The sequence below is a fragment of the Pseudomonas sp. MWU12-2029 genome (assembly GCF_023242425.1).
Lineage (GTDB): Bacteria > Pseudomonadota > Gammaproteobacteria > Pseudomonadales > Pseudomonadaceae > Aquipseudomonas > Aquipseudomonas kribbensis.
This window is the reverse complement of record NZ_JALJDY010000003.1, coordinates 115,344-170,770: the sequence shown is the minus strand read 5'-3', so window position 1 is coordinate 170,770 and position 55,427 is coordinate 115,344. Positions and strand designations below refer to the sequence as shown.

The 55,427-nt window shown below is 58.9% G+C and carries 57 protein-coding genes and 2 tRNA genes (1 of these 59 only partly in view); 19 read left to right on the top strand and 40 right to left on the bottom strand.

Translation table 11 applies throughout. From position 1 onward, the window contains the following. Positions 1 to 54 precede the first annotated feature (54 nt). Positions 55 to 621 carry a hypothetical protein gene (locus M5B44_RS08570; protein ID WP_248738828.1) on the top strand — a complete coding sequence of 189 codons (567 nt, stop codon included), beginning with the start codon at positions 55 to 57 and terminating at the stop codon, positions 619 to 621. A gap of 64 nt (positions 622 to 685) precedes the next feature. Here M5B44_RS08570 and M5B44_RS08565 read toward each other — a convergent pair whose 3' ends face one another. Further along, positions 686 to 1,585, bottom strand: coding sequence for a LysR family transcriptional regulator (locus M5B44_RS08565; RefSeq protein ID WP_248738827.1), 900 nt, complete (start codon positions 1,583 to 1,585; stop codon positions 686 to 688). A gap of 161 nt (positions 1,586 to 1,746) precedes the next feature. Between M5B44_RS08565 and M5B44_RS08560 the strand changes: the two genes are divergently transcribed. Further along, positions 1,747 to 2,763, top strand: a complete 1,017-nt coding sequence (locus tag M5B44_RS08560) for an alpha/beta hydrolase (RefSeq protein ID WP_248738826.1) — start codon at positions 1,747 to 1,749, stop codon at positions 2,761 to 2,763. A 63-nt stretch (positions 2,764 to 2,826) separates the two neighbouring features. Next, positions 2,827 to 4,254, top strand: a complete 1,428-nt coding sequence (locus M5B44_RS08555) for a mechanosensitive ion channel family protein (protein ID WP_248738825.1) — start codon at positions 2,827 to 2,829, stop codon at positions 4,252 to 4,254. Between the two features lie 58 nt (positions 4,255 to 4,312). Here M5B44_RS08555 and ycaC read toward each other — a convergent pair whose 3' ends face one another. The 6 genes from ycaC to M5B44_RS08525 all read right to left on the bottom strand — a co-directional run bounded on the left by ycaC (position 4,313) and on the right by M5B44_RS08525 (position 10,858). After that, complete coding sequence (gene ycaC / locus M5B44_RS08550; protein ID WP_095942850.1) at positions 4,313 to 4,939, bottom strand: isochorismate family cysteine hydrolase YcaC; 627 nt, start codon at positions 4,937 to 4,939, stop codon at positions 4,313 to 4,315. Positions 4,940 to 5,005: 66 nt separating this feature from the next. After that, complete coding sequence (locus M5B44_RS08545) at positions 5,006 to 6,844, bottom strand: amidohydrolase (protein ID WP_085747770.1); 1,839 nt, start codon at positions 6,842 to 6,844, stop codon at positions 5,006 to 5,008. A gap of 45 nt (positions 6,845 to 6,889) precedes the next feature. Further along, positions 6,890 to 7,516: an antibiotic biosynthesis monooxygenase gene (locus M5B44_RS08540; RefSeq protein WP_248738824.1), complete on the bottom strand. Its 627-nt coding sequence runs from the start codon at positions 7,514 to 7,516 to the stop codon at positions 6,890 to 6,892. Further along, positions 7,509 to 7,925: a DoxX family protein gene (locus M5B44_RS08535; protein WP_248738823.1), complete on the bottom strand. Its 417-nt coding sequence runs from the start codon at positions 7,923 to 7,925 to the stop codon at positions 7,509 to 7,511. The genes M5B44_RS08540 and M5B44_RS08535 overlap by 8 nt, the downstream gene beginning before the upstream one ends. A gap of 135 nt (positions 7,926 to 8,060) precedes the next feature. Then, on the bottom strand, positions 8,061 to 9,809 hold the full coding sequence (locus tag M5B44_RS08530) for a hypothetical protein (RefSeq protein ID WP_248738822.1): 1,749 nt from the start codon (positions 9,807 to 9,809) through the stop codon (positions 8,061 to 8,063). 125 nt (positions 9,810 to 9,934) lie between these two features. Further along, the gene (locus tag M5B44_RS08525; protein WP_248738821.1) at positions 9,935 to 10,858 is read right to left on the bottom strand and encodes a LysR family transcriptional regulator; all 924 of its coding nucleotides are present in this window, start codon (positions 10,856 to 10,858) and stop codon (positions 9,935 to 9,937) included. Positions 10,859 to 11,068: 210 nt separating this feature from the next. Between M5B44_RS08525 and M5B44_RS08520 the strand changes: the two genes are divergently transcribed. After that, on the top strand, positions 11,069 to 11,470 hold the full coding sequence (locus M5B44_RS08520) for a helix-turn-helix domain-containing protein (RefSeq protein ID WP_085712050.1): 402 nt from the start codon (positions 11,069 to 11,071) through the stop codon (positions 11,468 to 11,470). A gap of 7 nt (positions 11,471 to 11,477) precedes the next feature. Here the strand turns inward: M5B44_RS08520 and M5B44_RS08515 are convergent, their stop codons facing one another. Then, positions 11,478 to 12,047 carry a flavodoxin family protein gene (locus tag M5B44_RS08515; protein ID WP_248738820.1) on the bottom strand — a complete coding sequence of 190 codons (570 nt, stop codon included), beginning with the start codon at positions 12,045 to 12,047 and terminating at the stop codon, positions 11,478 to 11,480. A gap of 333 nt (positions 12,048 to 12,380) precedes the next feature. Between M5B44_RS08515 and M5B44_RS08510 the strand changes: the two genes are divergently transcribed. Further along, the gene (locus M5B44_RS08510; protein WP_248738819.1) at positions 12,381 to 15,167 is read left to right on the top strand and encodes an ATP-binding protein; all 2,787 of its coding nucleotides are present in this window, start codon (positions 12,381 to 12,383) and stop codon (positions 15,165 to 15,167) included. On the opposite strand, the gene M5B44_RS08505 is transcribed toward M5B44_RS08510, so the two are convergent. Next, positions 15,129 to 16,601 carry an ATP-binding protein gene (locus tag M5B44_RS08505; RefSeq protein ID WP_248738818.1) on the bottom strand — a complete coding sequence of 491 codons (1,473 nt, stop codon included), beginning with the start codon at positions 16,599 to 16,601 and terminating at the stop codon, positions 15,129 to 15,131. The two genes, M5B44_RS08510 and M5B44_RS08505, sit on opposite strands and share 39 nt — an antisense overlap. 90 nt (positions 16,602 to 16,691) lie before the next feature. Then, on the bottom strand, positions 16,692 to 17,642 hold the full coding sequence (locus M5B44_RS08500; RefSeq protein WP_248738817.1) for a GlxA family transcriptional regulator: 951 nt from the start codon (positions 17,640 to 17,642) through the stop codon (positions 16,692 to 16,694). 213 nt (positions 17,643 to 17,855) lie between these two features. Between M5B44_RS08500 and M5B44_RS08495 the strand changes: the two genes are divergently transcribed. Further along, positions 17,856 to 18,578: a pirin family protein gene (locus M5B44_RS08495; protein WP_085712045.1), complete on the top strand. Its 723-nt coding sequence runs from the start codon at positions 17,856 to 17,858 to the stop codon at positions 18,576 to 18,578. Between the two features lie 53 nt (positions 18,579 to 18,631). Here the strand turns inward: M5B44_RS08495 and M5B44_RS08490 are convergent, their stop codons facing one another. After that, on the bottom strand, positions 18,632 to 19,318 hold the full coding sequence (locus M5B44_RS08490) for a hypothetical protein (RefSeq protein WP_248738816.1): 687 nt from the start codon (positions 19,316 to 19,318) through the stop codon (positions 18,632 to 18,634). 249 nt (positions 19,319 to 19,567) lie between these two features. Beyond that, complete coding sequence (locus M5B44_RS08485; protein ID WP_248738815.1) at positions 19,568 to 20,443, bottom strand: LysR family transcriptional regulator; 876 nt, start codon at positions 20,441 to 20,443, stop codon at positions 19,568 to 19,570. 134 nt (positions 20,444 to 20,577) lie between these two features. Here M5B44_RS08485 and M5B44_RS08480 point away from each other — a divergent pair, with 134 nt between their 5' ends. From M5B44_RS08480 to M5B44_RS08470, 3 genes are all read left to right on the top strand, one after another. After that, positions 20,578 to 21,576 (top strand): NAD(P)H-quinone oxidoreductase, encoded by a 999-nt coding sequence (locus M5B44_RS08480; RefSeq protein WP_248738814.1) that lies wholly within the window; start codon positions 20,578 to 20,580, stop codon positions 21,574 to 21,576. Positions 21,577 to 21,688: 112 nt separating this feature from the next. Further along, a complete protein-coding gene (locus tag M5B44_RS08475; protein ID WP_248738813.1) occupies positions 21,689 to 22,633 on the top strand; it encodes an alpha/beta hydrolase in 945 nt (314 codons plus the stop codon). 149 nt (positions 22,634 to 22,782) lie between these two features. Further along, a complete protein-coding gene (locus tag M5B44_RS08470) occupies positions 22,783 to 23,196 on the top strand; it encodes a VOC family protein (protein WP_248738812.1) in 414 nt (137 codons plus the stop codon). Positions 23,197 to 23,252: 56 nt separating this feature from the next. On the opposite strand, the gene M5B44_RS08465 is transcribed toward M5B44_RS08470, so the two are convergent. Further along, entirely contained in the window at positions 23,253 to 23,582 is a 330-nt protein-coding gene (locus M5B44_RS08465; RefSeq protein WP_248738811.1) for a hypothetical protein, read from the bottom strand. A gap of 400 nt (positions 23,583 to 23,982) precedes the next feature. Here M5B44_RS08465 and M5B44_RS08460 point away from each other — a divergent pair, with 400 nt between their 5' ends. Next, positions 23,983 to 25,428 carry a hypothetical protein gene (locus M5B44_RS08460; RefSeq protein ID WP_248738810.1) on the top strand — a complete coding sequence of 482 codons (1,446 nt, stop codon included), beginning with the start codon at positions 23,983 to 23,985 and terminating at the stop codon, positions 25,426 to 25,428. 414 nt (positions 25,429 to 25,842) lie between these two features. On the opposite strand, the gene M5B44_RS08455 is transcribed toward M5B44_RS08460, so the two are convergent. The 9 genes from M5B44_RS08455 to thrS form a co-directional block, all read right to left on the bottom strand. Further along, a tRNA-Pro gene (locus tag M5B44_RS08455) sits at positions 25,843 to 25,919 on the bottom strand. A gap of 89 nt (positions 25,920 to 26,008) precedes the next feature. Further along, the gene (locus M5B44_RS08450; protein ID WP_003179985.1) at positions 26,009 to 26,365 is read right to left on the bottom strand and encodes a MerR family transcriptional regulator; all 357 of its coding nucleotides are present in this window, start codon (positions 26,363 to 26,365) and stop codon (positions 26,009 to 26,011) included. Then, entirely contained in the window at positions 26,346 to 26,648 is a 303-nt protein-coding gene (ihfA, locus tag M5B44_RS08445; RefSeq protein WP_002553164.1) for an integration host factor subunit alpha, read from the bottom strand. The genes M5B44_RS08450 and ihfA overlap by 20 nt, the downstream gene beginning before the upstream one ends. Before the next feature lie 3 nt (positions 26,649 to 26,651). Beyond that, on the bottom strand, positions 26,652 to 29,030 hold the full coding sequence (gene pheT, locus M5B44_RS08440; protein ID WP_248738809.1) for a phenylalanine--tRNA ligase subunit beta: 2,379 nt from the start codon (positions 29,028 to 29,030) through the stop codon (positions 26,652 to 26,654). A gap of 26 nt (positions 29,031 to 29,056) precedes the next feature. Continuing rightward, complete coding sequence (gene pheS / locus M5B44_RS08435) at positions 29,057 to 30,073, bottom strand: phenylalanine--tRNA ligase subunit alpha (RefSeq protein WP_085732504.1); 1,017 nt, start codon at positions 30,071 to 30,073, stop codon at positions 29,057 to 29,059. Positions 30,074 to 30,182: 109 nt separating this feature from the next. Then, on the bottom strand, positions 30,183 to 30,539 hold the full coding sequence (gene rplT, locus M5B44_RS08430) for a 50S ribosomal protein L20 (RefSeq protein WP_007913489.1): 357 nt from the start codon (positions 30,537 to 30,539) through the stop codon (positions 30,183 to 30,185). Positions 30,540 to 30,569: 30 nt separating this feature from the next. Beyond that, a complete protein-coding gene (gene rpmI, locus M5B44_RS08425; protein ID WP_002553160.1) occupies positions 30,570 to 30,764 on the bottom strand; it encodes a 50S ribosomal protein L35 in 195 nt (64 codons plus the stop codon). Between the two features lie 60 nt (positions 30,765 to 30,824). Beyond that, positions 30,825 to 31,376: a translation initiation factor IF-3 gene (gene infC, locus M5B44_RS08420; protein ID WP_170929631.1), complete on the bottom strand. Its 552-nt coding sequence runs from the start codon at positions 31,374 to 31,376 to the stop codon at positions 30,825 to 30,827. Then, complete coding sequence (thrS, locus tag M5B44_RS08415; RefSeq protein WP_085689202.1) at positions 31,376 to 33,298, bottom strand: threonine--tRNA ligase; 1,923 nt, start codon at positions 33,296 to 33,298, stop codon at positions 31,376 to 31,378. The genes infC and thrS overlap by 1 nt, the downstream gene beginning before the upstream one ends. A 371-nt stretch (positions 33,299 to 33,669) precedes the next feature. Here thrS and M5B44_RS08410 point away from each other — a divergent pair, with 371 nt between their 5' ends. Together M5B44_RS08410 and M5B44_RS08405 are read left to right on the top strand one after the other, a co-directional pair. Further along, the gene (locus M5B44_RS08410; protein ID WP_085712030.1) at positions 33,670 to 33,969 is read left to right on the top strand and encodes a hypothetical protein; all 300 of its coding nucleotides are present in this window, start codon (positions 33,670 to 33,672) and stop codon (positions 33,967 to 33,969) included. 292 nt (positions 33,970 to 34,261) lie between these two features. Further along, positions 34,262 to 34,474: a cold-shock protein gene (locus tag M5B44_RS08405; RefSeq protein WP_003179963.1), complete on the top strand. Its 213-nt coding sequence runs from the start codon at positions 34,262 to 34,264 to the stop codon at positions 34,472 to 34,474. Between the two features lie 72 nt (positions 34,475 to 34,546). Here the strand turns inward: M5B44_RS08405 and M5B44_RS08400 are convergent, their stop codons facing one another. Next, entirely contained in the window at positions 34,547 to 34,864 is a 318-nt protein-coding gene (locus M5B44_RS08400) for an I78 family peptidase inhibitor (protein WP_134826099.1), read from the bottom strand. A gap of 166 nt (positions 34,865 to 35,030) precedes the next feature. Further along, a complete protein-coding gene (locus tag M5B44_RS08395; protein ID WP_248738808.1) occupies positions 35,031 to 35,336 on the bottom strand; it encodes a hypothetical protein in 306 nt (101 codons plus the stop codon). Between the two features lie 132 nt (positions 35,337 to 35,468). On the opposite strand from M5B44_RS08395, the gene M5B44_RS08390 reads away from it, so the two are divergent. After that, positions 35,469 to 35,681, top strand: coding sequence for a hypothetical protein (locus M5B44_RS08390; RefSeq protein ID WP_085712027.1), 213 nt, complete (start codon positions 35,469 to 35,471; stop codon positions 35,679 to 35,681). Between the two features lie 36 nt (positions 35,682 to 35,717). Here the strand turns inward: M5B44_RS08390 and M5B44_RS08385 are convergent, their stop codons facing one another. The 8 genes from M5B44_RS08385 to M5B44_RS08350 all read right to left on the bottom strand — a co-directional run bounded on the left by M5B44_RS08385 (position 35,718) and on the right by M5B44_RS08350 (position 43,353). Next, positions 35,718 to 36,746, bottom strand: a complete 1,029-nt coding sequence (locus tag M5B44_RS08385) for a nucleoside hydrolase (RefSeq protein ID WP_248738807.1) — start codon at positions 36,744 to 36,746, stop codon at positions 35,718 to 35,720. Between the two features lie 46 nt (positions 36,747 to 36,792). Next, complete coding sequence (gene rbsD / locus M5B44_RS08380; protein WP_248738806.1) at positions 36,793 to 37,197, bottom strand: D-ribose pyranase; 405 nt, start codon at positions 37,195 to 37,197, stop codon at positions 36,793 to 36,795. Then, positions 37,194 to 38,111: a ribokinase gene (gene rbsK, locus M5B44_RS08375; RefSeq protein WP_248738805.1), complete on the bottom strand. Its 918-nt coding sequence runs from the start codon at positions 38,109 to 38,111 to the stop codon at positions 37,194 to 37,196. Before rbsK ends, rbsD begins: the two co-directional genes overlap by 4 nt. Before the next feature lie 24 nt (positions 38,112 to 38,135). Continuing rightward, positions 38,136 to 39,155 (bottom strand): LacI family DNA-binding transcriptional regulator, encoded by a 1,020-nt coding sequence (locus tag M5B44_RS08370; protein WP_114882125.1) that lies wholly within the window; start codon positions 39,153 to 39,155, stop codon positions 38,136 to 38,138. 3 nt (positions 39,156 to 39,158) lie between these two features. Further along, on the bottom strand, positions 39,159 to 40,136 hold the full coding sequence (locus M5B44_RS08365) for an ABC transporter permease (RefSeq protein ID WP_025111208.1): 978 nt from the start codon (positions 40,134 to 40,136) through the stop codon (positions 39,159 to 39,161). Next, complete coding sequence (locus tag M5B44_RS08360; RefSeq protein ID WP_085732496.1) at positions 40,133 to 41,686, bottom strand: sugar ABC transporter ATP-binding protein; 1,554 nt, start codon at positions 41,684 to 41,686, stop codon at positions 40,133 to 40,135. Before M5B44_RS08360 ends, M5B44_RS08365 begins: the two co-directional genes overlap by 4 nt. A gap of 56 nt (positions 41,687 to 41,742) precedes the next feature. Then, positions 41,743 to 42,702: a sugar ABC transporter substrate-binding protein gene (locus M5B44_RS08355; RefSeq protein ID WP_085712021.1), complete on the bottom strand. Its 960-nt coding sequence runs from the start codon at positions 42,700 to 42,702 to the stop codon at positions 41,743 to 41,745. A gap of 201 nt (positions 42,703 to 42,903) precedes the next feature. Continuing rightward, positions 42,904 to 43,353, bottom strand: coding sequence for a hypothetical protein (locus tag M5B44_RS08350; protein WP_248738804.1), 450 nt, complete (start codon positions 43,351 to 43,353; stop codon positions 42,904 to 42,906). A gap of 348 nt (positions 43,354 to 43,701) precedes the next feature. Here M5B44_RS08350 and M5B44_RS08345 point away from each other — a divergent pair, with 348 nt between their 5' ends. The 3 genes from M5B44_RS08345 to M5B44_RS08335 all read left to right on the top strand — a co-directional run bounded on the left by M5B44_RS08345 (position 43,702) and on the right by M5B44_RS08335 (position 45,954). Next, positions 43,702 to 44,790 carry an asparaginase gene (locus tag M5B44_RS08345; RefSeq protein WP_248738803.1) on the top strand — a complete coding sequence of 363 codons (1,089 nt, stop codon included), beginning with the start codon at positions 43,702 to 43,704 and terminating at the stop codon, positions 44,788 to 44,790. Between the two features lie 179 nt (positions 44,791 to 44,969). After that, positions 44,970 to 45,260: a DUF1654 domain-containing protein gene (locus M5B44_RS08340; RefSeq protein ID WP_119427440.1), complete on the top strand. Its 291-nt coding sequence runs from the start codon at positions 44,970 to 44,972 to the stop codon at positions 45,258 to 45,260. Positions 45,261 to 45,264: 4 nt separating this feature from the next. Beyond that, positions 45,265 to 45,954 (top strand): endonuclease, encoded by a 690-nt coding sequence (locus M5B44_RS08335; protein ID WP_248738802.1) that lies wholly within the window; start codon positions 45,265 to 45,267, stop codon positions 45,952 to 45,954. A gap of 54 nt (positions 45,955 to 46,008) precedes the next feature. Here M5B44_RS08335 and M5B44_RS08330 read toward each other — a convergent pair whose 3' ends face one another. Together M5B44_RS08330 and M5B44_RS08325 are read right to left on the bottom strand one after the other, a co-directional pair. After that, the gene (locus M5B44_RS08330; RefSeq protein ID WP_248738801.1) at positions 46,009 to 46,920 is read right to left on the bottom strand and encodes a siderophore-interacting protein; all 912 of its coding nucleotides are present in this window, start codon (positions 46,918 to 46,920) and stop codon (positions 46,009 to 46,011) included. Positions 46,921 to 47,007: 87 nt separating this feature from the next. Next, the gene (locus tag M5B44_RS08325; protein ID WP_248738800.1) at positions 47,008 to 47,376 is read right to left on the bottom strand and encodes an SPOR domain-containing protein; all 369 of its coding nucleotides are present in this window, start codon (positions 47,374 to 47,376) and stop codon (positions 47,008 to 47,010) included. A gap of 250 nt (positions 47,377 to 47,626) precedes the next feature. Here M5B44_RS08325 and csrA point away from each other — a divergent pair, with 250 nt between their 5' ends. Beyond that, on the top strand, positions 47,627 to 47,821 hold the full coding sequence (gene csrA / locus M5B44_RS08320) for a carbon storage regulator CsrA (RefSeq protein ID WP_003179932.1): 195 nt from the start codon (positions 47,627 to 47,629) through the stop codon (positions 47,819 to 47,821). Positions 47,822 to 48,037: 216 nt separating this feature from the next. On the opposite strand, the gene M5B44_RS08315 is transcribed toward csrA, so the two are convergent. Next, positions 48,038 to 48,493: a DUF2214 family protein gene (locus tag M5B44_RS08315; protein ID WP_248738799.1), complete on the bottom strand. Its 456-nt coding sequence runs from the start codon at positions 48,491 to 48,493 to the stop codon at positions 48,038 to 48,040. A gap of 443 nt (positions 48,494 to 48,936) precedes the next feature. Between M5B44_RS08315 and M5B44_RS08310 the strand changes: the two genes are divergently transcribed. Next, positions 48,937 to 49,188 (top strand): hypothetical protein, encoded by a 252-nt coding sequence (locus M5B44_RS08310; RefSeq protein ID WP_248738798.1) that lies wholly within the window; start codon positions 48,937 to 48,939, stop codon positions 49,186 to 49,188. 130 nt (positions 49,189 to 49,318) lie between these two features. Here M5B44_RS08310 and M5B44_RS08305 read toward each other — a convergent pair. After that, a tRNA-Val gene (locus tag M5B44_RS08305) sits at positions 49,319 to 49,395 on the bottom strand. A gap of 184 nt (positions 49,396 to 49,579) precedes the next feature. On the opposite strand from M5B44_RS08305, the gene M5B44_RS08300 reads away from it, so the two are divergent. After that, positions 49,580 to 50,863 carry an NAD(P)/FAD-dependent oxidoreductase gene (locus tag M5B44_RS08300; RefSeq protein WP_248738797.1) on the top strand — a complete coding sequence of 428 codons (1,284 nt, stop codon included), beginning with the start codon at positions 49,580 to 49,582 and terminating at the stop codon, positions 50,861 to 50,863. A gap of 52 nt (positions 50,864 to 50,915) precedes the next feature. Here M5B44_RS08300 and M5B44_RS08295 read toward each other — a convergent pair whose 3' ends face one another. The 4 genes in view from M5B44_RS08295 to M5B44_RS08280 are tightly spaced (at most 2 nt apart) and all read right to left on the bottom strand, a layout consistent with a single transcriptional unit that may run on beyond the window. Next, the gene (locus M5B44_RS08295; RefSeq protein ID WP_248738796.1) at positions 50,916 to 51,887 is read right to left on the bottom strand and encodes an XdhC family protein; all 972 of its coding nucleotides are present in this window, start codon (positions 51,885 to 51,887) and stop codon (positions 50,916 to 50,918) included. 2 nt (positions 51,888 to 51,889) lie between these two features. Continuing rightward, positions 51,890 to 53,125, bottom strand: a complete 1,236-nt coding sequence (locus M5B44_RS08290) for a c-type cytochrome (RefSeq protein WP_248738795.1) — start codon at positions 53,123 to 53,125, stop codon at positions 51,890 to 51,892. 2 nt (positions 53,126 to 53,127) lie between these two features. Then, the gene (locus M5B44_RS08285) at positions 53,128 to 53,667 is read right to left on the bottom strand and encodes a (2Fe-2S)-binding protein (protein WP_039771584.1); all 540 of its coding nucleotides are present in this window, start codon (positions 53,665 to 53,667) and stop codon (positions 53,128 to 53,130) included. Next, positions 53,660 to 55,427, bottom strand: partial view of a xanthine dehydrogenase family protein molybdopterin-binding subunit gene (locus M5B44_RS08280; protein ID WP_119427449.1) — the 3' portion only. The gene runs 1,064 nt beyond the window's last position; only the last 1,768 of its 2,832 coding nucleotides appear in the window; the start codon falls outside the window, past its right edge — the gene reads right to left on this strand; it ends in the stop codon at positions 53,660 to 53,662. The genes M5B44_RS08285 and M5B44_RS08280 overlap by 8 nt, the downstream gene beginning before the upstream one ends.

Sequence of the window (55,427 nt, the reverse complement as noted above, 5' to 3'; positions counted from 1 at the left end):
CGCAAACAAGGCGCACCCACGTTCCCAACCAAGACAACAAAGACGGAGAACGATATGCACATTCAAAAGCTCATGCTCGCAATGGCCATCGGCGCAGTCCTGTCGGCGTCCACCGTATTGATCCCGGACAACCTGTCCGGGGTGTCCAGCGTTCAGGCCAAGGAAGGTGGAAGTGGGGGTGGAGGAAGCGGTGGTGGGGGCGGCGGAGGCAGTGGCGGCGGTGGAGGCGGAAATGGGGGTGGCGGGGGTGGCAACGGAGGTGGCAACGGAGGGGGCGGTAGCCACGGTGGCAGCGGCAGTGGCGGCAACAGTGGTAGCGGCGGAGGTGGAAGCAGTGGCCATAGCGGCAGCGACCATGGGTCGGGCCATTCCGGCGACAGCGCCTCATCAGGACGCAACGGCGCCCACGCCGAAGCGGGCGACGATCATGGCGTCCATCGGGCCGGAGAAATCGGCGATGACCATGGAGTCCATCGTGCCGGCGAGGTCGGCGATGACCACGGCGTGCACCGCGCAGGTGAAGTCGGTGACGACCATGGCGTACATCGCGCTGGCGAGATCGGTGATAACCGTGGCGTACACGTTGGCGGCGAGCCGGGTGATGACAAGCGCGCCAACTGATTCAACCTGAAATACTTTCCCCTGTGGGAGCTAGCAGGCTAGCTCCCACACTGTTTTTCAGCGGCTACAAAACCACATGTGTCTGATCCAGCCGCTCACGCAAAAACTCGATCAACGCCTGCACCGGCCGCGATGCCTGGCGGTGCTGCGGGTACACCGCCGACAGAATCAACGGCTCCGGACGCAAATCGTCCAGCACCGGCACCAGCCGTCCGTCCTTCAATGCCGCGCCAACAATGAACGTCGGCAGGTAGGTAATCCCCATCCCCGCCACCGCTGCATCCCGCAGCAACTCGCCGTTGTTGACCCGCATCCGCCCGGTGACATTCACCAACTGCGGCTTGCCCTGCCCCGCGTTGAACCGCCACTGCACCGAACGCCCGTGGCCGTAGGGCAGGCAGTCATGGCTGAGCAGGTCCTCTGGCTTGACCGGTGTGCCGCGCTCGGCCAGATATGCAGGGCTGGCGCAGTACACCCGCTCGATGGCGGCAATGCGTCGGGCAATCAGGGTCGAGTCTTCCAGCACGCCGATGCGCAACGCCAGGTCGTAACCCTCGCCGAGCAAATCCACCGGGCGGTCACTCAGATCGACCTCCACCGTCACCTCGCGATAACGCTGCAGGAACAACGGCAGCAGACATCCCAGGTGCGCCACCGCGAACGACAGCGGCGCGCTCACACGAATCGTTCCGCGCGGTTCGGCGGTCTGCCCGGCGATGCCCTGCTCCACCTGTTCGACTTCGCTTAACAGCCGCAGCGCCGATTCGTAATAGCTCTGGCCCAGCGGGGTCACGTCCAGGCGCCGGGTCGAACGGTTGAGCAATCGCACGCCGAGGCGCTCCTCCAGTTGCATCAACCGACGGCTGACGAACTGCTTGGACAGGCCCAACTGATCGGCCGCCGCGGTGAAGCTGCCGGAGTCCATCACCTGGCAAAAAATACGCATGTCTTCGAACGGGTTCATTGTCACTCTCTGGTTGACAGTTAAACGCTTTATAGCCGCTTTTTCACTTTCCGGCACCTCATTAATCTGCGCTCACGGTGTTGCTGAGGCCTGAAGCCCAGCGCCACAGCAGCCCGATCCCAAGGCATACAAAAACTCAAACGACTTAAAAGGAATTGCACATGAACATCAAGAAAACCCTCGCCGCTTCCCTCCTCGCCCTGTCCATCGGCAACGCATTCGCCGCCGAAGGCACTGGCGTCGAACACAACACCCAGGCCTTCCTCGATGCCCTCGCCGCCGGCGGTGGCAAACCGCTGGAGCAACTGAGCCCGAAAGACGCCCGTGCGGTGCTGACCGGCGCCCAGGCTTCGGTGAAGGTTGATCTGTCCGGTGTTGAAGTCAGCGACAAGGCGATCAAGGTCGATGGCCAGACGATCAACCTGAAAGTGGTGCGCCCGGCCAAGGTCAAGGGCGAGTTGCCGGTGTTCATGTTCTTCCACGGTGGCGGCTGGGTGCTGGGCGACTTCCCGACGCACCAACGCCTGATTCGTGATCTGGTGGTGGGTTCTGGCGCGGTCGCGGTGTACGTCGATTACACGCCATCGCCGGAAGCGCAGTACCCGACCGCGATCAATCAGGCTTACGCCGCGACGAAGTGGGTGGCGGAGCACGGCAAGGACATCGGCGTGGACGGCAAGCGCCTGGCGGTGGCCGGCAACAGCGTCGGCGGCAACATGGCGGCGGTCGTGGCACTGATGGCCAAGGAACAGAAAACCCCGGCCCTGCGCTTCCAGTTGCTGATGTGGCCGGTGACCAATGCCGGGTTTGATAACGGCTCGTACCAGCAATTCGCCGAGGGCCATTTCCTGACCAAGGGCATGATGCAGTGGTTCTGGGACAACTACACCACCAACCCGGCCGAGCGTGCGCAGATCCATGCCTCGCCGCTCAACGCCAGTGCCGAACAGCTCAAGGGCCTGCCCGCCGCGCTGGTGCAGACTGCCGAGTTCGACGTGCTGCGTGACGAAGGCGAAGGCTACGCCCGCCACCTCGACGCCGCCGGTGTACCGGTGACCTCGGTGCGCTACAACGGGATGATTCACGACTTCGGCCTGCTCAACCCGCTCAACGCGATTCCAGAAGTGAAAGCCGCCGTGCGCCAGGCTGCGGCGGAACTGAAGACCCATCTGAACTGAGTGCAACCCCTCGCCACACCTTCGGGTGTGGCGTTTTCTTTTGTGCCCGCCGGAGTTCATCCCATGAGCCTTTTTTCTGCCCACCTGCTGTCCTGGAGTGCCCTGCTGCTGGTGCTCGACGCCCTGCTCTGGCATCTCGTGCCGTTCAAGCATCGCGCGCAACGGGTCGGTGTGCGGCTGGTGCTGTTCCTGGCCTTCAGTGCGCTGATCATCAATGCCGGCGTCAGCCCGTTGCAGGCGCCAGTCTTTGCCGATGATCAGGTGGCGCAACTGGGGGCGACGGCGCTGGGGATTTTCTGGTGGCTGTACGCCGCGCGGGCGCTGACCGAAGTGATCGGTCTGATTCTGATGCGTCGCATCGGCCACAGCGGCCGGTTGTTGCAGGACGTGATCGGGGCGCTGGTGTTTCTGGCGGCCATTGTCGCGGCGGCCGGTTACGTGCTGGAGCTGCCGGTGAAAGGCCTGCTCGCCACCTCCGGGGTATTCGCCATCGTGGTCGGTCTGGCGCTGCAAAGCACCTTGGCCGACGTGTTCTCGGGCATCGTGCTCAACACCACCAAGCCGTATCAGGTGGACGATTTCGTGGTGATCGACGGCGTCGAAGGCAAGGTGCTCGACATCGACTGGCGCGCCACTCACCTGCTGACCAGCGCCGGCACCCTGGCCGTGGTGCCGAACTCGGTGGCGGCCAAGGCCAAGATCGTCAACCTCAGCCGCCCGAACAACCTGCACGGCGTGTCGATCAGCATCAAGGTGCCGAACCACATCCGCCCGCGCCGGGTACTCGACGCCCTCGACCGCACCTTGCAAGGCAGCAGCAGTCTGTTGCTGTCGCCTGCGCCGAAAGCGCTGTTGAAAGAGGCCGGCGAAGACATGTCGGAATACGTGGCCAGTGGATTCATCGCTGAACTGGGCAAGAAAGGCGAAGTGCGCAATCAACTGTTCGACCTCGCCCACCGCCATCTCGAAGCGGCCGGTATTTCGCGCCATCCGGACGGCGTGATCGAACCGTCGACCCGCGCCCGTGCCTTGCTCGATGAAGTGAAAATCTTCCGCTCGCTCAGCCATGAAGAACGCGATCGCCTCGCCGAATCGATGGTCGTGCAGCAGTACAGCGCCGGGCAGGTGGTGCTCGGTCTGGAGGAAGTCCCCGACAGCCTGTTCGTGATCGCCACCGGTGTGGTCAGCGCCAGCGTGCCGGACGGCAATGGTTTCACCGAGGCCGGGCGCATGGGACCGAGTGAAGTCATGGGTGAACAGAGCATTCTTGCGGATACACCTTCGCAGGCGACGTTCACGGCGCTGACGTCGTCGATCATTTATCGGCTCGACAAGAATCTGACCCGCCAGTGCATGGAACAGCGCAGCGAAGTCGGCCAGGCGTTGAACAAATTGCAGGCGGTACGGCAGCAGAACAGTCGGCTGGCGTTGATGGCCAAGCCTGTGCCGGTTCGCAAGGGTGGTTTTTTGGGGTGGTTGCAAAAGCGTTGAGCCCTTTTCGGCAGACAAAAAAATGCCCGCTCTTCAGCGGGCATTTTTCTTCTACCAATTACTTGGCAGTGAACTTGGTGTAGCTGTTGATCAGGTTGCGATAGTTCGGCAGGCGTTCCGACAGCAGATTCGCCAGGCCTTCCATGTCATTGCGCCAGTCGCCCTGCAGCTCGCACGCCACCGAGAACCAGTTCAGCAGGTGTGCACCGGCGGCCGACATACGCGCCCAGGCAGCTTGTTGCACGGTGGTGTTGAAAGTGCCGGAAGCGTCGGTCACCACGAACACTTCAAAACCTTCAGCGATAGCCGACAGGGTCGGGAACGCCACGCACACGTCAGTCACCACACCGGCGATGATCAGTTGCTTGCGGCCGGTGGCCTTGATCGCCTTGACGAAGTCTTCGTTGTCCCAGGCATTGATCTGGCCAGGGCGGGCAATGAACGGCGCGTCCGGGAATTGTGCTTTCAGCTCAGGCACGATCGGGCCATTCGGGCCGCTGTCGAAGCTGGTGGTGAGGATGGTTGGCAGCTTGAAGAACTTGGCGATGTCGCCCAGGGCCAGCACGTTGTTCTTGAACTCGTTCGGCGAGAAATCCTGCACCAGCGAGATCAGACCGGTCTGGTGGTCGACCAGCAGCACCACGGCGTCGTCTTTGTTCAGGCGTTTGTAAGGAACGTTGCTCATGTGAAACTCCTCGGGGATGGGTGATGCGGCAAGCGCCGGCCACGAAGACCGGCGCCGTTTACGGGATCAGAAAGCGAAGCAGGAACAACCGAATGCGCCCCAGAAACCGGCGAAGTCGCTGACCGGCGCATTCGACATCCGGGCTTTTTCATGGCTGTGGGTATGCACCGCGCACGGGCCGCTGCACTGGTGCACCTGGGCCTGCAATGGCGAATTCGGGCGCCAGTGGCCAGGGACCTTGACCACCGGCGACCAGTCCGGCAGTACCGGCAAGGCGCGCGGGCCGAGGTCTTCGAAGTCGCCGGCGGAGTAAACGATCTTGCCGCCGACCACGGTCAGTACCGACTCGATCCACTTGATCGCTTCTTCTTCGACGTGGAAGAAGTCCGCGCTCAGTGCCGCCAGATCCGCCAGTTGCCCGACCTTGATCTGGCCCTTCTTGCCCTGCTCGGACGAGAACCAGGCGCTGCCGTGGGTGAACAGTTCCAGCGCAGTGGTGCGTGGCAAGCCCTCTTCGTACAGCGCCAGCCCCCCGACGGTGCGACCGCTGACCATCCAGTACAGCGAAGTCCACGGGTTGTAGCTCGATACCCGCGTGGCATCGGTACCCGCGCCGACCGGCACGCCTTCGGCGAGCATGCGTTTGATCGGTGGCGTGGCTTCGGCAGCCTGTTTGCCATAGCGATCGACGAAGTATTCGCCCTGAAACGCCATGCGGTCCTGAATCGCGATGCCGCCGCCCAGCGCTTTCACTCGCTCGATGTTCTGCGGGGTGATGGTTTCGGCGTGGTCGAAGAACCACGGCAAGCCGTTGAACGGGATGTCGCGGTTGACCTTCTCGAACACATCCAGCATGCGGCTGATCGATTCGTTATAGGTGGCGTGCAGACGGAACGGCCAGCGCTGCTCGACCAGGTGGCGCACCACCGGCTCCAGTTCCTGTTCCATGGTTTGCGGCAGGTCCGGGCGCGGTTCGAGGAAGTCTTCGAAATCCGCCGCCGAGAACACCAGCATTTCCCCGGCGCCGTTGTGGCGCAGGAAGTCATCGCCCTGATGCAACTTGACGCTGCCGGTCCAGTTCTGGAAATCGGTCAGCTCTTCTTTCGGCTTCTGGGTGAACAGGTTGTAGGCGATACGCACGGTCAACTGGTCGTCTTTGGCCAGTTGTTCGATCACCTGATAATCGTCCGGGTAGTTCTGGAAACCACCGCCGGCATCGATGGCGCTGGTCAGGCCGAGGCGATTGAGTTCGCGCATGAACTGACGGGTCGAGTTGACCTGATATTCCAGCGGCAGCTTCGGCCCCTTGGCCAGCGTCGAGTACAGAATCATTGCGTTCGGCCGCGCCACCAGCATGCCGGTCGGATTGCCGTTGGCATCCCGCACGATCTCGCCACCCGGCGGGTTCGGCGTGTCGCGGGTGTAGCCGGCGACGCGCAATGCGGCGCGGTTGAGCAAGGCGCGGTCATACAGGTGCAGGATGAACACCGGAGTGTCCGGCGCGGCCTGGTTGATTTCTTCGAGGGTCGGCATGCGTTTTTCGGCGAACTGGAATTCGTTCCAGCCACCCACCACGCGCACCCATTGCGGCGTTGGCGTGCGGTCAGCCTGATCCTTGAGCATGCGCAGCGCGTCGGCCAGGGACGGCACGCCTTCCCAACGCAGTTCGAGGTTGTAGTTCAAGCCGCCACGAATCAGGTGCAGGTGCGAGTCGTTGAGGCCGGGGATCACGCAGCGGCCCTTGAGATCGACCACCTGGGTGCCGGCGCCGCGCAAGGCCATGGCCTGCGTATCGTTGCCGACGACGACAAAGCGTCCGTCCTTGATCGCCACGGCGCTGGCGAGGGGTTTTTCGCGGTCTACCGTATGAAATTGGCCATTGAACAGAATCAGATCGGCGTTCATCGCAGTTCCTTCGAGATAAGTGAAACGAAGCCAGTACCCGCCACTTCAGCGCGGCGGATTGGCGTTGGATTCCAGGTGTTCATGGGACTGACCGGCCGCCAGCCATGGCGCGAACAAGCGGGTGGCGGCCGGCATGCAGACGTAGACCACCGACACCACGATGGTCAGGGTGATCAGGAACGTGGCGACCACATAGTTGGAGAGAAACCCGTTGAGCTTGAGCAGCGGTCCCCAGATCAACGGCACCAGCAAGGTGTGTGGCAGGATCACGAAAAGTGAGACCACTGCCTGCTTCCAGCGTGGTGGTGGCGTGGCAGCGTCGACCAGTGGCGTGAACCAGAACTCGTTGGCCGCATTGACCTCGGTCTGGTCGCCGTCGGCAAGCATCGGTACAGCTTCATCGATCAGCGCCTGACGCTGCGGAGAATCCAGCCAGCGTTGCATCGCTTCGGTCGAGCAATAACGCAGCACGCAGGTGAACAGTGCGAGGCCACCCTGTTTGCTGCGCATCACGTCCACGCCCAGGTGCCCTTCTTCGCGCCCCGCCACACTGACGATATTGCGCAGCCAGGCTTCGTAAGGCTGCTCGAAACCGGCCTTGACCCGGTGCTTGACGATCAGTGTCACGGTTTCTTCGGTTCCCGGTTTTCTCAGGGACTGGGTATCAGGCATAACGAAGCACTCCGGGCAAACGGGCATTGAGCGCCAGCCGTCCGGGCCCGGCGATCAGAACAGTGGTGAAGAGGATCAACAGCAACCAGCCGAACTGCCCTTCGGCCACACTCCATTGCGGATGCACGACGAGCAGCGCCACCAGCAGCACAAACAGAATAGGCAAGCACGCCAATCTCACCAGTAACCCGGCGACGATCAGCAGCGGACAGAGGACTTCGGCGAAGATCGCCAGAATCAGCGTGAGGTGGGCACCGAGGTGGAACGGGTCTTCGATCAGTTGCAGCTGTGCAGTGAAATCCAGCAGCTTGGGCAAGCCGTGGACAAACAGCAGAAACAACCCGCCGGTGACCCGCAGGAACAGCAGGCCGAGGTTTTGCGCCTGGTCATCGCGTTGTGCAGCGTTCATGGGCCCATCCTTGATCAATCATTGCAGGCGATGGTGCAACGATTGATCGGGGGGAAATTGGATGGGTGTGCTCTCTTGGTCCAAAAACGCTTTCGGTGATCGTTCCCACACCGAAGACCTCATTCCCTCCTCCGGTCAACGCGTGTCTACGATGGTGTACCGACGCGGCTCGAAAACCGTGACTGCCGTCGAGTTCGCCACTTGGTCTGTTCTCACTGAGAACATGATGCTCAACAATGTCCCGACCCCGAGCGACAGCAGATAGTCGGCCGGGAGTCTGAAGGTGTAGCCCAGATTCGTGACCCAGGCCTGATGAACCGAATTGCGATCAGGTGTCCAGATACTTCGATTGTTCACGGCACCATTGGCCGTGAAGCCCATCAGGGTGAGTTCCAGCCGTTGACCTCTCGCCATGTGTATCCAGCCGCCGAAAGTCAGATTCGCTCCGGACACGAGGTCCTTCTTGTCCAGTTCGAGAGTGCCTTTGGCCTCGTCGATCACGGGGGATATGAGCAAGTTCTTAGGGATCGGCAGCACGGATAGCGCCAAGGGTTGCAATTGCACCGCCGGTGCACCGCCGCGTACGTAGGAGGCGGTGGCTTCAACGGTTTTACCGATGCTGAAGGCTACCAGAGAGACAGGCGCCGATAGTTCTCTGGGCGTGGCCCCCACGGCAACCGGCAGCGAAGTATACGACCCCGCCGCTGGCGTACCCGGCGCCGCGGTCCAGCTTACGCTGACCTGATCGGCAGGCTGGCTCGGATAATCGAGGACAAATGTCAGCACCGCAGTCGCTGCAGGCGGATTCAATTGGATGTTGCCGGTTGATTCCTTGATCCGTACTTCGCGGTTTTCCAGAACGTTGATCGTCCAGGGTCTGGAGACCCCTCCAGCGGCGTACCGACCTGTGAAGACGTGAAGACCCGTGGTCAATCCTCCGACCGAGCGTTCCCACGCCCCTGCAATCACCGGAGCCGTTCCAAGCCGAGTTTCCCCATCAAAAACAATCACTGGCTCTGTAGCTGCGCCGGACAAGGTGATGCGGGTGGATAGCGTTTCACCTTGATCGTCGACGTCCCGACCGTCCGGATCAACGCTCCGCTCGATCCTTGGCGCGCTCGTGGGGTCCGTCAGGACGATGTAGTTTCGGTGGGCAAAGGGTTGGGCAAGCGCGGGATCCTGACTGCCTTGCAACCCGACCATCAATATCAGGCTCAATACGCTGCCGTGCTTGAGACTCCGCAGGTCCGTGGCGGGATGAACCGTCTCGTAGTAGCCGAAACGATTGAACTCATCCGCAATCACATTTCCCGGTGGGCTCCAGTATGGCCGGTCAAAAACGCTGTTGTCGGCATTGACGCCAAGTAGACGCGACCAGAGAAATTGCCCCCTGGTACCTAGCGTCCACGCGTTGATCCGCAGTGTGAAGCTGCCCAAACCATCAAGATTCAGAAACCGACCCTCGCCAAACTGATCGGCCTCGGTGATCAAAGCCCTGGGCAGATCTCGTTGCGCCAGCGTCAAGACATACAGCACCAGTGGATCGGAGGTCACCGGAGTAGTGCTGCCTTTGGTGATCGTGTAGGTCACGGTCACCGTCCTGCCCAGATTGAAGGTTGTCAGCGTGAACGGCAGTCGAATCAGCAATGGCCGAACGGTGCCGACGCTGATTGCAGGGGTGGTATGCGAGCCATTACTCCCTGTGGCCGGGTCGCCGCTAAACGTCACACTCACACTGTCGCCGGATTGCAGCGACGGGTCCGTCACCTCGACCGTCAGTGTGTTACGCACATTCTGCGGGTCGAGCAGGAATGTGCTCGGGTTTTCCTGAATGGTCGGAGGCGGTGGAGCGGCGGCATTTGCGTTAGGGCTGTTGGCGGTCATCGTTCTGTCCCGGTGCGCGTGTGACATGGCCCTCGAAAGGCATTGGATCAATCACACACCCACACACGGGCCAGCGCTACTGTCAGAACTTACAGGTGGCGCGATATTCCGGACAAACGGCGCACTTACACCGCCGGAATATCCAGCGACACCGACATGAACTGACTGATCCGCGACCGCAGCCACTTCTCCGCCGGATCGTTGTCATGCACCCCGCTCCACGCCATCGACAGTTGCGCCGCATCGATCGGAAACGGCGGATCTTCGGCCCGCAACGCACAGCCTTCAACCAACGCACACGCCGCGTAATCCGGCACGGTGGCGATCATCTCGGTGCCCGCGAGCAAGGCGCGCAAACCGCTGAACTGCGGCACCCCGAGCACCACCCGGCGGCTGCGGCCGACCTTGGCCAGGTCCACATCGATGTTGCCGCTCAGGTCACCTGAAAACGACACCATCGCGTGGGGGCGCTCGCAATATTCGTCAAGGGTCAGCGGACCCGGGCGGTCATCGCCGCGCAGAACCTTGCAGGGAATATCGCGCAGCTTCTTGCGTTTGGCGTTGGCCGGCAGATCGGTGGTGTAGCTCACACCGACGGAGATTTCCCCGGATGCCAGCAATGTCGGCATCAACAGATAGTTGGCGCGGCGCACCACGACCACGATCCCCGGTGCCTCTTCCTGCAACTGGCGCAACAGCGGTGGAAACAGTCCGAACTCGGCGTCATCCGACAGGCCGATGCGGAACACGTCGCAACTGGTGGCCGGGTCGAATTCCTTGGCCCGGCTGACCGCACCGGAAATCACGTCCATCGCCGGTTGCAGCTCCTGAAGAATCGCCAGCGCCCGCGCCGTCGGCTCCATGCCGCGACCGTTGCGCAGCAGCAATGGATCGTCGAACAGATCGCGCAAACGGCCCAGTGCGGCGCTCACCGCCGGTTGGCCCATGAACAGTTTTTCGGCGACGCGGGTCAGATTCTTTTCGAACATCAGCGCTTCGAAAATCACCAGCAGGTTCATGTCGACGCGGCGCAGATCGTTTCGGTTCATGGGCGTGTTTTCCTTTTGGGCCAGGCGCAAGTGCTACGCACTTTACTTGATCGGCGGCCATTCGAAATCAGCTTTGGCGGCGGAATTAACAACGTTTAACTCGTCAGCCTTCGCCCCTCGCCAAACAATGAATCCCTCTGCGCAGCGTTGTTTTATTGACCTGAGGGAAAGCGCTGACCGTGCCTTCCCCCCTCGACACGGACATTGGCCATGGCTCACTCACAGCAAACCGTCGCCCTCGCCCCTGCCAGCGAACCCCGCAAAACCAGCACCGGCGGCCTCAGCCCGCAGCGCGAGCGGCTGGTGAAACAACTCATCCTCGAACGCCTCGGCGACAGCCTTGAAGTGACCGAACTGGCGAGCGCCTGCTCACTCTCTCGCAGTCACTTTTCCCGGGCGTTCAAGTGCAGCACCGGGCTCTCGCCACAAGACTGGATCCGCACCCAGCGGATCGCACGGGCCAAGCTGTTGATCCAGCACACCAACCACAGCCTGACGCAGATCAGCCTGGAATGCGGCTTCTGCGATCAGGCGCACTTCTGCCACATCTTCACCCGCAGCGAAGGGATCAATCCGTTTGCGTGGCGGTGTCAGGTCATGAAAAACCGCTGAGGCGGTTTCATTCCCGCGCCATCCGCTGAGCCAGTCGTGCCACCCGCTCCCCCAGGTGCGCGGCGGTCAACTGGTCTTCCAGCGGAGGTGCCTGTTCGGGCGGTTGCTCGACCGAGGATTGGGACATGGCGCCAAGGGAGCTGCCGAGGCGATTCAACTGACCGTCAAAAACACCTTCGCGTGCACGCGCCGGCAACAGATCGAGCCCGACCCAGATCATCGAATGCTGGGCGGCGAACACCGCCATTTGCAGCAAGGTATTGAGCTTGTCGCCGCACAGGCTGCCGGAATTGGTGAAGCCCGCCGCGAGTTTGTCGCGCCACGGTCGGGCGAGGTAGAACGAGGCCGTGGATTCCATGAACTGCTTGAACGCCGCCGAAGCGCTGCCCATGTAGGTTGGCGCACCGAAGATGATGGCGTCGGCGCGGTGCAGGTCATCCCAGTGGGTTTCCACGTCTTCCACGGCCAGCAACAGGCAGGTGCTGCCCACGTGGCGTTCCACACCCTGGGCCACAGCCTGGGCCATGACGCGGGTGTGCCCGTAGCCACTGTGATAGACCACCACCACCTTGCTCATCGCAGCGTCCTCCGGACGTATGCATTCCATTGCCTTGGAGTTTTGGCTCTGGAACGGGCGCGGACGAGTTAATCGTTGTTAATTTTTCCCGGCTGTCGGGCGAGCGGACACAGGTTTCGGCCTTTGAATACAGTGGTTATTGCAGCAGGCGACGCCCCGTGTGCAAGCGATTGCCCTTTGTACACGTTGCGTCGACGACCGATCATGAGGAATATGCCCGGATACTGCGGATCAGACGGCTTGCGTGCCCCTCAAGTTGTTGACCGCCCTGCCCGTCACGGATTCTTCACCCCGACGGACCAGGATCATAAAAAAGATCCAAGGAGTGAGCGGTTGAGTCTTTCCCCGAATCAGGCCATCGGTTTCGGCCCCTATCGGATCCACCCCGGCCAGCGGCTGGTGCTTGAAGGCGACCAGCCTTTGCGCCTGGGCCGGCGCGCCATGGACATTCTGCTGATCCTGCTGGCCAACGCCGGCGAGGTCGTGAGCAAGCAGCAATTGATCGCCGGAGTCTGGCCGGACAGCGTGGTGGAAGACATCAATCTGCGGGTGCACATGGCGGCACTGCGCAAGGCTCTCGGCGACGGTCAGGCCGGGCAGCGCTACATCATCACCGTGGCGCAACGCGGATACAGTTTCGTCGCGCCGGTCCTGCTGCAATCCATCGAACAACGCCCCGCTGCCGATAACTTCGGCCGGCATAACCTGCCGCTGCGCCGCACGCGGATGATCGGGCGCCAGTCGGTGGTCAACAGCCTGATGACGCAACTGCCGCGCCAGCGCTGCATCACCTTGGTCGGCCCCGGCGGCATCGGCAAGACCACCGTGGCCCTGCGTGTCGCCGAACAGTTGATCGGCCGCTATCGCGACGGCATCCGTCTGCTGGATCTGGCGCCGCTCAACGATCCGGGCTCGATCTGCTCGCACCTCGCCGCCCTGCTGGACCTTTCGCTGCATGACAATGAACCAATGGCCTGTCTGATCAACAGCCTGCGCGAGCGGCAATTGCTGTTGGTGATCGATAACTGCGAGCACTTGATCGACGCCGTGGCGCTGCTCGGCGAAAGCATTCTGCGCGGCGCACCGCAGGTGCACATCCTGGCCACCAGCCGCGAAAGCCTGCGTGCCGAGGGCGAGTACGTACAACGTCTGGAATCCCTCGACTGCCCGCCGCCGATTGCGGTGCTCGACCGTGATCAGGCGATGGGGTTTTCCGCGCTGCAACTGTTCGTCGAACGAGCGATGGCCGCCCACGAACACTTCGAGCCGGACAATGCCGACCTGCCCTTGATCATCGAAATCTGTCGGCGGCTGGATGGCATCCCGCTGGCGCTGGAACTGGCGGCCGCGCAGGTGGCGAGCCTTGGGCTGGACGGTTTGCTGAGTCAGCTTCAGGGGCGCTTGCCGACCGGCAATCAGACTCATCTCGGTCGGCATGAAACCCTGCGGGCTACGCTGGACTGGAGCTTCAACCTGCTCAACGGCTGCGAACAGACCGGCCTGCGCCGACTGGGTGTGTTTCGTGGTGCTTTCACGCTGGAGTCTGCGGCGGCGGTCATCGTGGGTCAGCATATCGAGCCGGGCGAAGTGTTCGCCTCGATCACGCAACTGGTCGCCAAGTCGCTGCTTAACGTCGAGGTCGGCGATGAGGAGGTGTTCTATCGCCTGCTCGATACCACTCGCCGCTATGCCCTGGAAAAACTCGAACAGGCCACCGAGCTCGGCGAAACCCGCGAACGTCATGCCGAACGCTGCCTGGCGCTGATGCATCAGGCCCAGGCCGATTGGGAGAACACGCCGACCGCCGTCTGGATCGAGCGCTATGCCCGAGGTCTCGAAGACCTCCGAGCGGCGCTGGAGTGGACACTGAACGATGAAGGTTCGCGTCATCTTGGCGTGCGGCTGACGGCGACGTCGGCGCCGTTGTGGCAGGAGTTATCCCTGCTCAAGGAGTACGGCGTTCATGTGCGCCGGGCACTCGCGTTGCTGGAGTCCTCCGTAGAATCTTGCCCGCGGCTGGAAATCGCCTTGAAACTGGCCCTCGGCAGCGCCTGCTATCACACCTGGGGCGGCACGCCGGAAACCATCGAAGCCTTCGTAAGCGCCCGACGGCTGGCGCAACAGTACGACGATATGGCCGGGCAATTGCGCGCCGTGTCGGGACACATGGCGGTCAACCTCAGTTGCGGCCATTACCGGATGGCGCTGGAGCAAAGCGAACAATTCGAAAGCCTTGGCCTGCATGGCGATGCGCAGTTGTCCTTGAGTACCCATCGTTTGCGGGTGCTGGCGTTGCATTACGCCGGCGATCAGCATCAGGCGCGGATCCACGCCGAACAGGTGATCCAGCGCATGGCCCACAGCGGCCACCTCAACCGCTTCACCCACGGCTTCGGCGTGCAATACGATCAGAGCGTCGCCTCGTTGACCGTCCTCGCCCGGGTGTTATGGCTGCAAGGTTTTCCCGAGCAGGCCTGGCGTACGGCTCGGCAGGCACTGGATATCGCGGTGCAGATCAACCATGGCACCTCGATCTGCTACACCCTGGCCCTTGCCTCGTGCCTGATCGCCCATTACAACGGCGACGTGCAGAACGCCCGCGCACTGCTGCAACTGTTGCTGGAACAGGCACAGAAGCATTCGGTGCTGTTGTTCTACACGTGGGCGCGGCACTATGCGCAGGTGATCGACGCCGAAAAGGCCCCTGCAATTCCGCCTGCCGATAGCGGTCTGGTCAGGGAAATCATGGTCACGCTGGATCCGGGTTTCATTGATGATGCCTTGCTGGAACGGGCACAGAGCGGCGCGGCCGGCTGGAGCACAGCGGAGATTTTGCGGGCCCGGGCCGAGCGATTGCTGGCCGCTGAATCGCCCTGTCATCATTCGGCCGAAAGCGCCTTGCAGCAGTCCCTTGCGATTGCGCGGACGCAAGGCGCCCTGGCCTGGGAACTGCGCAGTGCGACGTCGCTGGCCCGGTTGTGGCAACGCCAGTCGCGCTATCGTGAAGCGCTTGAATTGCTCACTCCGATCTACCAGCGCTTCACCGAAGGCTACGCCACCCCGGACTTGCGCAAGGTGCGTTTACTGCTCGACGAATTGCGCGGTCAGTCTGCCGCTTGAGGCTGGCCGGGTGCGGCCCAGGTAGCGCGCGTGCCGACGCTCGACATCATTCAGTTCGCCGCCCTGTTCCAGCCGTTCGCGGGCATAGCGGCGCGTGGTGTTGAGCATTCGATAGCGCAGTGTTCCGCTGGATCGATCCGTTGTCAGCAACGATTTGGCCGCCAACTGTTCAACCGCTGCCACCAGCATCGAAGGTGGCAGTTGCGCGCAACTGATCACGCCGATGGCGGCATCCAGGGTGAACGCCATTTTGAATACCGACAAGCGTTGCAGCACACGCTGTTCGTGCTCGCTCAAGCGCTGATAGCTCCAGTCCAGCGCGGCACACATCGACTGATGGCGTGGCACGGCGGTCCGGCGGCCGTGACTCAAGACTTGCAGACCGTGGTCCAGTTGCGCCTGCATGCCGACCAATGCCAGTGCGTCGATCTGCGCCGCTGCCAGTTCGATCGCCAGCGGCAGGCCGTCGAGCCGTCGACAGATATCGCGCACGTTTTCCAGATCCTGCTCACGCAAATGGAAACCGTGCTGACGCGCACGGGCACGACTGACAAACAGCTGCACCGCCGAGTAACCCATGACCTCGTCGACGCTGTTGAGCGCCGAGGTTTTAGGAGTGGTGAGGGGCGGCAGTGGCTGCAGGACTTCCAGACCGAGACGCAACGGCTCGCGGCTGGTGGCCAGGATCGAAAGTCGGGGCGCAGCGTCGAGCAGAGTTTGCAGCAGGCTCCGGCAGGCTTCGTGCAGGTGCTCGCAGTTGTCCAGCACCAGCAAGGCGTGGCGCGCTGCCAGTGTGGCGAAATCGATGTCGAGGGTTTTCAGCAGGTGATCGAGAAGCGGGACGTCTTCGTCGATCAGCGACAGATCCACCTGCCACACGCCATCACGAAAATGTTGCAACAGCAGTTCCGCTGCGCGCAGTGCCACGGTGCTTTTGCCGACGCCGGCAGGCCCCGTCACCGTTATCAGTCGGGACAGCGGCAGTTGCCGCACCAGACCGCCGACCAGCGAATCACGACCCGTAACAGGGGTCAGCCGTGCGGGCAGATTATGCTGTGGCACTTGCAGGCTTTCGAACACCACTTGCGCGACGCTGTCACCCTGCACCGGCGCAATGAAGCTATACCCGCATTGCGGCACGTTGACGATGTAGCGCTGCCCGCTCTCGCCATCGCCGAGGGCCCGGCGCAACGCCGCGATGTGCACCCGCAGATTGATCTCTTCGACCACCGAGTTCGGCCACACCAGCGCGATCAATTGCTCTTTGCTGACCACCCGCCCGGCCCGCTCGACCAGCACTTGCAGAATGTCCAGCGCACGACCACCCATGCGCAGTTGCCGATCCCCTTCGAGGATCAGCCGTTGGCGCAAGTGGAACGCGTACGGCCCGAAACGCAGGACCGACGCCGAACTCAATTCGTCGAGGCTGTTCATGTCCGTTATCTTGGCAGGCCGCGATGACGGTACAACCACCACACGGGGCCCGGCACGGACATCCGGATGCCCGTAACGGACAAAACCGCTCTAGCTGAACTGTTCGCGGTACTGGGCCGGGGTCAGCCCGAGCTTTTCGCCGAACAGAAAACGCATATGCCGCACGCTGCCGAAACCGCTTTTGTAGGCGACGGTCTTCAACGGCAGATCGCTGGTTTCCAGCAGATTGCGCGCGCAATCGATGCGTGCACTCTGCAGGAATTCCATGGGCGTCATGTTGACCTCGCGGGCGAACACCCGGGCGAAATGGCGAGCGCTCATGTTCGCAAGGCTTGCCATGCGTTCGATGGTGAAGCTTTCTTCAAGGTGTTCCAGAACGTGATTCTGTACCCGGGTAATGGGCGTTTCCTGGGGCGAAACCGCCGCCATCAACGGACTGAATTGCGCCTGCCCGCCCTGACGCTTCATCACCACCAGCAGCACTTTGGCCACGTCCTGAGCGAGCTTCTTGCCATGATCGCGGGCTACAACCGCCAACGCCAGATCGATACCGGCGGTGACGCCACCAGAGGTGATCAGGTTGCGATCCTCGACAAAAATCTGGTCGGTGGCGACATCCGCCTTCGGAAAACCCTTGATCAAGCGTTCGGTGTAATTCCAGTGGGTGGTCACGCGATAACCGTCGAGCAATCCAGCGTAACCCAGTACAAAAGCCCCCGTGCAAATCGAGCCGTAGCGCTCGGCACGCTCCACCGCGCCTTGCAGCCAGGCCAGCAGCGGCGGACATTTTTCGTTGTAGGCCCCGGGGCCGCCCGGCACCAGCAGCAGGTCATAGCGATCGCCGGCTTCGTCGATATGCCGGTCGGTATGCACCAGCACGCCGTTGGAAGCACGCAGCGGCCCGCGTTCAGTCCCCAGGAGCGTCAGTTGATAGTGGTCGTCCGGCTTCAGATACCGGTTGGCAACCGAAAACACTTCCAGCGGTCCGGCCATATCGAGCAGTAGAAACTCGGGAAACAACACCATTGCCACGGTTTTCATGAGCAGACATCACTGGAATCAATGAAAGGTTATAAGTTGCCGCATTATGGCCAAGTACAACGCAAACGTAGAAAAAGAATGCGTGAACTGACGCACATTACTGTCAACTCTGAGGGGACAGTATTTCAATTTTCACCTACTTATTGCACATCAGAGTAACCAGTAACCTTCTCCTCACTCGGACGAATCAACGTCCTGAAAGGAGATTTCATCATGCTGACCCTTCGCAAAGCTTCCGACCGTGGTCTGGCCAATCATGGCTGGTTGAAGTCGTTCCACACCTTTTCTTTCGCCAGTTATCGCGACCCGCGTGAGCAGGGTTTCTCCGACCTGCTGGTGATCAACGATGACCGTGTCGCAGCCGGCAAAGGCTTCGGCCAGCACCCGCACCGCGACATGGAGATTTTCTCCTATGTGCTCGAAGGCGCGCTGGAACACAAGGACACCCTTGGCACCGGTTCGGTCATCCGCCCCGGAGACGTCCAACTGATGAGCGCCGGCAGTGGCGTGGCCCACAGCGAGTTCAACCACTCGGCAACCAAGCCTGTGCACTTCCTGCAGATCTGGATCGTACCGGACGTGAGCGGCGCAAAACCGCGTTATCAACAGGAGCACTTCAGCGAACAGAAAAAACGCGGTCGCCTGCAATTGATCATCTCGCCCGAAGGCAGCCACGGCTCGCTCAAGGTACGCCAGGATGCACGCGTATATGCCGGACTGTTCGATGGCCAGGAAAGCGCCACGCTCGAGCTTCCGGCAAACCGCTACGCCTATGTGCATGTTGCTCGCGGCAGCGTCGAACTGAACGGCGTGCAGTTGAAGGAAGGCGACGGTGTCCGGGTTCGCGAAGAACAGGCGCTGACCCTGAGCAACGGCCAGGATGCCGAAGTGCTGGTGTTTGATCTGCGGCCACAGGAGTTGCCGGAAATGCCGTGAGGCAGTCCGGGTTTCATCGAGCAAAAAAAACGGCCTTCGTTGAAGGCCGTTTTTCATTCTGCGGACAAGTTCGTCGAAACTGCCGGTACGGGATTTCCAGCCTCCTTCACCGACTGGACCATTGCCAGGGTGGTCTGCATCGTCACAAGCACATTTGACTGATTCGCGTAGTAGGAGCCTACAAGGATGGCAACCATCCCCAGAAAATGAACGGTAGTCGCCGCCCAGTAGTTCGCCTTGATTGTCGAGACCATTCTCATTGACTCGTCTAACCGCTCCATAGCCCGATCCGAGCGAGCCGCCATGGACGCATAACGCGCATCACGCTCAAGGTGAGCCTTTTCCTGCTCCAGACGGAGTTTCTCCTGTGACTTCTCGCGCTCCTGCCAGGCCTTTCTGGATTCTTCTTCTCTTTCCAGTCGAGCTTTTTCCCTCTCCTGCCGAATCTCCTCCAGATGCCGCTCCCTGGCCAGACGCACTTTTTCCTGAGCCTTGTCTCGCTTCAGCCAATCGTCTTGCCGAACCTTCTCTTCCTTCCGCCAATCCTCTTGCCGAGCCTTTTCTCGCTCCAGCCGCACATTTTCCTGGATGCACTCCTGCTCAAGCCGTGCCCTGTCTCGCTCGGCCTGCTCGATGAGAAACCCATCGATTTTCGCGGACATCGATTCGATCCGTGCATCGATTCTGGTCTCGATGATCTCGATTCTGGCGCTGAATTCGTCTCGCGTTATGTAGTTCATAGACTCCGCACTGTCCGTATGGCCGGCCGTGTCACCTGTTTGAAATTGGCTGAATTCCCTTGCAATCAACTCCGCACCTCTGACGTTTATCAATACTTCCCTGATTGATGACCTTGGAGTGCTTTGCCTGCTCGCCCAAGGCTTGAGAAACGATAGAACTCGGGCAAAAAACTGACAAGACAGCGGATTCTGGCGCGGATGTAGGCAATGTCGCCGGGTTACGTAGCCGTCCTACACGGCCCGAATGAGCTATTCATTTTCCAGCGCAAACGCCTCGACAATCTGCTCGATCACCGCCCTCACCCGCGCCGTATGGCGCAAATCCGCATGGGTCACCAGCCACACCTCATAGGGAAGCAGTCGCGTGCGGTCCGGCCAGAGCCTGACCAGGCCATCGCGTTCTCCCATGTATATCGGGATTTCTCCTACACCCAGACCGGCCGCAATCGAGCGTCGTATCAACAGGCTGGAATTCAGGCTTGCGACAATACGCCCGCAACTCACAGGCTCGCCTGCCAGGGTGATCTCCTTGTTGCCTTGCAGGTACGGTTGGTAGACCACCAGATCGTGGCCCTCGAACGCGGTGCCTGGCGTTGGCACGCCATGAACATCCACATAGGCCTGCGAGGCGAACAACCCCACAGGCCAGCGCGCCAGGCGCCGGGCGATCAGGTCAGGGTTTTCCGGTCGGGCGTTGCGTACGGCAATGTCAGCTTCGCGCTTGGCCAGGTTAAGCATCTGCGTGGAGGCGCCCAATTGCACACGCACGTCAGGGTGTTGCCCATGCAAGCGCGCGATGGCCGGGATCAGGAAGTCGATGGCCAGCGAATCTGTGGTGCTGACCCGCACGTTTCCGGTAAGGCGATCGTCCAGCCCCTGGATCTGTCGCTCCAGCTCCAGCGCTGAATGCTCCATTTTCTCGACCGCCTTGAGGGCGGCTTCGCCCATTGCAGTCAGTGCATATCCCTCGGAAGTCCGCAGGAACAACGTGGCATTCAGCGACTTTTCCAGCGCCGCAATACGCCGCCCGACCGTGGCCTGGTCTACCCTCAATACTCGCGCAGCACCGCGCAACGTCGACTCGCGGCAGACCGCCAGAAACACCCGTGCATCATCCCAGTTCATGCTGTCCTCTCACGATGCAGAATCGCATCACCAGCAAGCAAAATCGCTGCATTTATGCAGCCACGATAGCCGATATGCTGGACGTCATGAACCTTTCACGGGGCCAAACGCCCCAAAGCACGACAGGAACCGACATGACTTTGCCCACCGAAATGACCCGAATCGAAATAACCGAACCTGGTGCTCCCGACGTTCTGCAACCACGTCGTGTGCCGCTGCCAGTCGTCGCGCAGGGCGAGCTGCTGATTCGCGTGCACGCTGCCGGCATCAATCGGCCGGACGCTTTGCAACGCGCGGGCAAGTACCCGATGAGACCCGGCATGAACCCGATTCCCGGCCTGGAAGTGGCTGGAGAAGTCGTGGCGCTGGGTGCTGGTGTCAGCACTTTTGCCGTGGGCGACAGGGTTTGCGCGCTGACCAATGGTGGAGGTTATGCCGAATACTGCACCGTTCCGGCGGGCCAGACTCTGCCGATCCCCGACGGAATGGATTGGGTCAAGGCTGCGGCGATTCCCGAAACCTTTTTCACCGTATGGGCCAACCTGTTCGGCCTCGGTGGCGCAAGCCGTGGGCAGCGGGTGTTGATTCACGGCGGCACCAGCGGCATCGGTACTACCGCATTGATGTTGTGCCGTGAATTCGGTATCGAGACCTTCGCCACCGCCGGGAGCACCGATAAATGCGCGACGATCCGCGATCTCGGCGGCGAACCGATCAATTATCGCGAGCAGGATTTCGCTGCCGTGATTGCCGAAAAAACCAACGGCCAGGGCGTCAACGTGATCCTCGACATCATGGGTGGTTCGTATCTGAATGCCAACCTCAGCGCCCTGGCCATGGACGGGCGTGTGGTGATGTTGGGTTTCCTTGGCGGCGCCCGTGCCAACGATGTTGATCTACTGACCATTCTCGGCAAGCGTGCGGTGGTCACCGGCTCGCTGTTGCGCGCACGCACACGTGACGAAAAAGCCGCCATTGCCACGCAGTTGCGCGAACATGTCTGGCCCGTGTTGGCCGACGGTCGCTGTCTGCCGATCATCGACAAGGTCTATGCACTCGCAGACGCGGCCAAGGCCCATGCGCAGATGGAGGCAGGTGATCACATCGGCAAAATCGTGCTGAAAGTGGATTGATCTGGCGAATTGTTTTGTCATCAATGCGAGCCTGCGATGATCGAAAATGTCACTCGCGGGCCAACGCATCTGGTAAAAAGCCTCCTTTGTCCGTGCTGTGGTGTAACCCTCCATGTTCCTCGCCTTCATGACCCGAATTCGACGCCGCCGTCTGGCGTTTGCCTGTATGGCCGCCCTGATCATCGGCCTGCCGGCGAGTTGTGCCGTACTGGAGCACACCGAACGCAAGCTGCTGTTTCGCATCGAACCGGGCACCGCAGGGTGGTATCACGGCTTGCCCGGCAGTGTTCAGGAGCTTGATCTGCAACCGAAGCGCTTCAAGGCCGGGCAGAATATTCACGCCTGGTGGTGGCCGGCGGAGCGGGCCAATGCTCCGGCCATTCTCTATCTGCATGGCGTGCGCTGGAACCTGACCGGGCAGCTGTTTCGCATAGAGCAGCTGCGCGCGGCGGGCTATTCGGTCCTGGCCATCGACTATCGTGGCTTTGGCCAGAGTCATGGCGATCTGCCGTCGGAAAGCACGGTCTATGAGGACGCTCGGGTAGCATGGGAACGTTTCCAGCAATTGCAGCCCGACCCGAACAAACGCCTTATTTACGGACACTCCCTGGGGGGTGCAGTTGCCATTGACCTGGCCGCCGAACTGGGCCGGGACGCAAACCGAAACCACACGCCACTGCCGGTTCGTGGCCTGGTCATCGAATCGACCTTTACGTCACTGGCGGATGTGGCTGCTGCCGTGGCCAATACTTCCCTACCCGTTCGCTGGCTGCTGTCGCAGAAGTTCGACTCCATAGACAAAATCGCCGACATCCATATGCCGTTGCTGGTGGTGCACGGTCTGGCGGATACATTTGTGCCGTCGCGATTCAGCGAGCAGCTGTTCGCAGCCGCCAACCAACCGAAACGTCTGTTGCTGATTCCCGGCGCAACCCACAACAACAGCATGGCACTGGGTGGGCAGAATTATCGCAAGGCCATAGACGCCTTGATGCAGACACGACCTGCCGCACGCGTGGCGGGCGCGACGCTCAATCACGGTCCAGGCGATTCCTGAGAACGGAGGCCGTCGGTCATTTCGAGGAAAATAATTGCAGCAATCGCTGGCAATTCCTTGATCTGACGCTTTGCTGGATGGGGTCAAACCCTCGTGGCTACGACACACCCGGTCGCGCCACGCTTCACTGCCTGTTCGGGAGCACTTTCATGAAAATCAATCCGTACCTTATTTTCAACGGCGATTGTCGCGCGGCCTTCACGTTCTACGAGCAAGCCTTGCAAGGCAAGCTCGAAGCGATGATGACCTTTGGCGAAACACCGGCCGCAGAACATGTACCGAAAGAGCATCACAACCTGATCATCCATACCTGCCTGAAAGTCGGCGATCAGATGTTGATGGCCTCGGACACCACACCTGACCGTCCGACCCAGGGCATGAGCGGTTGCTCGATCTCCTTGAATGTCGACAACATCGCCGAAGCTGAAAGAGTGTTCAACGCTCTGGCCAAAGACGGGCGAGTCGATATGCCGCTGGAAGCCACATTCTGGGCCGCTCGCTTTGGCATGCTGGTGGATCGGTTCGGGGTGTCATGGATGGTCAACTGCGAAAGCGACAAGTAATGCGTGGAATGTCCAGTACATGAAAAAGCCCGACCTCTTGAGGTCGGGCTTTTTGTTTATCGCTGCGCCAGTTCATGCCTCACGCACTGCTCGTAATAGGTTTGCTTGACGGCTGCAGGCTTGAGCCGTGAGGTGCTGTTGTAGGTTTGCTCGGTGATGCCCATCGCAGTCATGCGCATCCACGGTTGTTGAAACCTGCGTACCTGCAGGCGCTTGCGGGCGCCATACAGGGAAATCCCCGACAGCTTCGATTGCTGCGCACCGGCCGCGATGTCCGACCCCCAGGTACAAGCAAAACGATGACTCTTGCTTAACTCCCTTGCTTCGGCTCCAAGGGTGAACAGAGCCAGGGAAAGCGTCGCAACGGTGATGACAGTCGTCCGCATATAGCCAGCCTAACCTTTTGAAAAAAAGCGAGTTTGCCGTCACTGAAAACATTCGGGGGCCAGCAATTTGCCGCCTGATGGTTCATTTCGAGCCCATCGCCGGCCTCACTGTCGTCGAGCTCAGCCCGTCCACTCGATGGCGGGCAATCATTCAATGCAGCCGAAACAACCAAAACGAATGGTGTAGAATCTTTCGGAAAATAAATGAGATGGCTCTGAAAACTCATGGAAAGGACTGAACTGCTCAGCGCAGGTCATTTGATTGACGTGATTACTCTCTTTATCCACACATCGAAAATCAGTAGAAAACGGCAAGAATTTCCATTAACGCTGAATAAAAACACTTACAAACAATAGCCCAAACCGCCTTCCATCAAATCTTACAAGCACACGGTATTATATGACCCAAATGGAATACAGCCTGGCCACAAAGGAAAGCGGTATCGCCAACCTACTCCATCGGCATCAAAAACTGGCAGCTTTCATTGTAACTACACTGTTCTTCATAGCCTTGCACAAGGTAAAGGGTGTTTCAGTATTTCCTTGGGATGCGGGCACCTATTGGAAGCTTAGTGCCGCCGACTTTCTTTTCGACTTCCCAAAGGATATAAGAGGTTATTTCTACCCCGCCCTATTGACGCCGGCCAGATTCCTCTCCGACACATTCAACGTCTTGGGCTATTTCCCCTATAGAATTATGTCTTCGGTGATATACGCCTATTTTTTCACCGTATTGCTTCCGGAATTCTATTTGCAACTATTCGGGGGGAAGGCTACCTTCCAGCGCCGTCTGATTACACCGATTCTGGTGTCGCTATTGTTCCCCGGGATCATCATTTACACACTGAGCGACCTGCCTGCCCTGGCCTTGATGGTTAGCGCGTCGGTTTGCGTTATTTCATCCGCCAACAAGGCGACGGGTTTTAAACAGTGCGCATTACTTGCATTCGCCGGCCTGATGGCTTACGGCGCCTATAACACCAGAACCATTTATCTTTTTCCGGCGATTCTGCTAACGCTCGCCATATCGCTGGTTGTTTATAACAAGCACTCGAAGCGTATCAGACTACTCGCAACCGTTATCTTTCTCTGCGGAGCCTCCATCGCAAGCATACCGCAAGTGATTGCCAATCATAAAAACCATGATTCATTCTCTCCATTAGTCATCACTAAATCCCCCTACAACCGATCGTTATTCGCCAGTCAGCTCCTCTGGGGAATAACAATGCAGCGCTATGAAACGTCCATCGACGAGACATCACCCGGACCTGCTGTGTTTTACATGGACAAAGCCGGAGAGCAGCTTTTCATCGATAACAAAATCGGTTCCGGACCTTTTGAAGTCAGTACGTACTTCAAGTTGCTTTTGCAAAACCCAGTGGATTTTGCAGGGATTTATGGCAGGCATATCGTAAGCGGTCTGGATCTGCGTGATGGCGAAGTTTATACCGTAGGGCATCCGGGAAAACGAACATCGCTGGCACTGTTCAACTATTTGGTTCTGTTCTCAGGCTTACTCGTAATGACACTGGCCATTGCCACTCAGCGGGTAAAAGCCGAGCAGAAATTCAAGAGCGCTTTTTGGGCCTTACTGATTTTGCTGCCGGTCCTTGCCATTATTCCTGGTGCTATCGAAACTCGCTTCTTCCTTGCTCTGCATCTTGCAATCTATTGCTGCCTGGCCTTTACCACCGAACCTGAATCAATAAAAGCCCTGCTCCGCCGGCACTGGCTGTTGATTATTATGGCGCTGGTAGTGTCTGCAACTCTGTTCTTTTCCATATCGACGACCACGATGGCAAGCCCGCAATACACCTACTCCAGCCTCTACCTGGGGCAGTGGTAGTCATCAACCAGGATAAACAACAATGCGTGAAAACTACCTCCGTTGAGGAGGTAGTTCCACCAGCAGCGGGAGCTTTTTAGGGCGATCACTGTAGGCATGGCAAATGCCCTTGGTAAACACTGATGGGCAAAGGAACACAAGTCACCCGTCCCTTCCAGGGTTCAGCCCTGAAGAGTTCACCCTCTCAAGCCCCTATGGCAGCAGGCATCGTGCAGCGAACAAAGCACTGCCTTGCGGCATACGAGCCACTGTACTCTCTAGAAACTTCGTTTAAGGCGGCGAACAACGTGCCGGCAACTGAGGAGAGGATCTGCTCTGACCATCGTGAGGAGAACACAGGGAGTTTCCCTCCGCAAAAATCACACGCATGAAAAAGCCCAACTCGCTAAAGTTGGGCTAAGTCATTGAAAAATATGGTCGGGACGGAGTGATTCGAACACTCGACCCCTAGCACCCCATGCTAGTGCGCTACCGGACTGCGCTACGCCCCGACTAGGCGTGAAACTCGCTCCTCATCTCGAGGAGCGCTCAAGAATATATCGCAAGCTTTTGAAAACTGGAAGTATTTAAAAGCAGGAAATTATTTCTTGAGGACCACCAGAACATCTTCGAGCTCGGCGATCATCTGGCGGATCATTTGCTTGTATTGGGTTGTATCGTCTTTGGCTTCATCACCGGACAGGCGCAGACGCGCACCGCCGATGGTGAACCCTTGATCGTAAAGGAGCGCGCGGATCTGCCGGATCATCAGCACGTCCTGGCGCTGATAGTACCGGCGGTTTCCGCGGCGTTTGACGGGGTTGAGCTGAGGAAACTCCTGCTCCCAGTAGCGCAGCACGTGCGGCTTTACCGCACACAGCTCGCTGACTTCACCAATGGTGAAGTAGCGTTTGCCCGGGATGACGGGTAGTTCGTCGTTATGACTTGGTTCCAGCATAAGCCTCAACTCGGGCCTTCAACTTCTGCCCTGGACGAAAGGTGACCACACGGCGAGCCGTGATCGGGATTTCTTCCCCCGTTTTCGGGTTGCGGCCAGGCCGCTGGCGTTTGTCCCGAAGGTCGAAATTGCCGAAACCCGACAATTTGACCTGCTCGTTGTCTTCAAGAGCGTGCCTGATTTCCTCGAAAAACAGTTCGACCAATTCCTTGGCTTCCCGCTTGTTCAGGCCCAGCTCTTCATACAGACGTTCCGCCATCTCAGCTTTCGTCAAAGCCCCCATACGTCACTTCCTTAACGTGGCGTTCAACCTTTGTTCGAGCGAGGTGAGGATATTTTGCGTCGTCGAATTCACCTCATCGTCATTAAGAGTGCGCGATGGATGCTGCCAGGTCAAGCCGACTGCAAGGCTTTTTCTATCAGGATCAATACCTTTACCTTGATACACGTCAAATAGCCTGAGGTCTGTCAGCCATTCGCCTGCATTTTCACGGATTACGTCCAGTACAGCCGAGGCCGCTACGTCTTTGTGCGCAATCAGTGCAAGGTCACGACGCACTTCAGGAAAGCGCGACAACTCGTGGAATTTAGGCATTTTGCCCAGAGCGACTTCAGCCAGAACCAGCTCGAAGACGAAGACCGGACGGTCGAGCCCTAAGGATTTCGACAGTTCAGGGTGAATCGCACCGATAAAGCCGACTTCACGCCCTTCACGCTCGATGCGCGCGGTTTGACCCGGGTGCAGCGCCGGGTGTTTGCCCGGGGTGAAAGTGAACGAATCCAGCGCACCGGCAAAACCCAGCACAGCCTCAACGTCAGCCTTGACGTCGAAGAAGTCGACGGTATCACGACCTTGTGCCCAGCCTTCCGGCAGACGGCTACCGCAGACGACACCGGCCAGCATCGGCTCTTGCTTCAGACCTTCCAGTTGGCCGACGAAACGCAGGCCACTCTCGAACAGACGGACACGATCCTGCTGACGGTTGAGGTTGTGCTGCAGCGCCTTGACCAGACCCGGCCACAGCGACGAACGCATGGCGGCCATGTCATTGGAGATCGGGTTCGCCAACAGCAGTGGCTCAACCCCCGGGTTGAACAGCTCGAACTGTTTTGGATCGATGAAGCTGTAAGTGATCGCTTCCTGATAACCACGAGCGACCAGCAGACGACGCAGTTCCGGCAGATCGCTGCGCGCTTCAGCCTTGGCTTGCGGCGCCAGACGAGCTTGCGGGTAACGAACCGGCAGACGGTTGTAACCGTACAGACGCGCCAGCTCTTCGATCAGATCGACTTCCAGACTGATATCGAAGCGATGGCTTGGCACTTCTACGCGCCACTGCCCTGCTCCGTCGGCGGAAACCTTCAGGCCCAAAGCGTTGAGCAGACGCTCGACTTCGGCCGAATCCATTTCCATTCCCAGCATCTGGGTGATGCGCTGAGCGCGCAGAGTGATCGGCGCGATCGACGGCAAGTGCTGCTCGCTGACGGTCTCGATGATCGGCCCGGCTTCGCCACCGGTGATTTCCAGCAGCAGGCCAGTGGCGCGCTCCATGGCTTCACGGGCCAGTTGCCAGTCCACACCACGCTCGTAGCGGTGCGAAGCATCAGTGTGCAGACCGTAGGAGCGAGCCTTGCCCGCCACAGCGATCTGGTCGAAGAACGCACTTTCAAGGAATACGTCGCGAGTAGTCGCGGATACACCGCTGTGCTCGCCACCCATCACACCGGCAATGGCCAGAGCGCGAGTGTGGTCGGCGATCACCAGCGTATCGCTACGCAGGCTGACTTCCTGACCGTCGAGCAGAACGAGCTTCTCGCCCTCTTCCGCCATGCGTACACGAATGCCGCCATTGATTTCCGCGAGGTCGAAAGCGTGCAGCGGCTGACCCAGTTCGAGCATCACGTAGTTGGTGATGTCGACGGCGGCGTCGATGCTGCGCACTTCGGCACGACGCAGACGCTCTACCATCCACAGAGGCGTAGGCTTGGACAAGTCAACGTTGCGGATCACACGACCCAGGTAGCGCGGGCAGGCGGCAGGCGCCAGGACTTCCACCGAGCGCACTTCGTCGTGTACAGCCGGAACAGTCATTACCACCGGACGAGTGACTGGAGTGTCGTACAACGCACCCACTTCACGCGCCAGACCGGCCAGGGACAGGCAGTCGCCGCGGTTCGGGGTCAGGTCGACCTCGATGCTGGCGTCTTCCAGATCCAGATAAACGCGGAAATCTTCGCCCACCGGCGCATCGGCCGGCAGTTCCATCAGACCGTCATTGCCTTCACCGACCTGCAGCTCGGATTGCGAGCACAGCATGCCGTTGGACTCGACGCCACGCAGCTTGGCTTTCTTGATCTTGAAGTCGCCCGGCAGCTCGGCTCCGATCATGGCGAACGGAATTTTCAGGCCCGGACGCACGTTTGGCGCACCGCACACGACCTGGAAGGTTTCCGTGCCATTGCTGACTTGGCAAACACGCAACTTGTCGGCGTCAGGGTGTTGCTCGGTACTCAGAACCTCGCCAACCACTACGCCACTGAATGCACCGGCGGCCGGCGTAACGCTATCGACCTCAAGACCGGCCATCGACAGACGGGCAACCAGCTCGTCGCGATTTACCTGCGGGCTGACCCAGCCACGCAGCCATTGTTCACTGAATTTCATCCTGCTCTCCTAAGAATTCGTTACGACTAGCGAAATTGCGCGAGGAACCGCAAGTCGTTGTCGAAGAACAGACGCAAGTCGTTCACGCCGTAACGCAGCATGGCCAGACGCTCGACGCCCATGCCGAAGGCGAAGCCCGAGAACTCCTCCGGATCGATGCCGGACATGCGCAGCACATTCGGGTGAACCATGCCGCAGCCCATCACTTCCAGCCAGCCGGTCTGCTTGCAGACACGGCAGCCTTTACCGCTGCACATCACGCATTCCATGTCGACTTCAGCGGATGGCTCGGTGAACGGGAAGTAGGAAGGACGGAAACGTACCGCCAGTTCTTTTTCGAAGAACACCCGCAGGAACTCTTCGATAGTGCCTTTCAGGTCGGCGAAATTGATGTCGCGATCGACCAGCAGGCCTTCGACCTGGTGGAACATCGGCGAGTGAGTGATATCGGAGTCGCTGCGGTACACACGGCCTGGGCAGACGATGCGGATCGGCGGCTGCTGCGATTCCATGGTGCGGACCTGTACCGGCGAGGTATGGGTGCGCAACAGCATGTTCGCGTTGAAATAGAAGGTGTCGTGCATCGACCGGGCCGGGTGATGGCCTGGGATGTTGAGCGCCTCGAAGTTGTGATAATCGTCTTCGACCTCAGGGCCTTCGGCAATGCCGTAGCCGATGTGGGTGAAGAACTGTTCGATGCGTTCCAGAGTCCGGGTTACCGGATGCAGACCACCGGAGGTCTGGCCACGGCCCGGCAGGGTTACGTCAATGGATTCGGCGGACAGTTTGGCAGCCAGTTCGGCCTCTTCAAACAGCGCCATGCGCGCATTGAGAACGCCTGTGACACGTTCCTTGGCAACGTTGATCAGGGCGCCGACCTGCGGACGCTCCTCTGCCGGCAAATTCCCCAGGGTCTTCATCACCTGAGTCAATTCACCCTTTTTGCCAAGGTATTGAACCCGGATTTGCTCCAGGGCATTGATATCTTCAGCGCTTTGCACAGCCTCTAGTGCTTGAGAGACCAGCGCATCCAGGTTTTCCATGTACAGACTCCAGATACAAAATAGGGGAAGAGCTTGAAGGCTCTTCCCCTATTTATGACGTTTACCACCTGACCCCACAGAGGTGAGGCCGGGTGACTGTCGGGGGTACTTAAGCCAAGGTGGCTTTAGCTTTCTCGACAATCGCGGCAAACACCGCTTTTTCGTTCACTGCCAGATCAGCCAGAACCTTACGGTCGATCTCGATGGACGCTTTTTTCAGGCCAGCGATGAAACGGCTGTAGGACAGACCGTTAACACGAGCACCAGCGTTGATACGAGCGATCCACAGAGCGCGGAACTGACGTTTTTTCTGACGACGGTCACGGTAGGCGTATTGGCCTGCCTTGATTACCGCTTGCTTGGCAACACGGAATACGCGCGAGCGAGCGCCGTAGTAGCCTTTAGCAAGTTTCAGAATTTTTTTGTGACGTTTACGGGCAATGACGCCACGCTTTACACGAGCCATGAGTTACTTCCTCTATTCTTGATCCAAAAATTAACGAAGGCGCAGCATGCGCTCGACTTTTGCCACGTCAGACGGATGCAGCAAGCTGCTACCGCGCAGTTGACGCTTACGCTTGGTCGACATTTTGGTCAGGATGTGGCTCTTGAAAGCGTGCTTGTGCTTGATACCGTTAGCAGTTTTCAGAAACCGCTTAGCAGCACCACTTTTGGTTTTCATCTTTGGCATGTTCGGATACTCCGCATTCAGTTGATAAACATAATCAGAAGGCCTGCCGTGCCCTGTTGATTACTTCTTCTTTTTCGGGGCGATGACCATGATCAGCTGGCGTCCTTCCATCTTAGGATGCTGTTCGACCGAACCGTACTCGAGCAGGTCTTGTTCAACCCGCTTGAGGAGTTCCATCCCCAGCTCCTGGTGGGCCATCTCACGGCCGCGGAATCGCAAGGATACCTTGGCCCTGTCCCCGTCACTCAGGAAACGTACCAGGTTGCGCAGTTTTACCTGGTAATCCCCTTCCTCCGTCCCTGGACGAAACTTGATTTCTTTTACCTGAATCTGCTTCTGGTTCTTCTTCGCCGCAGCAATCTGCTTCTTCTTTTCGAAGATCGACTTGCCGTAGTCCATCACACGGCAAACCGGTGGGACTGCGTCTGCAGAGATTTCTACCAGATCAAGCTTTGCTTCTTCAGCGATACGAAGCGCTTCATCAATCGAGACGATGCCAATCTGCTCGCCGTCAGCGCCAATTAACCGAACCTCGCGTGCCGAGATATTCTCGTTGATCGGGGCTTTCGGTGCAGTTCGTTTATCTTGTCTCATTTCACGCTTAATAATAATTACTCCGAATCTGGGCGACCACGCCGGGAAACCGCTTGCGCGAGAAACTCAGCGAACTGGGCGACGGGCATCGAGCCCAGGTCAGCACCTTCACGAGTACGCACAGCGACAGTCTGCATCTCGACTTCCTTATCCCCAATAACCAAGAGATATGGAACCTTGAGCAAAGTATGCTCGCGGATTTTAAAGCCGATCTTTTCATTTCTCAAGTCAGACTTGGCACGAAACCCGCTTTCGTTGAGAGTTTTTTCGACCTGAGCAACAAAATCTGCCTGTTTATCAGTGATATTCATGATCACTGCCTGGGTCGGCGCCAGCCACGCAGGGAATGCACCTTCGTAGTGCTCGATCAGAATCCCGACGAAACGCTCGAACGAACCGAGGATCGCGCGGTGCAACATGACCGGATGCTTGCGGCTGTTGTCTTCGGAGACGTATTCGGCACCGAGACGCACTGGCAGGTTGAAATCGAGCTGCAAAGTACCACATTGCCACACGCGACCGAGGCAATCTTTCAGCGAGAATTCAATCTTCGGACCATAGAACGCACCCTCACCCGGCTGCAGATCGTACGGAAGGCCCGCGCTATCAAGGGCCGCGGCCAAGGCCGCTTCGGCGCGATCCCACAGTTCGTCGGAACCAACGCGTTTTTCCGGACGAGTGGACAGTTTCATCTCGACATCGGTGAAACCGAAGTCGCGATAAACATCCATGGTCAGCTTGATGAACGCAGCGGATTCGGCCTGCATCTGCTCTTCGGTGCAGAAAATGTGGGCGTCGTCCTGAGTGAATGCACGCACGCGCATGATGCCGTGCAGCGCACCCGACGGCTCGTTACGGTGGCAGGCACCGAACTCGGCCAGACGCATCGGCAGCTCGCGGTAGCTCTTCAGACCCTGGTTGAACACCTGCACGTGGCAAGGGCAGTTCATCGGCTTGATCGCGTAGTCGCGGCTTTCCGACTCGGTTGTGAACATGTTGTCGGCGTAGTTGGCCCAGTGCCCGGACTTTTCCCACAGGCTACGGTCAACGACCTGCGGCGTCTTGATCTCGAGATAGCCGTTGTCACGCTGCACCTTGCGCATGTACTGCTCGAGTACCTGGTACAGAGTCCAGCCATTCGGGTGCCAGAACACCATGCCCGGCGCTTCTTCCTGGGTGTGGAACAGGCCCAGGCGCTTGCCGATCTTGCGGTGATCGCGCTTTTCAGCTTCTTCGATTCTCTGGATGTACGCTGCCAGCTGCTTCTTGTCAGCCCATGCGGTGCCGTAAACGCGCTGCAATTGCTCGTTCTTGGCATCACCGCGCCAGTAGGCGCCGGACAGCTTGGTCAACTTGAAGGATTTCAGGAAGCGAGTGTTCGGCACGTGCGGACCGCGGCACATGTCGACGTATTCTTCGTGATAGTACAGGCCCATGGCCTGCTCGTTCGGCATGTCCTCGACCAGGCGCAGCTTGTAATCTTCGCCACGGGCCTTGAACACTTCGATCACTTCGGCGCGCGGAGTGACTTTCTTGATGACGTCGTATTCGGTATCGATCAGCTGTTGCATGCGCTGCTCGATGGCAGTCATGTCGTCCGGAGTGAAAGGACGCTCGAAGGCGATGTCGTAATAGAAGCCTTCGTCAATGACCGGACCGATGACCATTTTGGCTGTCGGGTACAACTGCTTGACCGCGTGGCCAACCAGGTGGGCGCAAGAGTGGCGAATGATCTCCAGCCCCTCTTCATCCTTTGGCGTGATGATTTGCAGCGTTGCGTCGCTGTCGATGATGTCGCTGGCGTCGACCAGCTTGCCGTTCACCTTGCCGGCCAGGGTGGCCTTGGCCAGGCCTGCACCGATGGATGCGGCGACCTCGGCTACGGAAACCGGGTGATCGAATGAGCGTTGACTGCCGTCGGGAAGAGTAATAGTTGGCATGGCGCCTCCTCTCCTAGTGGTGACCCCTACCAAAGGTCACGTGGGTTGGGATGAGCCAGTACAAGATCCGATCCAGGCCATTCAATGACGAACGCCTGCCTTACAGCGGCAGGAGCCTTGCGGCCAACCGGAAAACCGAACCAGAGTGACTGGGATTCAAATCAGAGTATTCGTACGTCGCCACTGCCGGGACTGAGGGTCATCCGGAGCCTGCGAACGCCCGAGTCGGCCATGCTAGCACAGATGAACGGTCACACACGCACTCTGGTTTTACCGGCAGGCAAATCGTCTGTTTTGTGCCAGAGTGATGAACTTGATCGGCCACTCAGCCATCAGATAACAAGACATCGACCCACAAGGAGCATCCTCGCATGCGTCTGAACACCCTATTCGCCGCAGTCGTCCCTTTAGTTCTGCTGTTGCCGCTGAGCGCGCAGGCTGCCTGGCCGAAAGGCGTCAAAGAGCAATACATGAACGACTGCACAAAAGCGGCCAGCCAAAGCGTCAACCCGACGGTAGCCAAACAACACTGCACCTGTGGCGCTGATGTCCTGGAGAAGAAATTCACCACACAGGAAATCTCTCAGCTGATGGACAAGAACACCCCGCCGAGCGGTGAGCTGGGTCAGCGCGCGCTGAAGGAAATCTCGGTTTGCCGAGTGCAGAAATAGACCCTGGCGAGCGGATTTACGGGCATTCAGCGAGCGAAAAACGGCCAGAATGCCCCTGAATCCGATATTTTATGCAGGTTTTATAGCTTTTTTTACACCCCGCCGAATTGGCTGAAAGCCTCTGAAACCGGGGGTTACAGACATTCAAACTGTCGAAGCGTCTGCAATATGAAAGCAAACAGCACGTCCGGGGGGCTACCAAAGCGAACATTTCGACTATGATACCCCGGTGTGCCCAGTTGGCCTGAGCAGCACAGTACTACTGAAAATATATGTTTCTTGGAGATACACCATGTCTAATCGCCAAACCGGCACCGTTAAATGGTTCAACGATGAAAAAGGCTTCGGCTTCATCACTCCTCAAGGTGGCGGTGACGACCTGTTCGTACACTTCAAAGCTATCGAATCCGACGGTTTCAAAAGCCTGAAAGAAGGCCAGACCGTTTCCTTCGTGGCTGAGAAAGGCCAAAAGGGTATGCAAGCTGCACAAGTTCGCCCAGAGTAATTTCCCGGCGCACTAAAAAAACCCCGTCCATGTGACGGGGTTTTTTATGCGCGTGACAAAAGTCTGTACAACTCAGCCACAGCTGGCCCGGGTGACCACCAGATTATTGTCGGTATTGAGATTCAGCCGATCAGACCGGTACTCAAGGGTGATCATGTCGTCAGGCTTGAGGAATCGGGCATTCTGCGCGCCGGCCTTTTTGCGCGCCTGCTCCAGCAATTCCGGCGAAGCCTTTTTGCCGACGGCGAACTCCGCAGCGGTTGCCTCGCAACGACTGTGACCGGTTTCGGTCGCCACAGGATCCTTCTGCGACTCGCTGGACGTGGTAGTGCAGCCAGCCAGCATGGCAACTGCCATCAGAGTACCCAGTGACGCGAGCTTCCAAGGCATGAAGCCTCCTTTTTTCAATAGTTGAGCGAACATTGTGCGACCGCCAATACAGCGTTTGGTTTCATGACCTGCGCCACTCCCCTGCCCCACGATCAGAAAAACGGCGAGTTTGCCTCAGCAACGCCTGATACTTCTTCACACAATCGTCACTGAATATGACCAGTGCTCAGTAGACATCGATATAGTCAAAGGGCGGATTCGGCCAGTTGTCCTTGAGCGCATTGAAGATCTGCATTACCCAGACCTCGTCGCTGGCCGCAACGTTGCCCACATAACCCGAGCCCTTGGCCCAGGTCTCCAGGCGAAACGACAAGCCATCGATAGCCTGGCCACCCGTGACCCCCGAAGAGATATACGCAATGCCGTCCTTGGTCACGCGTAACTGGGTGTGCTCATCGTCACTGGCCGATGCCAGCATCAGACGCACGGCGTCCAGCGTCAGGCCGCCGGGGGAATTCAAATCGATTTGCACAACTCAGGCCCTTGGTTAATTCGAAGACGACCAAGTGTCGCATAGCCCTGCGCTCATGCCTAAGTCGCAGTGCCAAACACCGGCCAAAGTGGTTAACTCAAGATTCCAGTCCCGTAACCTTCCGAGCCCATCATGACGACCGTAAGCATCTCAGCCGACATCAAGGCCCACTGGCCACAAGGCCATAGCTCTTACAGTCCGGGCAGCCCGGAGGAATTGGCATTGATCAGCATCGACCTGCTGGTCAAGACACTGGGAACACAAGCCGCGCAATCATTTATTGCCCAGCTGTTCGAGAAGTATCCGGATGACTTCAAGGGCACATCGGACATCGAGAAAGAATAATTAAGGCCCGCAGGCTGGCACCTGCGGGCCTGTTGCTTACTTCAGACGCTTCAGGCGTTCGGTCAACAGATCGAAGAAGCCCTGAGCATCACCGTTTTCCACCCAGAAGGCATTTTTCGGGGCTTTCAGGCCGTCATACCAGTCGACGATGGTCTGCCCGAAGGTCGGACCTTCACGGCTATCAACCACCACGTTCACCGAACGACCGGTGAACAGTTCTGGTTTGAGCAGGTAAGCCACGACCGTGGCGTCATGCACCGGACCACCCGGAATGCCGTAGTGTTCCATATCGCCCTTGATGTACTCGTTGAGGATATCGCCGACAATCTTGCTCGCGTTGTTGTTCAGCGCCGCGATCTGTTTCAGGCGTGCATCACTGGTGAGAATCTTGTGGGTTACATCCAGCGGCAGGTAAGTCAGCTTCACGCCGCTTTTGAGCACGACTTCAGCCGCTTGCGGATCCGCGTACAGGTTGAATTCGGCCACTGGCGTGATATTGCCACCGTTGAAGTGCGCGCCCCCCATGACGACCACTTCCTTGATGCCCTGAACGATCTCCGGCTCCTGAATCAGTGCCAGCGCCAGGTTGGTTTGCGGCCCCAGCATGGCAATGGTGATGCTGTGTGGCTTGGCTTTTTTCAGGGTGTCGATCAGGTAGTTGACCGCATTGCCTTCAGCCAGGCCTTTTTTCGGCTCATGCACGGTGACACCCGACAGGCCTTCCTTGCCATGGATGTTCTCGGCGTAGATCGGTGTGCGCATCAACGGCTTCGGTGCGCCGGCATAAACCGGCACTTCTTCACGACCGGCCCACTCGCGGGCCAGTCGCGCATTGCGTGATGTCTTGTCGAGACGCACGTTGCCAGCCACGGTGGTCAGCGCGCGAATGTTCAGCTCCTCCGGCGATGCCAGAGCAAACAACAGGGCCACCACATCATCGGCACCCGGATCGGTATCGATGATCAGATCAATCTTTTCCGCCGCCTGGGCGCCGGTCGCGGTTATCACGGACAAAAGCAGCAGGCTCCGGATCAGTTGGTGAATTTTTTGAGCATAGCGGTGCATGGCGCATTCCTTGTGCATTTGAAATCAGAAAAGGGACTGAGCCCCGTTAAAACGTTACCCCGGCCACCAGCACGATGTTGCAGTACGGCTGACATTCGCCTGTACGGACAATCGCTCGTGCTTGTCGGCTGAGAGCCTTGAATTGTTCATGACTGAGCAGATCGCGCCGCCCCAGTGCACCTTCTTCATTCAATGCATCCAGCGAAGCCAGCGCAGTGGGTTGCTTGTCGAAGATTTCCTGGGCGAGCACATGGCTTTCCACCTGCATTTCGCTGAGCACGATCTTCAGGGTGCTGACGAAATCCGGAACACCTTGGGTCAGCGCGAGATCGATCAACTCGACACCCGGTGGTACGGGCAAGCCGGCATCACCGATCACGACGATGTCGCCATGACCGAGGGAGGCAATCAGCCGAGACAGGGCGATATTGAGCAATGGAGTCTTTTTCATGCGGGTTTGAACGCCTGTACGTCGGAAGATGTGGGAATGGACGGCTGGGCACCCGCACGAGTAACAGACAGCGCCGCGGCTATCTGACCAAAACGAATGGCCTCGACCTCGGTTTTGCCAACGGCCAGCGCCGCTGCGAAACCGCCAACGAAGGTGTCCCCGGCAGCCGTGGTATCAACTGCTTTCACTTTGGGCGCAGGGAAATGCTGGTAACCCGAGCCGTTGGCGAACAACGCACCCTGAGCACCCAGCGTGACGATCACGTTGCCGGCGCCCATGGAAATGAGTCGTGCAGCTGCTTTTTCAGCGCTTTCCAGCGAGTCCACCGGCAAACCGCTGAGGGCTGCGGCTTCGCTTTCATTGGGAATCAGGTAGTCGATGGAAGCAAACCAGTCCACCGGCAATGGACGGCTGGCCGGGGCCGGATTCAGGATGACCGTCTTGCCCAGTTCACGACCGCGCCTGAGCGCATGACCGACGGTGGCATCGGGAATTTCCAGCTGACAAATGATCACATCCGCTGCCTGCAAGACCGCGTCGAACTGGTCGATCACCGCAGGCGTCATCGAACCGTTGGCTCCGGCAACGATGACGATAGCGTTCTGACTGTTGTCATCGACCACAATCAGCGCTACGCCACTGGAGTCCTCGACCACGCTGACCGCCTGGCAATCGATGTGCTCGACCAGCAATGCCTCGCGCAATTGCACGCCGTAGTCGTCATTGCCGACACAGCCGACCATCGACACCTGAGCGCCCAGCCGGGCGGCGGCCACCGCCTGGTTGGCACCCTTGCCACCTGACACAGTCGCGAACGAATGACCGATCAGTGTCTCGCCACCCCGGGGCAAACGAGGTGCCCGCGTGACCAGGTCCATGTTCAGACTGCCTATTACCACTACATTTGCAGGCATACATCACTACTCATCAATTCGGTTTCAGCGATATTCGGTAAACACGCCAGCCAGCGGCGCAGTCGACTCTCGCAAGACAATACTCGGGGTCACGATCCGCTGATCCGTAGCCAGATCCGGGGTAGCAATTCTTCGCAGCAACACTTCCGCCGCCATCTCGCCCAACTGCAGGATCGATTGCCCCACAGTGGTCAGCGCCGGGTACACGTAACGGCTCATCTGGATATCGTCGAAGCCGATCACCGACAACTGCGCAGGTACGCGCACATTGCGCTCGGCGGCGGCGCGCAGCACACCGATGCCGATCATGTCGTTGCCGGCAAAGATTGCACTGGGGGGATTGCCCTCAAGCAAAACCGCCGCTGCGTTGTAACCGCCAGTGCTGGTGAAATCGCTTTCCAGCATCCGCGATGGCGGTACTTCAATACCCGCCTCTTTCAAGGCGCGGCAAAATCCCGCCTGACGCATTTGCGCAACACTGGTGCTCGCCGGACCACCAATCGTGGCGATATCGCGATGGCCGAGTTCGATCAGGTGCCTCGTTGCCAGATAGGCGCCATATTCATGGTCGATGCGCACGAGATCGGCGTCCACACCCTCCAGCCCCCGGTCAACGATGACCATCGGTGTCTTGACTCCGGCCAGACCTTGTACCAGGCCACTGTCACCGCCAGCGGAGGCGACAATCAAGCCATCGATACGTTTCTCCAGCAGCACCCGAAGGTAGCTGCGCTGCTTTTCCGGATTGTCGTCGGAGTTGCAGAGAATTACGCAGTAGCCATTACGCTCACAATAATCCTCGATCCCCCGGGCCAGCTCGGCGAAGTACGGGTTAAGACTGTTGGGCACCAGCAAGCCAATGGTGGCAGTGGTCTTGGCCTTCAGCGATCGGGCAACAGCACTCGGCACGTAGTCGAGGCTCTTGATCGCCGCCTCGACTTTCAGCCGCACTTCCTGGCTCACCGGCCGGGTGTTGTTCACAACATGGGAAACGGTCGTGTAGGAAATTCCCGCAAGCGCCGCCACATCCTTGATTGTCGCCATGTCTCAGCCCCGCCGGCTTGCGCGTTGACTGCGATACGTATCGAGCACTACCGCGATGACGATCACTGCACCCGTGATGATGCGCTTGGTCGGCTCGGTTGCGCCGATCTGCGCCAGACCGGCCGCCAGTACAGAGATGATCAATACCCCGAAGAACGTACTGATGACCGAACCACGGCCGCCCATCAGGCTGGTGCCGCCGATCACAACAGCAGCAATCACTTGCAGCTCAAGGCCTGAACCGGCATTCGGGTCGGCCGCTTCCAGGCGGGAAATCTGGAACAGCGCCGCGATACCAGCCAGCAGTCCCATCAGACTGAACACCAGAATCTTGTAGGGCTTGGGATTGATGCCCGCCAGCCGTACAGCTTCCTCGTTGGTGCCGATGCCGATCAGGTAGCGACCAAACACGGTCCGGGTCAACACCGCTTGAGCAATGAAGATCACCAACAGGGCAATAATGAACGACGGCGAAATACCAAAGGCAATCGGGTTCGACAGCCACGCAAATGAATCACCGATGTAAGCGGTACGCGAGCCGGTCATCTGATAGGCCAGGCCCCTGGCCATTTCCAGCACACCAAGCGAAACGATGAACGACGGAATTCGCCAGGCAACCGTGATCGAGCCGGTCACCGTACCGGCCAGTGCCGCCACTGCCATGCCAAGCAGCGCAGCCGGCAGGACACTCCAGCCCCAGCCCAGGATCGCCACGCTGACGGTCGATGCAGCAAGCGCCAGCACCGAACCCACCGACAGGTCGATCCCGCCGATGATCAGCACGAAGGTCATGCCTACCGCCAACACCATCAGGTCGGGGATCTGGTTGGCCAGGGTGCTGAAAGTGTTGTACGACAGGAAGTGGCTGCTCATGACCGAGAACAGCGCAACCATCGCCAGCAAGGCACCGGCCAGGCCCAGATAGGTGCCCAGACCGTAGAAGTTGCCACTACGTTTACCGGCAGAAGATGCAGTTTTCATGGGAGATCCCTAGGCGCTGCTTCGTTGAGCAACGCATCACGTTTTTGGTAGCCGGCGAACGCGGCGGCAAGCAAGTCATCCTGGGTCCAGCTGTCACGCTCGAACGTGTCGATCAGACGCCCCGCCGACAGCACCCCGATGCGGTCGCAGATCAGCATCAACTCGCGCAGGTCGCTGGAGACCACCACCAGCGCCTTGCCCTGCCGGGTCAGCTCACCGAGCAGGTTATAAATGTCGAACTTGGCACCGACGTCGATACCACGAGTGGGCTCATCGAACAGCAACACCGAACAGTCGCGCTCCAGCCAGCGGCCGATCACCACCTTCTGCTGGTTGCCGCCGGACAATTCGGATACGAGTTGAGTCGGGCTCGAACTGCGGATGCGCATGGCATCGATCTGCCGTTTGGCCAGAGAGATTTCGTCACCATTGTTGACGAAACCACCGCTGGAAATTTCCGGCATATTGCCCAGGGCAATGTTGGCGCTGATCGACTGGCTCAGCAGCAGTCCCTCACCCTTTCGGTCTTCAGTGATCAGGGCGATGCCGTTACGCACAGCGTCGACCGGCGAGCGGATACTCACCACTTGCGCCGGTGAACCGAGGGCAACGCTGCCGCTGTCGGCGAGATCGGCGCCGAAGATCAGGCGCAGCAGTTCCGTGCGCCCTGCCCCGATCAATCCGGAAATGCCAAAAATCTCACCGGCACGCACTTCGAAGGACACGTCGCGAACCTTGTCGGAACGAGTGAGGCCTTTCACCGTCAACGCAGGAGCACCAATATTGCGCGGGCCCATGTCCATGTGTTCACCCAGCTCGCGGCCGACCATCAAGGTGACCAGTTGCTCGCTGTTGTAGTTGGCCATCGGCTCGACGCAAACAAGATTGCCGTCACGCAGCACGGCAATGCGCTGTGCGACTCGGGCCAGCTCTTCGAGGCGGTGGGAGATGTAAATGATCGCAACGCCGCGCGCCTGCAGCCGGGTGATCTGCTCGAAGAGCATTTCGACTTCGCGAGCGGTGAGCATCGCGGTCGGCTCGTCGAGAATCAGCACATGGCAATCGCCGATCAGGTTGCGCGCGATTTCAACCATTTGCTGGTGACCGATGCCCAGCTCGCCGACCAGCGTGTCGGGGTCGATGGCATCCAGGCCGACCTGGGCCATCGCTTCGATGGCAGCCTTGCGCAGCTGTTTGCGACTGATCCAGCCACCGTTGCTTGGCAGGTTGTCGAGAAACAGGTTTTCCGCCACCGAAAGGGTCGGCAACAGATTGAGTTCTTGCATGACCATACGCACGCCAAGCTCTTCGGCCTGGGTACGGCTGCCAGGGCGATATTCCTTGCCCTGGAACTGCATCTGCCCGGTGGTCGGGGTCACCAGTCCACCGATGATTTTCGACAGGGTACTTTTACCGGCACCGTTCTCGCCGGTCAGTGCCAGCACTTCACCGCGCATCAGCGTCAAGTCGATGCCGGTGAGCACCGGCTGCGCATAGGTCTTACCGATACCGCTGACCGAGAGGACAGCGTTCGGGGCGGAAACTGACATAAAAAACTCTCCATGCGCTCGCCCGGACGGACGAGCGCCGTTGTGTCGCCGAAGGACTACTTTTTGGTGACCAGCTCGACCGGGGTTTCGATGACGCCGTTGGCGCCACTGTCGACTTTCTCGCCCTTGATGATTTTCAGCGCGGTCTCGATACCGAATACCGCCTGTTTGGCAGCGAACTGGTCAGCCGTAGCGAGTACGCGACCATCCTGCAGCATCGGCTTGATGGCGTTGATGTTGTCGTAACCGACCACTTGCACCTGCCCGGCCTTGCCGGCCGCACGCACAGCGGAAACAGCGCCGACCGCCATGCTGTCGTTACCGGCCAGCAACGCCTTGACGTCCGGGTACTCGCTGAGAATCGACGCGGCAACCTTGTTGCCCTTGTCGATTTCCCAGTCGCCGGACTGCAGGGAAACGACCTTGATCTGCGCGGCTTCCATCGCATCCTTGAAGCCAGCGGTACGCTGCTGGGCGTTGGTCGTTGTGGAAACGCCCTCGATGATGCCGACTTCGTCACCGGCCTTCAGTTGCTTGGCCAGGTACTCGCCCACCAGACGTGCGCCCTTGCGGTTATCCGGGCCTACGAATGGTACGGAGATGTTCTTGCTTTTGATGACGGCGGGATCGAGCTGGTTGTCGATGTTGATCACGGTGATGCCGGCGTCGACGGCTTTCTTGATCACCGGCACCATGGCCTTGGAGTCAGAAGGCGCGATGACCAGTGCGTTGACCTTCGCCAGAATCATCTGCTCGACGATGCGGGTCTGGCCTGCCGTGTCGGTTTCGTCCTTGATCCCGTTGGAGATCAGGTCGAAATCGGCGGAGTGTTCTTTCTGGTACGCCTTGGCGCCATCTTCCATGGTGAGGAAGAATTCGTTGGCCAAAGACTTCATGACCAGTGCGACCTTGGGTTTTTCGGGGGACTCGGCGAAAGCCGAAGAGACAGGCAGTGCGGCGGACGCGGCAGCCAGCATGGCGACAGCGAGAAGACGTCCAGCGAATGGCAGCTTCATGGGTTCACTCCGATCTTATGATTATTGTGAGCAACGCTTGCGCTGGCGTAAGCTTCATCGGCATCTTCCTGACAACAGGGTCTCGGAAATGCCGCGCAAACGTTTGCGTAGACCGAACTATGCGAATCCTGCCCACGTTTGTCAACAATCAGAAATCGGTATTGATTGTAGGGCGAATCCGCAGATTCGCCCCTTGAGTGCTCAAGCCGTAGTGTTGACCACGTTACCGGCGGAAGAACCTTTCGACATTTCCTTGACCAGCGCAGCAGACACTTCCAGCAGCGCACCGCTGGTTTCGGCGATCTCGCCCTGAACGGCCATGACCGCCTGCGACTTCGCTTCCGGAGTCGGATAACTCGCAGCTTGTGCCGCAGCCAGTCGTTGCTGCTGCTCCTGCAATTGCTTCTGTAATTCCTGCATCCGCTTCAACAACATCTTGACGGTGACACTCAGGTTATCGCCACCCCCTTCAGTCTTGCTGTCTTCTTGCGCGGGACCGCCGGTCCTGACCTGATTGCTCTCTGGTTTTTCTACGCCCAGCGCTTCGGTAGAAGCGTCCGCTTGCGCATCACTCATCGCATTGATCGTAGCTGCGGTTTTGCCGCCGATGGTGACAGCACCGGGATTGGAAAAACCGATCGTCAGTGACATGTGAACTCCCTCAATTCCAGTTTCCTTCATCACCCATCGGCCTGCGGGAAGCTTTCTTTAGCAGAGAATGCAAATCCGGCAACCTCACTTGTCCTGCAAAAGATGTAGTCCTTTTCGGAGAGCCGAACACGAAAGCCTCCAATGTTCGGAATACCGGATAAACGATTCAGCCCAGGACTCGCCAATCAATAAAATATTGATATAAATCATCAGGTTAAACATTTCTCTAACGCAAAGTACGGCTGGTACAGATCCTGCTCCCTCCCTGCACCCCTGGCATTCAGATCGGCCCGGGGCGCATCTAGATGAACCTGCATCAGCACCGTCTCACTACTAGAGAGAAAAATAATGAAATCTGCTTTCAAGACATTGGTTCCGGGCGCTTTGGCCCTAATGCTGCTCCTGCCCTCCGCCCTTCAGGCAAAAGAAGTCGAAACCCAGACCAAACTGGCCAACGTGGTGGTGCTCGCTACAGGCGGCACCATTGCCGGCGCCGGCGCCAGTGCGGCCAACAGCGCTACCTATCAGGCCGCCAAGGTCGGAATCGAGCAATTGATCGCCGGCATTCCCGAGCTGAGCAAACTGGCGAACGTGCGTGGCGAGCAAGTCATGCAGATCGCGTCGGAAAGCATCACCAATGAAAACCTGCTGCAACTGGGTCGCCGCGTATCCGAGCTGGCCGACAGCAAAGACGTCGATGGCATCGTCATCACCCACGGCACCGACACCCTGGAAGAAACCGCCTACTTCCTGAACCTGGTGGAGAAAACCGACAAGCCGATCATCGTTGTCGGCTCGATGCGCCCAGGCACCGCCATGTCGGCGGACGGCATGCTCAACCTGTACAACGCCGTCGCCGTCGCCAGCAGCAAAGAGGCCCACGGTAAAGGCGTGCTGGTGACCATGAATGATGAAATCCAGTCCGGCCGCGATGTCAGCAAAATGATCAACATCAAGACCGAAGCATTCAAGAGCCCATGGGGCCCGCTGGGTATGGTGGTCGAAGGCAAGTCCTACTGGTTCCGTTTGCCAGCCAAGCGCCACACCATGGATTCGGAATTTGATATCAAGAACATCAAGAGCCTTCCTGACGTAGAAATCGCCTATTCCTACGGTAATGTCGGCGACACCGCCTACAAAGCCCTGGCCCAGTCCGGCGCCAAAGCCATCATTCACGCCGGCACCGGCAATGGCTCGGTGTCTTCCAGTGTCGTCCCGGCCCTTCAGGCCCTGCGCAAGGATGGCGTTCAGATCATTCGCTCTTCCCACGTCAATGCCGGCGGCTTCGTTCTGCGTAACGCCGAACAGCCTGACGACAAGTACGACTGGGTCGTGGCTCACGACCTGAACCCACAAAAGGCCCGCATCCTGGCGATGGTCGCCCTGACCAAAACCAACGACAGCAAAGAGCTGCAACGGATGTTCTGGGAGTACTGATTCACCCTCGCCCGGCCGGATCTCGGCCGGGCACCCGCCTCACCACTCGCCGCCCTGGCGGGTGGTGCAATTACCTACACCGTCCCTACTTCTTTCCTGCACAAAAAATTCGGATGAGCCACATCAAAACCGGAAAACCGCTGTCAGAGGATTTTCTTGATTTTTAAGCAGTTGCGAAAATGCCTACAGTTAAATACTGTATGCACGTACAGCTTAATAAGGATAACCTCGTGGCCACTTCCTCTGATGCTCCCGATGCCTACGAACGCATGGGCATGCGCGTTCAAAAGATCATCAACTCCCCCACCGCACAAAAAGCCAAAGCCGCTCTGATCTTCCGTCTTCCGGATGAACCGATCGATGAGTGGGAGCGCCTGCTGGAAGAGATCGACGAGAACGACAACGTCACCCTCGCCTACCGAGACGATGGTGGCGTGCAGATTTTCTGGGTTGTACCGAAGGAAGATTGACTCAATGATTGTCCGTTTTTTTGCTTTGTTTTTACTGTTCATTTCCCTGGGTGCCCAGGCTGGCGCACCCCGCACATTCACCGAGGCCAAGAAGGTCGCCTGGAAGCTGTACGCACCACAATCCACCGAGTTTTATTGCGGGTGCAAATACACGGGAAACAAGGTCGACCTGGCTGCTTGCGGTTATGTACCGCGTAAAAATGCCAAGCGCGCCGCCCGCATTGAATGGGAGCACATTGTCCCGGCCTGGGAGTTCGGCCATCAGCGCCAGTGCTGGCAGGAAGGCGGACGCAAGAATTGCACGCGCTATGACCCGAGCTACCAGAAAGCCGAAGCCGACCTGCACAACCTGGTACCGAGCATCGGCGAGGTCAACGGTGATCGCAGCAACTTCAGCTATGGCTGGCTACCGGTCGAAAAGGGTCAATATGGCTCCTGCCTGACCCAGGTCGACTTCAAGGCGAAGAAGGTCATGCCCCGCCCTTCGATTCGCGGCATGATCGCCCGCACCTATTTCTACATGAGCAAACAATACGGCCTGCGCCTGTCGAAGCAGGATCGCCAACTGTATGAAGCGTGGGACAAGACTTACCCGGTGCAAGACTGGGAGCGCCAGCGCAATCAAAGCGTGGCGTGCGTGATGGGGCGCGGCAATGAGTTCGTCGGGCCGGTGAACATGAAAGCCTGCGGCTGATCGACCGCGCAAAAGAAAAGGCCTCGCGCCTCAAGCTCGAGGCCTTTTTTGTGGTCAGCCGCCGGGCTTGTTGTATCGCCAGTAGCCCATCAGATTGAGCGCATCTCGCGGGATACCGCGCTCCTTGATCAGGTATCGGCGCAAATTCATGACCGCCGCAGACTCACCGGCAATCCAGCCATAGAAACCGTCAGTGGCGGTTTCGGCGATTTCCCAGAGGATCTCCTGATCGATATCGACGTCGGCCAGTTCTACTGCTTGATTGATCGTCGATGCGTCGACAGGTAGCGCAGCCTTTCGCACCGCCGCTACCATCAGCGTCCCGGCAACCGCCGCTCCCTCCTGCTCTCGAATCAACCACTGTACCGATAGACCGGGCCAGTCCGGAATCTCGAGCACGTCCTGTGCACTGTCGACCTCAAAGAACGCCTGGGTCCGGGGCGGCTCTACCAGTGCGGCCAGCTCCTCGATAATCCCCATCGCAGCGGGCAATGCCGTTGAGTCGGCGACCAACAAGAGTTGTTGAAGGGTTTGCGGCGGCTTCCATTCAAAACCACCCGCCTCCTCGGCCGAAAACCGGCTATCGGGTGCCAGAATCTGCATCGACTCGCCCGGCTGCGCTCGAAGAGCCCAGCGAGAAGCCGGCCCGGTTTCGCCATGCAGTACAAAGTCGATGTCGACTTCGCCCCGATCGGCACGCAAGTGGCGAATGGTGTAGGTGCGCATCGCCGGGCGTCGATTCGCCAGCATCGAGCGAAAACGGGCGTACCAACCCTCACCCTGAGAGAGCCGGGCTGGCGAACCGTCCGCGGCCGGGAAAAACAGTTTGACGCGCTGATCAGGCGCCCAGGTTGCCATCTCGGCAACAGCCTCGCTGGCGAGGGTAATCCGCATGAGGTGCGGACTCAGCTGATGCTTGTGACGTAAAACAACGTCGAACAACTTGTAGGGACTGGCGGAGGCCATGCGGAGCTCCTTCTGAGAATCTTCGGTGACTCCTGTAAAAACGAATCACACCGGACACCCTTTAGTCAGCTCCGCCGAAAGGAATCTTTACTGTGCTGCGGTACGCTCGATCACCAGCGTCTCGATGTTCTGCTTTTTCGCCTTGATCAGCGCCGCATTCACATCAGCCTGTTTCACTTCGGCTTCAGCTTTGGAATTGAATGGCCCCAGCAGGATCCGGGTCTTTCCATTGGCATCCTTGATGACATTGGCAATAAACGCATGCTCGATCAACCAGCCGCTCAGATCACTGACGGCTTGAGGTGTTTCGCCGCGCACCTCCAGATCCCACTGCGGCCCGGACACGACTGCCGGCGCTGCCACCGCTACCGATTTTGGCTTTTGAGCATCCACACTCTTGCCTTCACCACATCCCGCCAATGCCAGTGCTGCGACCAACCAGACCAATTTGCGCACAACGCTTCCCTCTGAATTCTCGAAAGGGGGATCTTAACATTCGCGAATACTTTCAGAGCCCAGCAAAATGGGCACAAAACTACGAGATTGATGATTGCCGCACCTGTATAGTTACGCGCTGGGAATTAATGCCACATCTGCGCGTCAGAAAGAGGCACCCAAACCGTGAGACTTCGCACTAATCTATACGTACCACCGACCTCTGCACTGTCTGAATCAGGTGCCCTACAAAGCAATCAAGGAGAAGACCATGCTGATACTCACCCGCAAAGTCGGTGAAAGCATAAACATTGGTGATGACATTACGATCACCATCCTCGGCGTAAGCGGCCAACAGGTTCGCATCGGCATCAACGCTCCAAAGAACGTTGCCGTACACCGCGAAGAGATTTACCAGCGCATTCAGGCTGGCCTGACCGCACCGGACAAGCCACAAACCCCCTGAGCCCTTTCGCAGTCAGTAGCCAGTCTGTTCACCTTCGCGTAATGACTGGCTAAAGATCCGAGCGCCGTATTGCCATCCCCCCACCTCATTGGTGACGGCGCAGGCTATTTCTCCTCCTGCTGCAATTCCCTCCCCCTTTCTCGCCACCGATACTAACCATCATTTCAATGGCTGGCTGTCGGACGTTTCCGAATCAAAGCCGGGAATTGCGCCTGCCTAGCCGAACGCCACCCCACGCGCCATCCCGGTGGCCGCTATCACCATCAGCACCAGCAACAACGCCTCAGCATGACTGATTCGTGCAAACACCTTTGCTCGCCCTGTCTCGAGAGGATTTCCCCGCGCCAGACCTATACGCCACTTGATCAATGTAATCATCGGCGCAAGCTCCAGAAGCAGAATCAGCACAAACAGCGTCATCTTCAAATGGAACAGCGGCTGATGCAGATAGTAATCGGTGCCCTTTTCGTAACCGCCAAAAGCTCGCATACCGCCCGTCACCAGCAGCACCAGCGCAGATATCCCCCATAGATTGTCAGCGAGCAAAACCCGCCTTACCTCACCCGCCCCGGCAGCCAGGCGGCTGAACGCCGTTCCGCGCGTCAGCACGGCCCAGAAACCCAGGGCAAATGCCAGCAAGTGAACCGCAGCCAGAAACCAATGAACCAGCATTGATGAACTCCCGTCAGACTGAGATGAAAATCGGCCAGACAGTAGTAGTCGAAAAAATATGGACTTGCCCGATGCCCACCTGAAAGGCAGCGCTGACTGAGAAAGTCGACGGGACGAATGCGTGAGGAGAGGTAAATCGCAGGCAAAAAAAATCCCAAGCAGCTGATGGAAGCTTGGGATTTAAAAATGCATAAACCGTGGTGGTGAACGCGGGGCGGATATTACTGATTTTCTCAGTGTGTAACAACGTATTTTTGATAACCGGTTGGTTCAATAAAATCGTAAGCCATTAAATATCCACATTATTTTTAAGGTCGACGACAGCAGAACCGTAAAGAACCCACTCCTGCCCGCCAACCAATCGCACCACCTGTCACTCAAGTCGCACGCCCACCCTGATTTCCCTCTCGAAGAATTAGATACCTGAGACGGAGGATTTTTCGATGAACAGAAAAGTCGCAGCACTGACCCTTGCTGGCCTTTTATCTACAAGCTTCGCCTTCGCCAGCTCCGCCGTCCCGCCCACAGCCATTCCTGGAGTGAACCAGGGCGGAACCGAATCCAGGGAAGACAAGGCCGACAAAAAAGGAGAAGAGGCATCCGGTTCGAACTCCGGAGCAGAGTCGCATGAAACCGACAAGGATTCGGCCGGCTCAAGCGGCCCGAAACAAACCGTCAAAGAGCCAAAGCAATAGCGAGTCGAGGTGGACGCTGAACTGACGTCCTGAAGTGAGGTTTTGCAAAAGTTTTGCAAATCGCAGAACGCAAAAAGGGGTTACCGTTTCCGGTAACCCCTCTAGACCGCCCAGCAGAGCGGATTTTGTTTGGTAGGCGCGATTGGACTCGAACCAACGACCCCCACCATGTCAAGGTGGTGCTCTAACCAACTGAGCTACGTGCCTGCTGTGAGGCGGCATTCTACGGAATTCCGGAGGGGTGTCAACACCTTTTTTTCACCTAACCCTATGAATATGCAAAATATTTAATTTCAGCCCTCCGCAAGAAGATTTCCCGGTGGCTGGCGGAGGTTTTTCAACTCGGGTAGGATCGTCGCACTCGTAAAATATATTAAACAGAGGCTGCAGGATGGCGAACACCCCTTACCCAGAGTCTTATTACGCTGCGTCGGCCAACGCCGTACCACCACGCCCTGCCCTGCAGGATGACGTGGAGACGGATGTCTGTGTGATCGGCGCTGGTTATACGGGTCTTTCCTCGGCCCTGTTCCTGCTGGAAAATGGCTTTCGCGTGACCGTGCTGGAAGCCGCCAAAGTCGGCTTCGGCGCTTCGGGACGCAATGGCGGGCAAATCGTCAACAGCTACAGCCGTGACATCGACGTGATCGAACGCAGCGTCGGCCCGAAGCAGGCTCAGTTGCTCGGGCAGATGGCGTTCGAGGGCGGCCGGATCATTCGTGAGCGAGTTGCCAAATATGATATCCAGTGCGATTTGAAGGACGGCGGCGTATTCGCGGCCCTGTCGGCCAAGCAGATGGGCCACCTGGAATCACAGAAGCGCCTCTGGGAACGCTTCGGCCACACTCAACTTGAACTGCTCGATCAGCGCCGCATCCGCGAAGTGGTCGCCTGCGATCAATATGTCGGCGGCATGCTCGACATGAGCGGCGGTCACATCCACCCGCTGAATCTGGCACTTGGCGAAGCCGCTGCCGTGGAATCTCTGGGCGGCACCATCTATGAACAGTCGCCGGCCGTGCGCATCGAGCGCGGCGCCAACCCGGTCGTGCATACACCAAAGGGCAAAGTCAGGGCCAAATTCATTATCGTTGCCGGCAACGCCTATCTCGGCAATCTGGTACCGGAACTGGCAGCCAAGTCGATGCCGTGCGGCACTCAGGTCATCACCACCGAACCTCTTGGTGATGAACTGGCAAAATCCCTGCTGCCACAGGACTACTGCGTCGAGGACTGTAACTACTTGCTCGACTACTACCGCCTCACTGGCGACAAACGCCTGATCTTCGGCGGCGGCGTGGTGTATGGCGCACGGGATCCGGCAAACATCGAAGCGATCATCCGCCCGAAAATGCTCAAGGCTTTCCCGCAACTCAAGGACGTGAAAATCGACTACGCCTGGACCGGCAATTTCCTGCTGACCCTGTCGCGCCTGCCTCAGGTCGGGCGTCTGGGCGACAACATCTATTATTCCCAGGGCTGCAGCGGCCACGGCGTGACCTACACACATCTGGCCGGCAAGGTCTTGGCTGAAGCGCTGCGAGGCCAGGCCGAGCGCTTCGATGCGTTTGCCGACCTGCCGCACTACCCGTTCCCCGGCGGGCAACTGCTGCGCACACCGTTTGCCGCACTGGGCGCGTGGTATTACGGACTGCGCGACAAGCTCGGTTTCTGATACGCAAAAAAAAGGGCCGCTGAAAAGCGGCCCTTTTTACATTCAGCAAGGATCAAAGTTGATCCCGCGTAATCCCGCTACGAATCCGCAGGATATCCGCAAGCACTGCCAAAGCGATTTCCGACGGTGTCTTGCTGCCAAGGTTAAGACCGATCGGCGCATGAATCCGCGCCAGTTCGCCCTCACCCAAGCCACCAATCCGCCGCAACCGCTCGAAGCGCTTCTGTGACGTCTGCAGCGAACCCATCACGCCGATGTAGAACGCCTCAGTGCGAACAGCCTCCATCATCGCCAGATCGTCGATACGCGGATCGTGGGTCAACGCCACCACCGCCGTATCACGGTGACAGCCGCCATCAGCAATGAACACCGACGGCAGTTGCCGGCGAATCTCGACGCCATTGAGCACCACGCCCTCCAGCACTTCATCACGCGGGTCGCAGAGAATCACTTCAAAGCCGAGACCGACCGCGAACTCCGCACAGGCCTGCGCCACACTGGAATACCCGGCCAGCAGCAAACGCTGGGCGGCACCAATGCGGATCCGCACGCGATCGATTTCACGCTCGATCCGTGCACCCTGTTCACGATCCGCAAACAGGCTGCGCGCACCCGTGGTCAGATCGACCTCGCGAATCAACCGGCGCTGTCCCAGCAACGCCGATTCGAGTTCACGCAGGTGCGCCTGCACATCGCAGTCGGCGTCAAATTTCTCTACCAGCACATCGAGAATGCCGCCACAGGGCAGGCTGACCCGCGAACGCGGATCGTCACCTTCGCCATAACGCACGACGTTGATTGCATCGAGAAACGCACCCTCAGCGACGCGTTCGAGAAAATCCTCCTCGACGCAACCACCGGACAGCGACCCGATCCACTGCCCCTCATCGTTCACCGCCAACAGCGAACCCGGCGCACGAGGCGCCGAGCCGTAGGTCGTCAGCACGGTGCAAAGCCAGATGCACTGCCCCGCCGTCGACCATTCCAGCGCCCGACGCACAACCTGCAGATCGAGATGCTGCATGATCAGTGCGCCTTGTGCTCGATGGACGGGACGTCAGCCTGCAGCTTCTGCACATCGCCCACCGCCAGTTCAGCAGATTGACCGCCCCAACCCTGACGCAGGTAGTTCAGCAGATCGGTCAGTTGTTCGGCACTGAGCTTGTCGGCAAAACCCGGCATCGGCTGCATGTGTTCGAATCCGGCGAATTTCTGTTCGCCGATACCGTCCTCGATCACTCGAACCAGATTGCGCGGATCTTCCAGGCGCAGCGTGGTATTGCCGCGCATGGCCACCGCAATGTGCGGTTTGCCTTCGCCACCGGCCGCGTGACAGCCGGCGCAGACGTTCAAGTATTCCTGACGGCCGCGCTGGGCACTGGCACTGAGTTTCTCCACTGGCACGTCGGTCAGTTCTTTCGCCGCCGGCGGCTTGTCGCCCAGCAGGAAAGTCGCCATCGCTGCCAGATCCGGATCATTCAGGCCCTGAGTGCTGTTGTGGAACACCGGAAACATCTCGTTGAACATCGTGCCTTGGGCGCTCATGCCGTGCTTGAGGAACGTGCTCAGGTCCTGATGATTCCAGCCGCGGGCCGCCAGATCAGTGGCCAGCAGGCTCGGCGCCAGATAGCCGTTGAGGATGCCGCCGGTCAGGCGCTTGTCCAGTTGCATCGCGCCCGGCAAGCCGCGTGGCGTATGGCATTCTCCGCAGTGACCCAGCACTTCGACCATGTACTGGCCGCGCTTCCAGGCGTCGCTTTTGCCTTCGGCCGGCTCCAGCTTCAAGGCTTTGCCGTACATCATGTTCCAGCCGATCAGACCCGGACGCACGTTGAACGGAAAGCTCAGGCTCGTCACCGGCGCGGCGCGCTCGATCGGCTCGATGGTTTTCAGATACGCATGAATCGCATCCGAATCCGCACGCGGCATCAAGTGATACGAGGTGTATGGCATCGCCGGGTACAGGTTGGCGCCATCACGACGCTTGCCTTCGGTGAGCGCAGCGAAGAAGTCGTCATCGCTGTAAAGGCCGATGCCGTGCTCTTTGCTCGGGGTGATGTTGGTGCCGTAGATCGTGCCGAACGGCGACACGATCGGCAGGCCACCGGCAAACGGTGCGCCGCCCGGTGCCGTGTGGCAAGCCATGCAGTCGGCGGCGCGGGCGAGGTATTCGCCGCGCTTGACCTGATCATCCGCGTGAGCCGCCAGAACAGGCACGGCAAACCCGACCGCCAGGGTCAGGCGGGTCAATAAACGCTTCATGCTTAACCCTCCTTGACCAGGCCGAGATCGGTCAGCACGTTGCGGGTGGCGTTGTAGTAACGCACGTACCCGGTGCAACGGCAGATGTGATGGCCGAGGCTGTCCTCGATGACTTGTTCCAGTTTGCTTTTGACGATCGGCTGGCGTTGCAGCTTTTCCACCAGCACGGTCGCGGCATTGACGAAGCCCGGTGCGCAGTAGCTGCACTGGAAGGCGAACTCGTCGACGAAACGCTGCTGGATCGGGTTCAGCTCGGTGACCTGGCCTTGCTCGTCGCGTTTGGCGTGGCCTTCGATGGTGCGGACTTTCTTGCCCTCGAAGTAATGCGCGCCGGTGATGCAGGTGCGCACTTCTTCGCTGGTGCCGTCAGGGTTGTCGACGATCACCACGCAGGCGTGGCAGATACCCTGGCCGCAGCCCAGACGCGAGCCGGTGAGGTTCTTGTATTCGTGCAGGTAATCAATCATCGGCAGGTCATCAGGGATGTCCACCGGGCCGACGGATTGACCGTTGAGGGTCAGTTGAAGCGGACGGTTAGCCATTGAGGGCCTCCTTGATGCGCGCAGCAGTGATTGGAAGATCGCGGACACGTTTGCCGATAGCGTGGGCCACGGCGTTGCCGATGGCGCCAACCACCGGGATCATCACCACTTCGGCGATGCCTTTGGACGGATCGCTAGGCGACAGCGGTGGCAGGATTTCCGACGTCTGCTTCCACACCGCCACATGGCGCGCCATCGGCAGGCGATAACGGTTGAAGTTCCAGTCACCCTCCCCCGGCCCGCCTTCGTACAGCGGCATCTCTTCCATCAAGGCGTGACCGATACCCATGGCGATCCCGCCTTCGAGCTGGCCACGAACCAGTTCTTCGACCAGCACCCGACCGCATTCCAACCACGAGTGATGGTTGAGCACTTCGACTTCTGCCGAACCTTTGTTGACCTTCAACTCGACCAGCGTCGCCACCGGGCTGTAGTAGGTCACGGCGGCGTTGTTCAGCTGAACCACCGGATAGGCGATATTTTGCCGATCCAGCAAGTGGAAACCGTCGCTGGTCATCTGCGCTTTCTTGGCTTTCGGAGCGCCGTCACCGTATTTCACGGCCAGACCGTCCAGCGGCAGACGCTCGCGCACGCCGTCGATGCTGTATTCGGCTTCTGCCCAGCTCCAGCGGTTGAAGCCGTGAACCGTGGCCGCCGTGACCAGACCACGCTCGTGAGCACGCTTGGCCAGTTCTTCGAAACTCAGCGGCTGCATGCCGTTGGCAGTCAGTTTGCCGTCGACCCAATGCGCATCTTCGCGACGCACGACGTAAGGGTTGGCCTGGCCACCGTATGGGCCCTGACGCCAGATCTCCAGCGCTGCCGGCCACAGACCGTGATTGAACAGCACGCGCGCCGCTTCACGGGTGGCGTGGCTGAAGTAGTAGGCGGAGTTGGTTGCCGACGAGGCCGACGCCAGCTTGCCGACCCAGCGCGGGTTGCGCAGGAAGTTGTCCTGCTCGGCCTGGCTCATGATGTAAGGATTGCCGGCGGTCACCAGCTGCATTTCCTTCCATTCGGTTTCACCGGTCTTCACGTCGTGCGCCGGGCTGCCGAGGAAGTCAGCGACTACCAGGGCTTGCGAAGTGGACATGCCGGTGCCGATCTCGATGCCGATGTGACGCAGAGAAATGCGCCCTTCAGCGGTGAATTCGATGCTGGCCATCGGCGCTTCGGAGCCGGTGCCGAAGTCTTTCTGGCAAATGGCAAAGCCCACGCCGTACCAGTTGTCCGGATCCGCCGCTTCACGCTGTTTCTTGATCGCGTCGCGGTTCTTCCAGACTTCGTGCAGCGAAGCCTTGTCGAGAATCTCGTGCAGGCGCAGTGCACCGGCCGGGATCGCGCCCTGAGTGTTTTTCATCCCCGAACGCAGCGCGTTTTTGCGGCGCAGATCGATGGCATCGACACCGAGGCGGTCGGCGATTTCATCGACCATCATTTCGGTGGAAGCCATGCTCTGCAGCGTGCCGTAGCCACGCATCGAACCGGCTTCAACGCCACGGGAGTGGTAAGCGGTAACTTGCAAGTCGTTCTGCGGCATGTAGTAGATCGACTGAGCTGCCGTTGCACCAACCGCAGCCACCGACGGGCTGTAGTTGATCCGACCGCCGCCATCGACGCTCATTTCGGCTCGGAAAATCTTGAAGCTGTGATCGGTCTTGTCCACTGCCAATTGGTAGCGGATGTCGAACGGGTGACGCTTGATGCCGCTCTGGAACTGCTCGTAGCGGTCGTTGGCCAGGCGAATCGGCACACCTGCG

Coding starts and splice junctions, on each gene's coding strand:
- M5B44_RS08310 (WP_248738798.1), top strand. CDS start 48,937: ATGAACAGAAAAGTCGCAGCACTGACCCTTGCTGGCCTTTTATCTACA.
- M5B44_RS08360 (WP_085732496.1), bottom strand. CDS start 41,686: ATGTCAGTTTCCGCCCCGAACGCTGTCCTCTCGGTCAGCGGTATCGGT.
- M5B44_RS08340 (WP_119427440.1), top strand. CDS start 44,970: ATGCCTACAGTTAAATACTGTATGCACGTACAGCTTAATAAGGATAAC.
- M5B44_RS08495 (WP_085712045.1), top strand. CDS start 17,856: ATGCTGACCCTTCGCAAAGCTTCCGACCGTGGTCTGGCCAATCATGGC.
- M5B44_RS08515 (WP_248738820.1), bottom strand. CDS start 12,047: ATGAGCAAGGTGGTGGTGGTCTATCACAGTGGCTACGGGCACACCCGC.
- ycaC (WP_095942850.1), bottom strand. CDS start 4,939: ATGAGCAACGTTCCTTACAAACGCCTGAACAAAGACGACGCCGTGGTG.
- rbsK (WP_248738805.1), bottom strand. CDS start 38,111: ATGCCTGCAAATGTAGTGGTAATAGGCAGTCTGAACATGGACCTGGTC.
- M5B44_RS08385 (WP_248738807.1), bottom strand. CDS start 36,746: ATGCACCGCTATGCTCAAAAAATTCACCAACTGATCCGGAGCCTGCTG.
- M5B44_RS08490 (WP_248738816.1), bottom strand. CDS start 19,318: ATGAACTACATAACGCGAGACGAATTCAGCGCCAGAATCGAGATCATC.
- M5B44_RS08460 (WP_248738810.1), top strand. CDS start 23,983: ATGACCCAAATGGAATACAGCCTGGCCACAAAGGAAAGCGGTATCGCC.
- M5B44_RS08540 (WP_248738824.1), bottom strand. CDS start 7,516: ATGCCTGATACCCAGTCCCTGAGAAAACCGGGAACCGAAGAAACCGTG.
- M5B44_RS08405 (WP_003179963.1), top strand. CDS start 34,262: ATGTCTAATCGCCAAACCGGCACCGTTAAATGGTTCAACGATGAAAAA.
- M5B44_RS08410 (WP_085712030.1), top strand. CDS start 33,670: ATGCGTCTGAACACCCTATTCGCCGCAGTCGTCCCTTTAGTTCTGCTG.
- M5B44_RS08485 (WP_248738815.1), bottom strand. CDS start 20,443: ATGAACTGGGATGATGCACGGGTGTTTCTGGCGGTCTGCCGCGAGTCG.
- M5B44_RS08505 (WP_248738818.1), bottom strand. CDS start 16,601: ATGAACAGCCTCGACGAATTGAGTTCGGCGTCGGTCCTGCGTTTCGGG.
- M5B44_RS08315 (WP_248738799.1), bottom strand. CDS start 48,493: ATGCTGGTTCATTGGTTTCTGGCTGCGGTTCACTTGCTGGCATTTGCC.
- M5B44_RS08390 (WP_085712027.1), top strand. CDS start 35,469: ATGACGACCGTAAGCATCTCAGCCGACATCAAGGCCCACTGGCCACAA.
- M5B44_RS08565 (WP_248738827.1), bottom strand. CDS start 1,585: ATGAACCCGTTCGAAGACATGCGTATTTTTTGCCAGGTGATGGACTCC.
- ihfA (WP_002553164.1), bottom strand. CDS start 26,648: ATGGGGGCTTTGACGAAAGCTGAGATGGCGGAACGTCTGTATGAAGAG.
- M5B44_RS08525 (WP_248738821.1), bottom strand. CDS start 10,858: ATGAACCGAAACGATCTGCGCCGCGTCGACATGAACCTGCTGGTGATT.
- M5B44_RS08355 (WP_085712021.1), bottom strand. CDS start 42,702: ATGAAGCTGCCATTCGCTGGACGTCTTCTCGCTGTCGCCATGCTGGCT.
- M5B44_RS08555 (WP_248738825.1), top strand. CDS start 2,827: ATGAGCCTTTTTTCTGCCCACCTGCTGTCCTGGAGTGCCCTGCTGCTG.
- M5B44_RS08400 (WP_134826099.1), bottom strand. CDS start 34,864: ATGCCTTGGAAGCTCGCGTCACTGGGTACTCTGATGGCAGTTGCCATG.
- M5B44_RS08570 (WP_248738828.1), top strand. CDS start 55: ATGCACATTCAAAAGCTCATGCTCGCAATGGCCATCGGCGCAGTCCTG.
- M5B44_RS08520 (WP_085712050.1), top strand. CDS start 11,069: ATGGCTCACTCACAGCAAACCGTCGCCCTCGCCCCTGCCAGCGAACCC.
- rplT (WP_007913489.1), bottom strand. CDS start 30,539: ATGGCTCGTGTAAAGCGTGGCGTCATTGCCCGTAAACGTCACAAAAAA.
- M5B44_RS08535 (WP_248738823.1), bottom strand. CDS start 7,925: ATGAACGCTGCACAACGCGATGACCAGGCGCAAAACCTCGGCCTGCTG.
- M5B44_RS08345 (WP_248738803.1), top strand. CDS start 43,702: ATGAAATCTGCTTTCAAGACATTGGTTCCGGGCGCTTTGGCCCTAATG.
- M5B44_RS08335 (WP_248738802.1), top strand. CDS start 45,265: ATGATTGTCCGTTTTTTTGCTTTGTTTTTACTGTTCATTTCCCTGGGT.
- M5B44_RS08370 (WP_114882125.1), bottom strand. CDS start 39,155: ATGGCGACAATCAAGGATGTGGCGGCGCTTGCGGGAATTTCCTACACG.
- M5B44_RS08365 (WP_025111208.1), bottom strand. CDS start 40,136: ATGAAAACTGCATCTTCTGCCGGTAAACGTAGTGGCAACTTCTACGGT.
- M5B44_RS08530 (WP_248738822.1), bottom strand. CDS start 9,809: ATGACCGCCAACAGCCCTAACGCAAATGCCGCCGCTCCACCGCCTCCG.
- pheT (WP_248738809.1), bottom strand. CDS start 29,030: ATGAAATTCAGTGAACAATGGCTGCGTGGCTGGGTCAGCCCGCAGGTA.
- M5B44_RS08300 (WP_248738797.1), top strand. CDS start 49,580: ATGGCGAACACCCCTTACCCAGAGTCTTATTACGCTGCGTCGGCCAAC.
- rpmI (WP_002553160.1), bottom strand. CDS start 30,764: ATGCCAAAGATGAAAACCAAAAGTGGTGCTGCTAAGCGGTTTCTGAAA.
- M5B44_RS08285 (WP_039771584.1), bottom strand. CDS start 53,667: ATGGCTAACCGTCCGCTTCAACTGACCCTCAACGGTCAATCCGTCGGC.
- M5B44_RS08480 (WP_248738814.1), top strand. CDS start 20,578: ATGACTTTGCCCACCGAAATGACCCGAATCGAAATAACCGAACCTGGT.
- M5B44_RS08545 (WP_085747770.1), bottom strand. CDS start 6,844: ATGAACGCCGATCTGATTCTGTTCAATGGCCAATTTCATACGGTAGAC.
- M5B44_RS08450 (WP_003179985.1), bottom strand. CDS start 26,365: ATGCTGGAACCAAGTCATAACGACGAACTACCCGTCATCCCGGGCAAA.
- M5B44_RS08470 (WP_248738812.1), top strand. CDS start 22,783: ATGAAAATCAATCCGTACCTTATTTTCAACGGCGATTGTCGCGCGGCC.
- M5B44_RS08290 (WP_248738795.1), bottom strand. CDS start 53,125: ATGAAGCGTTTATTGACCCGCCTGACCCTGGCGGTCGGGTTTGCCGTG.
- M5B44_RS08465 (WP_248738811.1), bottom strand. CDS start 23,582: ATGCGGACGACTGTCATCACCGTTGCGACGCTTTCCCTGGCTCTGTTC.
- rbsD (WP_248738806.1), bottom strand. CDS start 37,197: ATGAAAAAGACTCCATTGCTCAATATCGCCCTGTCTCGGCTGATTGCC.
- M5B44_RS08350 (WP_248738804.1), bottom strand. CDS start 43,353: ATGTCACTGACGATCGGTTTTTCCAATCCCGGTGCTGTCACCATCGGC.
- thrS (WP_085689202.1), bottom strand. CDS start 33,298: ATGCCAACTATTACTCTTCCCGACGGCAGTCAACGCTCATTCGATCAC.
- pheS (WP_085732504.1), bottom strand. CDS start 30,073: ATGGAAAACCTGGATGCGCTGGTCTCTCAAGCACTAGAGGCTGTGCAA.
- M5B44_RS08330 (WP_248738801.1), bottom strand. CDS start 46,920: ATGGCCTCCGCCAGTCCCTACAAGTTGTTCGACGTTGTTTTACGTCAC.
- M5B44_RS08560 (WP_248738826.1), top strand. CDS start 1,747: ATGAACATCAAGAAAACCCTCGCCGCTTCCCTCCTCGCCCTGTCCATC.
- M5B44_RS08295 (WP_248738796.1), bottom strand. CDS start 51,887: ATGCAGCATCTCGATCTGCAGGTTGTGCGTCGGGCGCTGGAATGGTCG.
- csrA (WP_003179932.1), top strand. CDS start 47,627: ATGCTGATACTCACCCGCAAAGTCGGTGAAAGCATAAACATTGGTGAT.
- M5B44_RS08475 (WP_248738813.1), top strand. CDS start 21,689: ATGTTCCTCGCCTTCATGACCCGAATTCGACGCCGCCGTCTGGCGTTT.
- M5B44_RS08500 (WP_248738817.1), bottom strand. CDS start 17,642: ATGAAAACCGTGGCAATGGTGTTGTTTCCCGAGTTTCTACTGCTCGAT.